Source organism: Herbaspirillum sp. WKF16 (assembly GCF_028993615.1).
Lineage (GTDB): Bacteria > Pseudomonadota > Gammaproteobacteria > Burkholderiales > Burkholderiaceae_D > Herbaspirillum.
Genome location: NZ_CP118632.1, coordinates 1082020 through 1133908, shown reverse-complemented (window position 1 = coordinate 1133908; position 51889 = coordinate 1082020). Strand labels below are relative to the sequence as shown.

The following is a 51889-nucleotide window of genomic DNA, read 5'->3' as shown; positions in this document are numbered from 1 at the left end:
CATCGGACCGACAGCGGCCTGACCATTATAAAACCATGGGCCGGCATCGTTCCGGCCCGCATTGCATCGGATGGCCGACATGACGCCTGAACACCTCGCCTTGCTGCTGACCCGCTCCATGCCCTACGGGAAATACCAGGGACGCCTGATCGCCGACCTGCCCGGCCACTACCTGGCGTGGTTCGCGCGCGAGGGGTTTCCGCGCGGAGAGTTGGGCGGCCTGCTGGCGCTGATGTACGAGCTGGATCACAACGCCCTGCGGCACCTGCTGGATCCCTTGCGGGAGCAAGCACGAGGCTCGAACAATTTCGAGTGACACCAGAAAAACAACTAGAAAATGTTCGTCGAACGCCGATTGACTCAGGAGATCGGGCAAGCCACGCTACCCATCCGGCGAAGTTTACGAATTTTTCGCCGTCGGCGATGCAAGGATGAAACTTATTCCGGCTGGCCCTGCCGCGCTGCCTCGCAGCGGCAAGCAGGCGAGCCGCCCCAACTCCAGGACACCGATGCCAATATCAATGCCAGCCCAAGATTCTCTTCAACAGCGTCGCCCGCTCTGCCCGCACTGCCAGCGCGCCCAAAGCGCCTGCATCTGCAATTGGGTTTCCCCCATCACTCCGGCTGTCGACATTTTGATCCTGCAGCACCCGATGGAAGCATCCAATGCCAAGAACACCGCGCGCCTGCTGCACATGAGCCTGCCCTACAGCAAGCTGGAGATCGGCGAGAGCTTCGCGCCCGAGCACCTGCAGGCGCTGCTGCACGCGCCCTCCTCGCTACCCCAGGCCGACGGCGACGCCGCGCAACCGGTACAACCGGTCCTGCTCTACACCGACGACGCCAGCCTGCCCGCCACCTCGCGCTTCGACGCGCGCGCCATGCTGGTGGACGGCAAGCACAAGCTGGAACGCCTGCGCCTGGTGATCGTGGACGGCACCTGGCGCAAGAGCCGCAAGATGCTGTTCCAGAATCCCTTGCTGCAGTCCCTGCCGCGCCTGGCGCTGCGCGATACCCCGACCTCGCAATACATGATCCGCAAGGCCCATCGGTCGGACCAGCTGTCCACGCTGGAGGCTTCCTGCTATGCGCTCATGCAGCTGGAAAAGAACAGCGAAAAATACCATCCGCTGCTGACCGCCCTCGACAACTTCGTAGTGCAGCAGGGCCTGCTGCGTTTTCGCGGGCAGTCCGGTCGCCGCGGGGAATGAAGGCATGGAAGGCGGGTCGCCGCGACATGCGCGCCGCGGCGGCCCGGCCGGCAATTGAAACAAACCCGGCCGCGCTGCAACTCGGCGGCCGATATGGTGTCCGACCCCGCCAATGCAGCATATAATTGCGCGATCCTCGACAATTGGCGATTGCGTTTCAATCCCTCTCCAGCGACCACCCAAGATGAGTTCAGAATTCCAGCAACTGGCCGACAAGGTCGCGCAGCTAGCGCGCCTGGCGCAATCCCTGCGCGACGAAAACGCCGAGTTGCGCCGTAACGTCAAAACGCTGACGGAAGACAATGCGCAGTTGAACCAGCGCATCGACGAAGCCTTCCAGCGCGTCGCCGTGGCGCTGGCCGAGCTGCCGGAACCGGCGCCGGCAGAGCCGGCTGAGACTACCGAGGAGGCCGCATGAGCAGCGTGATCCAGATCCAGGCCACCATCATGGGCCAACCCTATACCCTGGCCTGCCGCGAAGGCGAACAGGCGGCGCTGCATCACGCGGTCGCCTACCTCGACCAGAAGATGCGCACCATCCGCGACGCCGGCAAGATCAAGGGCACCGACCGCATCGCCGTCATGGCGGCCCTGGGCATCGCCGCCGAACTGCTCGGCGCGCAGCAGGCCGACGGCCCCTTCGCCGGCCTCACCATCGCCGAATGGAAACAGCAGGTCGCCGCCATCAACGATGTGCTGGACCAGGCGCTGGCGCCCCAGGAAAAACTGTTCTGATCGTCTTGCGCGATACGCCGCGTGCGCCCTTGCCAGGAATGAAAAACGGCCGTCATGCGACGGCCGTTTTTCATTGCGGCGCCGGCCCTGATGCGGCGTTCCTCACGGAAAACCTTGCCAGATGCGCAACCCGTTTGCCGATGATGGCATGCTGCGGAGTCCCGTCGCGCAGGGATGATGAAGGGGATGAAAAAATGAAAAGAAAAAACGCGCCGCGCGCAAGGCCGTTTCGTTACAAATTCACTTTATATTTTTACACGCAGGCCTTGGACTGGATCGCCGATTGCGTTAGACTTTCATCTCCTGCCGTGTTCGCGATTGCCATATATTCCTTGAACCATTTACGAGCATAGGTTGTGGGATCGTTCGATAGGTGAGCGCGTCGCTAGTCCGATGAACCCGAAATTGAACTACTGCAGCCAACTTGAACCGTCAGGTTCAGGATGCCGGCACAGCGGCACAGGCGGGACTTGATTCATGAAAAACGGCTGCATGCGCAGCCGTTTTTTTTATTTCCGCGCCATCCCTTCACGGCGCACTCCGTCCCCGCGCCCGCTCAGCTTTCGCGCTTCTTGGCGCCCTTGCGCTCCTGCCCCACTTCGGCGATCGCGTCCTGGAATTCGGTGACGTCCTCGAAGCTCTTGTACACCGAGGCGAAGCGAATATAGGCGATCTTGTCCAGGCGCTTGAGCTCCCGCATCACGTACTCGCCGATCTGGCCCGACATCACTTCTCGCGCGCCGCTTTGCAGCAGCTTTTCCTGGATGCTCTGGATGGCCACGTCGATCGCCTCGGCCGACACCGGGCGCTTGCGCAGCGCCAGCATCAGGCTGCCGCGCAGCTTGGCCGGATCGAACTCGGTGCGGCTGCCGTTCTTCTTGACGATCACCGGCATGGTCAGCTCGATGCGCTCGTAGGTGGTGAAGCGCTTGTCGCAACTGTCGCAGCGGCGGCGGCGGCGGATCGAGCTGCCGTCCTCGGACACGCGCGTATCCAGCACCGGGGTTTCTTCGTGGTTGCAGAATGGGCACTTCATGGCGGCAATAAGCGTTGGTCGTTACAAGAGGGTGGAACCGCATGGATGCTGCCGCGGACACAACGGGTATGACAAAAGTGCAAGTGCTGCGGATGCGCGACGGCGCCCGTCACAGGGCGCCGTCGTTTTGCCGCGATGCCGGCCGCACGCGGCCGGCAGGTCACGCCATCAGCCGTAGACCGGGAAAGCGTCGGTCAGCTTCTTGACCTCGGCCTTCACGCGCTCGATGGTGGCCGCGTCATGCGGGTTGTCCAGCACGTCGGCGATCAGGTTGCCGACCTTCTCCGCTTCGGCTTCCTTGAAGCCGCGGGTGGTCATGGCCGGGCTGCCCAGGCGGATGCCGGAAGTCACGAATGGCTTTTCCGGATCGTTGGGGATGCCGTTCTTGTTGCAGGTGATGTGGGCCGAACCCAGGATCGCCTCGGCTTCCTTGCCGGTCAGCTTCTTCGGACGCAGGTCCACCAGCATCACGTGCGACTCGGTGCCGCCGGAGACGATGCGCAGGCCGCGCTGGATCAGGGTCTTGGCCAGCACGTCGGCGTTCTTCACCACTTGCTGCTGGTAGGCCTTGAATTCCGGCGATGCGGCTTCCTTGAACGCCACCGCCTTGGCGGCGACGACGTGCATCAGCGGGCCGCCCTGGATGCCGGGGAAGATCGCGGAGTTGATCGCCTTCTCGTGCTCGGCCTTCATCAGGATCACGCCGCCGCGCGGGCCGCGCAGGGACTTGTGGGTGGTCGAGGTGACGAAATCGGCGAACGGCACCGGGTTGGGATACACGCCGGCGGCGATCAGGCCTGCGTAGTGGGCCATGTCGACCATGAAGTAGGCGCCCACTTCCTTGGCGATCTTGGCGAAGCGCTCGAAGTCGATGCGCAGCGAATAGGCCGAAGCGCCGGCGATGATCAGCTTGGGCTTCTTCTCGCGCGCCAGGCGCTCCATGGCTTCGTAGTCGATCTCTTCCTTCTCGTTCAGGCCGTAGGACACGACGTTGAACCACTTGCCCGACATGTTCAGCGCCATGCCGTGGGTCAGATGGCCGCCTTCGGCCAGCGACATGCCCATGATGGTGTCGCCCGGCTTCAACATGGCGAAGAACACGCCCTGGTTGGCCTGGGAGCCGGAGTTCGGCTGCACGTTGGCGGCCTCGGCGCCGAACAGCGCCTTGAGGCGGTCGATCGCCAGCTGCTCGGCGACGTCCACGTATTCGCAGCCGCCGTAGTAGCGCTTGCCCGGATAGCCTTCGGCGTACTTGTTGGTCAGTTGCGAACCCTGGGCTTCCATCACCGCCGGCGAGGTGTAGTTTTCGGAAGCGATCAGCTCGATATGCTCTTGCTGGCGGGTGTTTTCCTTCTGGATGGCGGACCACAGATCCGGGTCGACCTTGGCGAGGGTCTGGTTCTTGTCAAACATGGTTTTCTCCAAATTGATGAGCTGGGCCGAAGAACGGGCGACGGCAAAGCAATGCCGACCGCGTCGACTTCAAAAAATCGAATGAGGGCCAAAAAAGTATGGGGGAATTGCGGCAGCCTCAGTCGTACTTTCCATTCGGCTGCCCAGGCGCACGGCTGATGAAATCTCACGCTTCCCGATGGATCCCCATCTTGGCCGGATGGAACATCCGGCGTTTCGCCAGTCACGTGAGACGAAATGGTGAGCGCATTGTAGTGAAACGGGGAGATTTCGGCAAGACGCTTGGCCTTCGCGCAACAGCCCCGGACAGAAGGGGGAAAGCGAGCCAGCCTTCGTAAAAAGCGGGTTTCGGCTACAATTTCGTTTTCTTTCCGGATCGGCAAGCACACCCGGGCCACACAACAGGAGATACAGCAAATGGTCGTTTTGATTACAGGAGCAACCGCGGGCTTCGGCGCCGCCATGGCGCGCAAATTCGCCACGAACGGCCACAAGGTCATCGCCGCCGGCCGCCGCAAGGAGCGCCTGGACGACCTGGTCAAGGAACTGGGCGCCGAGCGCGTGCTGCCGCTGGTGCTGGACGTGACCAGCAAGCCGTCGATCGAAGCCGGCCTGGCCAGCCTCGCGGGCGACTGGAAGGAAGTCGACGTCTTGATCAACAATGCCGGGCTGGCGCTGGGCCTGGGCCCGGCCCATGAAGTCGCGCTGTCGGACTGGGAAACCATGATCGACACCAACGTCAAGGGCCTGGTCACCATCACCCACGCGCTGCTGCCCGACATGGTCAAGCGCGGCCGCGGCACCATCATCAGCCTGGGCTCGGTGGCCGGCGCCTATCCCTACCCGGGCGGCAACGTCTACGGCGCCACCAAGGCCTTCGTCGACCAGTTCACGCTGAACCTGCGCGCCGACCTGGTGGGCACCGGCGTGCGCGCCACCAACCTGGCGCCGGGCCTGTGCGGCGGCACCGAGTTCTCCAACGTGCGCTTCAAGGGCGACAACGGCGCCGCCGCCAAGGTCTACGAGGGCACCACCCCGCTGACCGCCGAGGACATCGCCGAAGCCGCCTTCTGGGTCGCCACCATGCCGGCCCACGTCAACATCAACTACATGGAGCTGATGCCGACCTGCCAGGGCTTCTCGCCGTTCAACATCAAGCGCAAACAGTGAACGGATGAGGTAGAATGGCGTTTTTGCAGATGGTGCCGAGCCGCCGCAGGAACGCCATCCCATCGGGCCTCACCGGCCCTTTCCCATAGAGCAACATTGTCATCCTTGCCGCCACAAGCGTCGATTTCCCATAACAAGAAGCATATGAGTGCCGCCAGTAGTCCGTTCGACTGGAAGATCCGGGTCTATTACGAAGATACAGACACCGGTGGCGTGGTCTTCTACGCCAATTACCTGAAGTTCTTCGAGCGCGCCCGCACCGAATGGCTGCGCTCCTTCGGCTTCCAGCAACAGCGCCTGACCGAGATCACCGGCACCCTCTTCGTGGTCAGGAACACCAGCGTCGACTACCTCTCGCCTGCCCGCCTGGACGATGAACTCACCTTGACCGTCGTGGTCGAAAAGCTGCGAAACGCCTCCATCGAGTTCATCCAGGAGGCCTGGCGCCTGCCGTCGGGGAACGGCGCCGCCGGAGACGGCCAGGCAGCAACGCTGCTGGCCCGCGGCAGCATCACCGTGGTTTGCGTCGACGCCACCAGCTTCCGGCCGCAACCGATTCCCGCCGAATTGCTTTCGCGCATCAAGGCCGCCGCATGATGTCAACCGCGACAGGGCCTGCGCCCTTAAGGACTATGCATGATGCCGGCAGGCTGGCGCCTGCATGGCCGCTTTCCGGATCGCTTGCCACCGATCCGAACCATTGAACCGCTGAACCTCAACCCATTCGCCGCACTCTAGCCGCCACATTCCCCATGAACGTCACACAAGACCTGTCCTTCATTTCGCTGATCGCCAACGCGTCCGTCCTGGTGCAACTGGTGATGCTGCTGCTGCTGTCTGCATCGATCATCAGCTGGACCTACATTTTCCGCAAGATGTTCACCATCCGCTCGGCGCGCGTGCAGACCGAAGAGTTCGAACGCGTGTTCTGGTCCGGCGGCAACCTCTCGGCCCTGTACCAGGACGCCCTGTCCAACCGCCGCAAGGCCGGCAGCGGCGGCGGCGCGCTGGAGCGCATCTTCCAGGCCGGCATGGGCGAATTCAACAAGGCCAAGGCCTCGGTCGCCGCCCGCGGCGGCGCGGTCGACTCGGCGCCCCTGCTCGACGGCGCGCGCCGCGCCATGCGCGCGGCCTACCAGCGCGAGATGGATGCGCTGGAATCGCACCTGGCCTTCCTGGCCTCGGTCGGCTCGGTCTCGCCTTACGTCGGCCTGTTCGGCACCGTGTGGGGCATCATGAACGCCTTCCGCGGCCTGGCCAACGTGCAGCAGGCCACGCTGGCCGCGGTCGCCCCCGGCATCGCCGAAGCGCTGATCGCCACCGCCATCGGCCTGTTCGCGGCGATCCCCGCGGTCGTCGCCTACAACCGCTATTCGCACGACATCGACCGCCTGGCGATCCGCTTCGAAAGCTTCATCGAAGAATTCTCCAACATCCTGCAACGTCAGGCGCGCTGAAATGGCCGGCTCATCGATGCGCGGGGGCCGTCCCCGCAAGTTCAAATCCGAGATCAACGTCGTGCCGTACATCGACGTGATGCTGGTGTTGCTGATCATCTTCATGGTCGCCACGCCGATCACCAACCCGAGCGTGATCAACCTGCCCACCGCAGGCAAGTCCACGGCGCCGCCGTCGGACTACATCGAGATCGCGCTCAAGCCCAACACCCAGGCCACGATCCGCATCAACGGCCCCAAGAGCGGCGGCAAGAAGGCCGAGACCGTGAGCGGCAAGGTCGACCTGGCCGAGCGCCTGCAACAGCTGCATGCCGACAACCCGGACCTGGCCGTGATGATCTCGGCCGACAAGGAAATCAAGTACGACGAAGTGGTGCAGGTGATTTCGGAAGCCAAGAAACAGGGGATCGTGCGCGTCGGCCTTGCTACCAAGTGATATGAGCGAGAATTCCCCCTACAACATCCCCAAGCCTCCCGGCCGCTGGCGCGCGATCGCGCTGGCGCTGGTGATGCACGTGGCGCTGTTCATGTTCTTCTGGGTCGGCATCCGCTGGCAGAACGAGACGCCGCTGACGGTCGAGGCCGAGATCTGGGATCCGCAATACAAGGAAGCCGCCCCGCTGCCCACGCCGCCGGAGCCGCAGCCGCAGCCCGAGCCGCCCAAACCCGAACCGATTCCCCAGCCCGAACCCAAGCCTGAGCCGCCCAAGGTGATCGAGCAACCCAAGGTCGAGAAGCCCGACATCAACCTGGAAAAGGAAAAGAAGCGCAAGGAAGAACAGGCCAAGGCAGAGCAACTGAAGGCCGAGAAGGAAAAGGCCGAGCGCGAGAAGAAGGAACAGGCCGAGAAGGACAAGCAGGAACGCGAGAAGAAAGAAAAGATCGAAGCCGACAAGCAGAAGAAGCTGAAGGAAGAAAAGCAGAAGGAAGAAGACGCGAAGAAGAAGGCTGATGCCGAGAAGCAAGCCGCCGACAAGAAGAAGCAGCAGCAAGCCGCGGCCGACGCCAAGGCGTCGGAAGCGCGTCGCCAGGAAGACCTGAAGCGCATGATGGGCCAGGCCACCAGCACCACCGGCGGCAACGGCACGGCCGAGAAGTCGCAAGGCCCCAAGGGCAGCCCTGATTACGCCAACAAGCTGCGCGCCAAGATCCGCTCCAACACGATCTTCGACGTGCCGGCCGACCTGAGCGGAAACCCCGCCGTGGAGTACACTGTCCAACTGCTTCCGGACGGCACGGTGCGCAGCGTGATCAACAACAAACCGTCCGGCGTGCCGGGCTTCGACGACGCCGTGCGCCAGGCGATCATGAAGTCGCAGCCGTATCCGGCCGACAAGGATGGCAAGGTGCCGTCCAGCTTCACCTTCACCCATAAACCGAAAGATCAGTAAACGATGATAAAAGCCCGTTACCTGACCAGCATCGCAAGCGCGGCCGTCGCCGTGGCAGGCCTGTCCTTCGCCCCGGCCTCGCAGGCCCAGATCCGCTTCGAGATCTCCGGCGTGGGCGCGACCCAGATCCCGATCGCCATCGCCGCCTTCCCGGGCGAAGAAAGCGCGCCGCAGCAGATCACCTCCGTGGTCAAGGCCGACCTGGCCCGCAGCGGCGTGTTCAAGCTGATCGACAACAGCGACGCGCTGTCGGACTCCTCCGCCGTCAACTATGCCGACTGGCAGAAGCGCGGCGCCAACGCGCTGGCGGTGGGCAGCGTGCAGCGCCTGGCCGACGGCCGCTTCGACGTGCGCTATCGCCTGTTCGACACGGTGCAGTCGAGCCAGCTCTCGGCGCTGTCCTTCGGCAGCCAGCAACAGCTGCTGCGCCTGACCGCGCACAAGATCGCCGACGACATCTACCAGAAGCTGACCGGCATCCCCGGCATCTTCTCGACCCGCATTTCCTACGTGACCAAGTCCGGCAGCGAGTACCGCCTGGAAGTGGCCGACGCCGACGGCGAAGGCACCCAGGTCGCGTTGCGCTCCAACGAGCCCATCATCTCGCCGTCCTGGTCGCCCGACGGCACCAAGGTCGCCTACGTCTCCTTCGAGTTGAAGAAGCCGGTGGTCTACATCCAGAACCTGGTGACCCGCCAGCGCTCGGTGGTGGCCAACTTCAAGGGCAGCAACTCGGCGCCCGCCTGGTCCCCCGACGGCTCGCGCCTGGCCGTGGCCCTGACCCGCGACGGCCTGACGCAGGTCTACGTGATCAACGCCGACGGTTCCGGCCTGCGCCGCCTGACCAACACCTCCGGCATCGACACCGAACCGCAGTTCTCGCCCGACGGCGGCAGCATCTACTTCACCAGCGACCGCAGCGGCGGCCCGCAGGTGTACAAGGTCGGCGTGGACGGCGGCAGCGCCCAGCGCGTCACCTTCAACGGCAGCTACAACATCAGCCCGCGCGTCTCGCCCGACGGCAAGACGCTGGCATTCATCTCGCGTCGCGACGGCCAGTTCCAACTGTACGCGCTGGACCTGACCAACGGCCAGGAACAGCGCCTCTCGGACGGCAGCCGCGACCAATCGCCCAGTTTTGCCCCCAACGGCAAATACATCATGTACGCGACGGAATCTGGTCGTCGCGGATCCCTGGCCGTCGTTTCCGTCGACGGCCGAGTCAAACAGCGTCTCACGACGCAGGCCGGTGATATCAGGGAACCGACCTGGGGTCCGTTCATGAAATAAACAAATCCAATATTCACATTCATCACGACAAGGAGTAATCCAACATGCGCACCATCAGCACCTTCGCCCTCATCGTCTCCAGCGCTGTCCTGCTGGCCGCTTGCTCGTCCACCAAACTGGACGACAAGAACGCCCCCGTTGAAAACCGTGCAGGCTCCGGCGCCGGCGCCGACACCCGCGCCGTGGGCACCGTCAACGCCGGCTCCGCCGACCCGCTGAACGACCCGCAAGGCGTTCTGGCCAAGCGCAGCGTGTACTTCGACTACGACAGCTTCGCCGTCAAGGGCGAATACCGCGCCGTGGTTGAAAACCACGCCAAGTACCTGGTCGCGCACAAGGACCGCAAGGTGATCATCCAGGGCAACACCGATGATCGCGGCGGCGCCGAATACAACCTGGCCCTGGGCCAGAAGCGCGCAGAAGCCGTCCGCAAGGCGCTGGTGCTGCTGGGCGTGTCGGAGTCGCAAGTCGAAGCCGTGTCCTTCGGCAAGGAAAAGCCCAAGGCCCTGGGCCAGGACGAGTCTTCCTACGCTGAAAACCGTCGCGCCGACATCGCTTATCAGTGATGGCCATGCGTACCGCTTTCACACTGAAATCGGTAACCGTGGCGGCCTTGCTGGCCGCCACGGCTTATTTACCGCTCGTAGCCCACGCCGGCCTGTTTGACGACGACGAAGCGCGCAAGGCGATCATGGACATCCGCTCCAAGATCGAAGCGCTGCAACGCGATGTCGCCAACAAAGCCGACAAGAACAGCGTGCTCACACTTTCCGACCGCAGCGACAACCTGCAATCGCAGATCGCGGCCCTGCGCGGCCAGATCGAAGTGCTGACCAACGAAATCACCAACGCCCAGCAGCGGCAAAAAGATTTTTACGTCGACCTCGACGCGCGCCTGCGCAAGCTGGAGCCGCAACAGGTCAACGTCGACGGCCAGACGGTGGCCGTCGGCATCCCCGAGCAGCAGGCCTATGACGCCGCGCTGTCGCAGTTCAAGGGCGGCGACTACAAGGGCGCCGGCAATGCCTTCGGCGATTTCATCAAGCGTTATCCGCAATCGGGTTACGCCGCCTCGGCGCAATACTGGCAAGGCAACTCCCTGTACGCCCAGCGCGACTACAAGGGCGCCATCGCGGCCCAGCAGAACGTCGTGAAGAACTACCCGGACAATCCCAAGGTGGCCGACGCGATGTTGAACATCGCCAGCTCGCAGGCGGAACTGAAGGACAAAGCCGCCGCCAAGAAGACGCTGGAACAGCTGATCGCCAAGTTCCCCAACAGCCCGGCGGCGCAAACCGGCAAGGAACGCCTGTCCTCGCTGAAGTGACCGGGCAGGCGGGAGACGGCGCCGTTGTTGTATAGTGTTTTACGGCAGCGTTTGACAGTGCCGATGAAGTTTGCCTATAATGGCGGTCTTTCGGGTCGTTAGCTCAGTTGGTAGAGCAGCGGACTTTTAATCCGTTGGTCGCAGGTTCGAGTCCCGCACGGCCTACCAGAAATTCAGCAGTAAAAAGAAGGGCCCCAGTTCGCTGGGGCCCTTTTTGTTTTCCGCGCGAAACACAGGCCGCTGCAAGAAGAGCACCTGCGGCACCTGCGGCCGGCCCTGCGCCGCCCTCCTCCCCCGATGCCCCAAACACGCCGCGCACCCTCCGGTTGGGCCGGGCTATCCGATATACTTCCGCTTTTGGTTCGCAGTTTTTCTATCCCGGCATCGGCTATCCGACGCCGGTTCTTCCACGCAAACTCATCTCCATGTCCGACCAGCCACCCGAGCACCTCTTCCCCGATGACGCCGTCGCCGGCCCGGACACCATCCCCGCGCCGCGTCCATGGATCGTGCTGCAGAACGTGCATGAGGTCGAGACCTGGATCGAGACCTACAACCGCGAGCTGCAGGCCGTGGTCTGGCGCCACAAGCTCAACGCGGTGAACGCCGGCCAGGGCATCTGCTTCGCGCTGGAGCTGGGCGGGGAAATCTACCTGCATACCACCGCCGAAGGACAGATCCTGCTGGACGTGACCGAGGAGGCTTCCTGGGTCAATCCGGTGGTGAACGCGGCCACCGGCGTGCCGCCGCCTGCCGGCAGCTATTGGGTGCTGCCCTTCGACACGCTCACGCAGCTGATCCTGGGCCTGTCGGGCCTGATCGCGACCTCGCAATTCGTGCTCAGCCACGAATACCGGCTGGGCGGGGGCCAGCGCATTGGCTACTGATCCTCCGATACCGCGCACCGATCCCGTCATGAAAACCGCCCTGCCCCGCGCCGCCTTGCTTGCCCTCGTCGCCTTGCTCCAGGCCCATGCCGCCCATGCCGCGCCGCCCGTGCCGACCATGTGCCTGCCCGGCGAGAAGGAAATATTCTCCTGCGCGACCAGGGCCAAAAAGACCGCCTCGCTGTGCGCCTCGGCCGATTTCTCGGCCAAGGGCGGCACGCTGCAATACCGTTTCGGCGCGCCCGGCAAGACCGAGCTGCAATATCCCGACACGCCGCAGCCGGCGGCCGGGAAATTCCTGTTCAGCTCCACCATGTACTCCGGCGGCGGCGAGGCCCACATCCGCTTCTCCAACGGCGGCTACGACTACATCCTGTTCGACCGCACCGTGCGCACCAACTTCAAGGGGCCGACCAACGATCCGCAGTTCTCCGCCGGCATCGTGGTGCGAGGCCCCAAGGGCGCCAAGCCGAGCACGCGCGGCTGCAGCAACGATGCGTCGATCAAGGCCGACGCCTACGAAGCGCTGCCGACCGAACAATTCGATCCCCTGGACTAAGCCGCCGCCAGCGTCCCCGACCAACCGCCCTGCCGGAGCAGGGCAACGACACAGAAGGATAGTTTCATGAACGCACGCAGCCTGGTCATCGCCGGCGCCCTCAACATGTTCATCGCCGTGTGCTGCGGCGCTTTCGGCGCGCATGGCTTGAAGAAGATCATCTCCGACGAGATGCTGGCCATCTGGCATACCGCCGTCACCTACCAGGTCATGCACGCGCTGGGCATGATCGCCGTGGCCCTGCTCGCTCCCAAGTTCGGCGGCGCCGCCCTCAACTGGGCCGGTAACCTGATGCTGGCCGGCATCGTCGTCTTCAGCGGCAGCCTGTACCTGCTGGCGCTGACCGGCACCCGCATCCTGGGCGCGATCACGCCGATCGGCGGCGTGGCCTTCCTGGCGGCCTGGCTGCTGGTGGCGTGGGCGGCGTACAAGGGTGCGAACTGAGCGCGCGCGAGCTGTAAAAAAAACGCCGCCCGGCCTGCGCCCGGCGGCGTTTTTTCTGGGCGGCAGGCTCAGGCTGCCGCGCCGCTCAGGGCCGCTTTTACCAGCTCGTCGATCTCGCCGGTGATGCTGGAGAGCACCCCGGCCACTACCGAGAACTCCTTGCCGGCCTGGCCCGAACGGGCCGCCACGATGCGGGCGTTGAAGGCCACCATCTTGGCCTCGCGGGCGATGGTCTCGATGTCGGTCATGATGCCGCGCAGCTGGTTGCGCATCAGGCGCGCATGCTTCTTCGACTGCTCCTCGTAGACGCCGGTGATCTGGTTGAGCACCGCCAACAGCGGCGTGGTCTCCTTCACCAGCTGCGCCAGCAGCTCCGGCGCCGACTTGAGCTTGTCGTCGATGGCATTGAGCGCGCGCCCGGCCAGCTCGGCGAAGCCGGTGATGCGCGCGTCGCCGCCGGGGGCGCCGAAGTAGATCTCTTCCAGCTCGGGGCAGAACACCCCGGGCAGCTCACCGGAACGCTTGAGCAAGGACGTGTGGGCGCCGCGAAACAGCGCCAGCGCCTCGCGCGCGACGGCAGTCGCGCCCGGGTGCCCCTGCGACCCCAGCACCGCATACAGCACCAGGCGCTGCGAGGTGAAGCGGCGCCGGCCCGAGAGGTTGATCAGCGCGCCGAACACCTCGCCCGAGAGCGGTACGATGTCCTGCTCGCCGGTCTGGTCGACGGTCGTATCGGCGGTGGCCGACGAGGCGGCGCGGGCATCGTTGACGGCGGCCGGATGGGGATGCAGCTGCCGCGTTTCCTGCACGGCGACGGCGTTGCTCATGGATTGTCCTCCTGGCGATGCTGGCTGATGGTTCTGCGCGGCGCGATGGCTCAAGCAGCCTCGCGCGCCGGATGCGCCTGCTTGCGGTACAGGAACTCCAGCACCTCGGTGCGATAGGCCGAGTACTGCGCGTCCTGCGCCAACGCGACGCGGTCGCGCGGGCGCGCCAGCTTCACCTCGAGGATCTCGCCGATGGTCGCGGCCGGGCCGTTGGTCATCATCACGATGCGGTCCGACAGCAGCACCGCCTCGTCGACGTCGTGGGTCACCATCACCACCGTCGATTCGGTCTTGGCCACGATCTTGAGCAGCTCGTCCTGCAGGTGGGCGCGGGTCAGCGCATCGAGCGCGCCGAAGGGCTCATCCATCAGCAAGACCTTGGGTTCCATCGCCAGCGCGCGGGCGATACCCACGCGCTGCTTCATGCCGCCGGAGATCTCGTTGGGGCGCTTGTTCTCCGCCGCCGACAAGCCCACCAGCGCCAGCGCGGCGCGCGTGCGGTCGCGCAGCCGGGTGCGGTCCTCGCTGGCGCCGAACACGCGTTCCACGCCCAGGTAGATGTTCTCGTAGCAGGTCAGCCAGGGCAGCAGCGAATGGTTCTGGAACACCACCGCGCGTTCCGGCGAGGGCCCGCCGATCTCGCGATTGGCGCACAGGAGCACGCCGGCGCTGGGCCGCGTCAGCCCCGCGATCAGGTTCAGCAGGGTCGACTTGCCGCAGCCGGAGTGGCCGATCAGCGAGACGAACTCGCCCTTGGCCACCGTCAGGTCGATCTCGCGCAGCGCGTGGAAGCTGCCCTTCCTGGTGTTGAACACCATCTCCACACCGTGGATGTCGATGAACTTGCCGTTGATGTTTTCCATGATGTCCCCGCGCTCAGTTGTTCACTTGCTCGTACGTGAAGGCCTTGGCCAGGGCCACCAGCGCCTGTTCCAGGATCAGCCCCACCACCCCGATGACGACGATGGCGATGATGATGTGCGGCACGTTCAGGTTGTTCCACTCGTCCCATACCCAGAAGCCGATGCCCACGCCGCCGGTCAGCATTTCGGCCGCCACGATCACCAGCCAGGCGGTACCGATGGACAGCCGCACGCCGGTCAGCATGTAGGGCAGCACCGAGGGAAACAGGATCTTGGTCAGGATCTTCCATTCCGACAGGTTCAGCACGCGCGCCACGTTCATGTAGTCCTGCGGCACGCGCTGCACGCCCACGGCGGTGTTGATGATCATCGGCCAGATCGAGCAGATGAAGATCGACCAGATCGCCGCCGGGTTGGCCGACTTGAACACCAGGAGGCCGATCGGCAACCAGGCCAGCGGCGAGACCGGGCGCAACAGGCTGATGATGGGGCTGAACATGCGCGAGAGGAATTCCACCCGGCCGATGGCAAATCCCAGCGGGATGCCCACCAGCGCCGCCAGGCCGAAGCCCACGCCCACGCGCTGCAGCGAGGCCAGGATGTTCCAGCCTATACCCTGGTCGTTGGGGCTGTTGCGGTAGAAGGGATCGGCGAACATGCTCATCGCCTCCTTCAGCGTCACCAGCGGCGTAGGGAAGCTGCTGTTCTTGATGGCGATGATCTGCCATACCAGCACCAGCACCGCCATGCCCAACAGCGGCGGCACGATGCGCATGAAGGCGTTGCCGCCCAGCGGCTTGCTCCTCGCCTTGCGCATCGTCGCGGCTGCCGGCGCGGCCTGCGCCTCGTTGGCCGCCGGCGCGCGCGCGGCGGCGCCGGCCGGCTTGGCGTTATCGCTCATGATGCTCTCCACGGCTGCGCTCATCGGTTTCCCCTTCCTCAGACTTTGATCTTGAAGGACTGCGCGTAGGCGGCGGGATTCTTGCCGTCCCACACGACGCCGTCCATGAACTTGGAGCTGCGCATGACGTCCTTGGGCAGCGGCGTCTTGGTCATCGCCGCAGCGTCCTTGTACAGGTCGATCTGGTTGACCGACCTGGCCACGGCCAGGTAGTCCGGGTCGCTCTTCAACAGGCCCCAGCGGCGGTGCTGCGTCATGAACCACATGCCGTCGGAGAGGAACGGGAAGTTGACCTGGCCGTCCTCGTAGAACTTCATGTAGTTGGGGTCGTCCCAGGTCTTGCCCAAGCCGTTCTGGTAGCGGCCCATGATGCGCTGGTCGATCACGTCCTTGCTGGTGTTGACGTAGGACTTGTCGGCGATCACCTCGGCCATCTTGTTCTTGTTGGCCAGCGAGGCGTCGATCCACTTGCTGGCGTCGAGGATGGCGGCCATCATCGCGCGGCAGGTGTTGGGGTATTTCTTGACGAACTCCAGCGAGGAGCCCAGCACCTTCTCCGGGTGATCCTTCCAGATGTCCTGGGTGGTGGTGGCGGTGATGCCCACGCCGTCGACGATGGCGCGGTGGCCCCAGGGCTCGCCCACGCAGAAGCCGTCCATGTTGCCGACCCGCATGTTGGCCACCATCTGCGGCGGCGGCACGGTGATCACCTTGGCGTCCTTCATCGGGTTGATGCCGTTGGCGGCCAGCCAGTAGTACAGCCACATGGCGTGGGTGCCGGTGGGGAAGGTCTGGGCAAAGGTGTATTCGCGCTTGTCGGTCTGCATCAGCCTGGCCAGCGAGGCGCCGTCCACGGCGCCCTTGTCGGCCAGCTTCTTGGACAGGGTGATGGCCTGGCCGTTGTGGTTCAGGCCCATCAGCACCGCCATGTCCTTCTTCTGCCCGCCGATGCCCAGCTGCACGCCGTAGATCAGGCCGTACAGCACGTGGGCGGCGTCCAGTTCGCCGTTGGTCAGCTTGTCGCGCACGCCGGCCCAGGAGGCCTCCTTGCTGGGCACGATCTTGATGCCGTATTTCTTGTCGAAACCCAGCACCGAGGCCATCACCACCGATGCGCAGTCGGTCAGCGGGATGAAGCCGATCTTGACCTCTTCCTTCTCCGGTTTGTCGGAACCGGCCGCCCATGCGCCACCGGTGGCTAATCCCATCATGCTCGCTCCCGCCGCGATGCCCGCGGTCTGAATGATCTTGCGGCGCGTGCCGTTCACCGGCTCGGCCCCACTTGCCACGTCTGCCGCCTTGTCCGCCTGCCCTTTGAAGTCCATAGCATTTTCCCCGTTGCGAATTGATCTGAACCGACCCATAGCTGCAAAACAAAAAAGGCGTATCCGGCATGGATCGCTCCATGCCGGAAGACGCCTTTGTCTTGGTCGACGCGACCGCCGTTGGCCGCGTCTGGTGCGCACTCGTTGCGCTATGCAGGGGGAATCAGCAAAGACTGTGCCAAGCGTCGCAAAAAGATACGCGCGGGCCTCGCTTTGCCTATGAAGAAGGCACGTCGGCGAGCGCCTGGCAGGGCCGCAGCGGGCCTGCCAGGCGCGGCTGCAGCGCGATCAAAACGGGCGCGGGGCCGCACCCGTTTTGTGCTTTGCACCAAGTTGGCGGAACGAAAAGAATGGAAGGGAGCGGCCGGCAAGGCCGGGCCGGGCTGTTCAACCCAGCAGATCCTCGGCGTCCAGCAGGCGCTGGGCCACTTCCGAGAGCTTGAGGTTGCGGTTCATGGCCATGCTGCGCAGCTTCTGGTAGGCCTGCTCCTCGGACAAGCCCTTGCGCGCCATCAGCACGCCCTTGGCGCGCTCGACCAGCTTGCGCTCGGCCAGCTTGTTGCGGGTATCGGAGAGCTCGGCCAGCAGTTTCTGTTCCTGGCGGAAACGCGCCAGCGCCACGTCCAGCACCGGCTTGATGCGCTCCGAATGCAGGCCGGCCACGATGTAGGCGGTCACACCCGCGGCCATGGCGGCGTCCATGCTGCCGGTGTCGTCGTCCTCGGTAAACATGACGATGGGGCGGCGTTCATCGCGGGTAGCGATGACGATGTGCTCCAGCACGTCGCGGGCGTCGGACTCGGCTTCGATGATGATCATGTCCGGCTGCAGGCTGGCGATGCGGTCCGGCAGCGAGAGATCGGCCGGCAGCGCGGCGACGATGTTGTAGCCGGCGTCCATCAGCCCGGTGCGCAGCGCCTCGGCGCGCTGTTCGGCCTGCGCATGCGCGGCCTCGTCATGGTCTTCTTCCAGGTGCGGCACGGAATTGACGATGACGATGCGCAAGGGGCGGCCGCTGGGCGGCGTCGATGAGCTATCTGGCTTCATTGAAGGACGAACTGGCTATCGGCTTTGGTGACAACTCAACAAATCAAGTCCGCTGATCCGTTCCAACGGTTGCGCTGCAAGGCAGCATGCGAATGACGGCCGGAATAGTAACCCATTGCCGCTCAAAAAACATGCATGACCGCAAAAACACGGCAGCCCGCCATCAGGAGTTTCAAGCAAATTCCGCACCATTGCGCCATGGCTCATCTTCCTCTTCGCCCACGCCGCAGCTCGCCTTTTCCTACAGGAAATCGGGATCCACGCTGATCGCGCCGGCAAGAATGCACGTCCTATGATGCATCAGCTTGCACGGCCGACCGGAGTTCCACGCTCCGGCATTACAACACCCTCGCACTACGGAGACCGCTCGACATGAATACCGACCTGCTGCCCCCCGCCCCTGCTCCCGCACCCCGCTCGCACACCCGTAAGCGCCTGCGCGCCGTGAGCCTGCTTTCCGGCGCCGCCGCGCTCGGCCTGTTCGTCCAGGGAGCACACGCCGATCCCTCACCGGCGCTTGACCGCTTCAGCCTCTCGGTGGGCGGCTACTACGTCGACCCGACCTTCAACATCAAAGGCAATACGCGCTACGGCTCGGCCGAAAGCGGCGACATCGACCGCAACCGCACCACCCTGCCGCGCGTGCGCGCCGAGTTGCTGCTAGGCGACAGCCAGGGCCTCTCGTTCGATTACTTCCGCTACCGCAACGACTACAACTACTCCACCACGCGCTCGTTCAACGTCGGCGGCACGCCGGCGATCCTGTCCGGCGCCGCCAACGCCAACATCGAGGTCGACTTTGCCTCGCTGGCCTACAAATGGTGGCTGGGGCACGGCAACGATGTCTTCGGCATCGGCGTGGGCGCCGGCTACTATCGCGCGCACTACGACCTGCAGGCCAGCGGCGTGTTCAACGGCACCACCGGCTCGCTGAGCGAAAACCAGACCGAGAAGACCTTTGCGCCCCTGCTGGAACTGGGCTGGAAGCACGCCTTCAGCCGCGACCTGCGCATCTACGCCGAAGCCTCGGGCGTGAAGAAGAACTGGGGCACGGTCACCGGCCATATCTACGGCGCGGCGCTGGGCGTGGAGTGGTATCCGCTGAAGAACCTCGGCGTCGGCGCCGACTACGGCATCACCCGCATCCACATTGATCGCGACGGCGGCAACTCGCAGGCCGCCGTCGACGTCAAGCTGACCGGGCCGTCGGCGTACGTGAAAATGCGTTTCTGATAACACCACGATTTCCCGTCACCAATAACAAAGGAGAACGACCATGACACTCGGCACCATTCTGCTCATCATCCTGATTTTGATCCTGCTGGGCGTGATCCCGGCCTGGCCGCACAGCCGCGGTTGGGGCTATGGCCCAAGCGGGATCGCCGGCACTGTAGTGATCATCCTGCTGATCCTGCTGTTGCTGGGCAAGATATAACGCCCGGCAATTTCATTTCCACAGCCCAAGCCTGATACCATCCCTCCTGCGGATGGGAGCGCGGCGCGGTCGGTGCCCTGTCACCGGCCGCGCCGCGTTCTTTTGCGCCCGGCCGCCGGACTACGGCCGCCGCCGGCGCGTTTGCCAATTTCCAAGAAGAGGTCCAACCATGAAGAACAACATCCTCGCAGTTTCCCTCCTCGCCCTGGCCGCGTTGTGCGGCGCCGCCCATGCGGCCGAGGAAGATGTTTCCGCCGCCGATCCGGCGCGCTGGTACACCCCCGACGATACACCCAAGGCGCGCTACCAGAACCTCACCAAGGAGGCCAATGCGGCCTACGGCGAGGCGGTGCTCGACTGCAAGGGCAAGCGCGGCAAGGAGCTCAAGGCCTGCCGCGGCACGGCGGCCGCCGCGAAGAAGGACGACATGGAGCGCGCCAAGCGCATCTACAACGACTACAAGGCCAACGCCCCGGCCTCGTGACCAGGGCAGGCCCGATGCACGCAAAAAAGCCGGCATGCGCCGGCTTTTTCATTGTCGGCGCCGCAGCGCCGAAGCGTGATGACGGTCGGGCGGCTCAGCGTCCAACCTGGTTGCCGATCACGCCGCCCACGGCAGCGCCGCCGACGGTGCCCAGTCCGCTGCCGCCGGTCAGCACCGCGCCGCCGACCGCGCCGACGCCTGCGCCCACCGCAGTATTTTTGTCACGTTGGGACATGTTGCTGCAGCCGCTCATCGCCGAGAAGGCAAACACGGCAACCGATGCGACAGCGAGTTTTTGAATTGTTTTCATGACTGCACCTCATTGAGAAATGTGGGAGTAAGTTGATCGGGCCTCAGGTCATCGGCCGCATGATCACGATGGGATGGCCCGGCTCGGCATGATCGCGATAGTTCTGGGGTTGCAGCGATTCATCCTTGCGGCCCGGCTTGGCGGCGCCCTCTCCGGCGGCGCCGCGCACGATCACCGCGTTGCGGATCGACTTGGAACGCTTGGCCTGGCCCATATCCATGTATCGGAATTTCTTTTGCCCCAGCTTTTGCAGCTGGACCGGATCCACCGGCATATGGCGCTCCATCACCGAGGAGGACCAGCGCGAAGCGGAGACTTCGGCCGGAACATCCAGATCTTGAGCGCCGGCCTGCGAAGCCGCAGCCGACATGCCAGCCAGAAGGCAGAATCCAATTAGTGTTCTTTTCATGATCCCTCCAAAAGGCCAGTGAGGCGGCCGTAGGCAAATTGCGTGCTTAAGGCAGAACTCTTTGGCGTTTCGCCGCTCTATCGCACAATGGGCACATGGTGATGGAAAATGCTGCACCACAAAATCAGCTCATTCCGATTTTGGCGTAGGATTTCTCCTACGCGCGCGGCGTCACGCGCTTAAACGAGGGCCGCGACGGCAATTTGCCGCCGCAGCCCGCTCGTTCAGTGCTTCATCGATTCCTTGGCATCGCCGTAGCTCTTCTGGACGTTGCCTTCAACCTGCTTGGCTGCGCCCTTGACCTGCTGGCTCTGGTTGCCTGTCATCTCACCGGTCTTTTGTTGCACCTTGCCGGCTGCTTGCTTCACGCTACCCTTGACTTGGTCCTTGTTCATGATGGCTCCTTGAAGGTTGAAACGAGAACCGGCACTGGCATCAGCCTTGCGCCGGCATCGCCGCGCCTTGGTTCAGGCAGGTGGCGACGATGAATTCATGGTAGCGATGAGCCGCTGCGGGCGGCATAAGAAAGCCCCGCTTTCGGACGTAGGAGAAAACGAAAACAGGTGCAGGAATAAGGCACCGGCCCGGCTCGCCGAGATGCGCCCAGACGCGCCGCCGGCAAGAAAAAAGCCGCCCGGGGGCGGCTTTTCTTCATCGCGGGCAGGCCTTGCTCAGCTCTCTTCGGTGGCCGCCATGTCGGGCTGGATCGGCAGGCTGATGGTGATCAGCGCCCCCTTGCCCGGCGTCGAACGGATGTCGACCTTGCCGCCGAAATAGGTGGCGCGTTCGCGCAGCCCGCGCAGGCCATAGGTCTTGTGATTGTCTCGCCGCTCCTCGGGAATGCCGACGCCGTCGTCGCGCACCGTCAGCGCCACGTGGTCCTCGTCGACGTCCAGGATCACATCCACTTTCGACGCCTTGGCATGCTTGGTGACGTTGTTGAGCATCTCCTGCAGCATGCGGTAGATGGCGATCTCCATCTGGTGGCCGACCGTCACGTCCTCGTCCGGCAAGCTGGCGTGACAGGCGACGCCGGTGCGCTCATGCAGCTCGTCCAGTTGCTCGGAGATGGCCGCCTTCAGGCCGAACAGGTCCAGGGTATTGGGCCGCAGTTCGGTCTGGATGCGCCGCGTGGTGGCCACCAGCGACTTCATCAGGCCTTGCATGCGCCCCTTGCGATCGGTCCACTTCTCGTCCGGCGGCAGCACCTGGTAGACGCCCTCCAGGTGCATCGACAGCGCGGTCAGCGAAGCGCCCATGTTGTCGTGCAACTCGCGGGCGATGGCGCGCTTCTCTTCCTCGCGCACGGTCTCCAGGTGGTTGGTCAGCTCGCGCAGCAGCGCGGTACGCTGCACCACGGTCTTTTCCAGCTGGCTCTCGCGCTGGCGCAGCACGTCCTCGGCCTGCTTGCGCTCGGTGATGTCGGTGCTGATGCCGATCACCCCCTGCACGCTGCCGTCCTTGCCGAACCAGGGCACCTTGGCGGTCTGGAAGGTGACCACGCCTTCAGGCAGGTGCATGGTCTGCTCCAGCTTCTCGGGCTTGCCCGACGCCATCACGCGGCGGTCGTCGCGATCGACCCGGTCGGCCTCCTCTTCCACCATGAACAGCTCGCGGCTGGAGCGGTACATGGTTTCTTCCCAGGTCTTGCCCAGCTTGTGCAGCGTGGCCGGGTTGGCGAAGATCATCAGGCCCTGGCGGTTCTTGACGAAGATGGGATCGCTGGTGCTTTCGCTGACGGCGTTGAGCAACGCGCTGGTCTCGGCCAGCTTCTGCGCATTGCGGGTGCGCTCGCCGTACTCACTGTCGAGCCGGCTGGCCGAACCCCAGAAAATGAAGAGGATGATGACGCCGTTGATCAGCGTCAGCGTCGGCAGCAGCAGCTCCGGCACGATCCAGCCATTGGTCATGCCCCAGTTCAGCAGCAGGCTGAAGGCCAGCAGCAGGAACAGGGTCTGCGGCAGCAGGCGGCGCAGCATCTGCCCGCCCGGTGCCATGCGCATGATCACCGCCATGACCGGATGGCCCGGCCGCGCCATCAGCAGGGCCGCGCCCATCAGGGCGAACACCATCGCAGAGAGCAGGGGTACCGGCAGGTAGAAGTCGAGATAGGTGAACTGCGCCACGCCGTAGATATAACCCACCAGCGGGATCGCCGCCAACCCGATCAGGGCGAAGGACAGGTACTCGGAAGGATAGTAGCCGCCCAGGAGGCGCCAGTCGTGCAGCAACAGGATCGCCGCCATCAGCACGAAGCCGATCGACAGCAGTGGCGGGATCACCAGCGGCGAGATCGGATGCGCCTGGTCCACCGGCAGCCAGCCCAGGCCATACAGGCCCCCATGCACCAGCGTGGCCAGGCCCAGCGCCAGCAGCAGCGCCGACAGCAGCTTCACCAGTCCATCGATGCGGGCGCTGCGCACCGAGACGTTGACGCAACGCAGGTAGAGCGCGCAGGCGCCCAGGATGAAGCCGGCCGCGGTCACCTCGCCGACGGCCAGCAGGTCGGCCAACAGGTGGCGATATTCTTCTTGCAGGAAGCCGGCCACCACGACCACCACGCCAAACAGGATGACCGCCATGGCCAGGCCCATGGCCAGCGTGATCATGCTGCTGTAGTGGGAATGGGAAGCCGCGAAATACTCGGCCGATGCGTTGCCCTGCATGTCGGCCGAGGGCGGACGGGCGCCGCCGTTTTTGTTTTGCATCGTCGGGGATCCCCTGCTTTTAGAACTGTTCTTTGTTTGCCGCTATCGCCGCTGCGCCGACCTGCCCCGGCAACGCGATAGCCCGCTGCGCAAAATTATGCAGCAAAACCCGGCTCAGGCTCCACCGGCCGGCGCCGGATCGGACGACGAGGGAATGTAGCCCGCCAAGCCCATCTTCTGGCGCGCCAGCTTCTCCAGCAGGTCGCACAGCAGCGGCAGCTCGGAAGACTTGTCGAAGAAGTGCTGCACGCCGCATTGCTGGCCTACCCGGCGATAAGTGGGACTGGCGTGGTTGCTGAACACGATCTTGACCTCGCTCTGGCGGCGCGTGTTGGAGCGCGCCAACGACTGCAGCAGACTCATGCCGTTACCTTGCCTCAGCTGGATGTCCAGGATCAGCACATCGTAGCTGTGCTGCTGGAGGTGCTTCAGCGCCTCGACCTCGGTCTCGCAATAGCCCGCCAGCTTCACGCCCGCGATCTCCGACAGGCTCTCCACGATGAGCTCACGCACGTCCTCCGAGTCTTCCACCAGGAAGATACGCAGAGGCGCGTTGCCGCTCTCGCGGGCCGCCCATGTGTTGAGTTTGTCGTCCATGATCCGTCGTGCTTTCCTTGCCTGTCGCCGATTGCCGACGGCGGCACCTTGAGTGCGCCCCTTCCTTGGAAGGCGTCAGTCGATCAGGTTGTTCTTGATTGCGTAATAAATGATGTCCGCGTTGTTGGTCATACTCATCTTCTGCAGCACGCGCGAGCGATAGGTGCTGACGGTCTTCACCGACAGGCACAGTTCGTCGGCGATCTGCGTCACGCCCTGCCCCTGCCCCAGCTTGTAGAAGATCTCGTACTCGCGCTGCGACAGCGTCTCGTGCAGCGGCTTTTCCGAGTCGACCGGTTCGCTGGTCAGCAGCTCGGCCACGCCGTAGCTGATGTACTTGTGCCCGCGCAGGATGGTGTTGATCGCGTTCACCAGTTCGGTGGCCAGCGCCTCCTTCTGCACGTAACCGCTGGCGCCGCTGCGCAGCACCTGCACCGCATAGCGGCTCTCCGGATGCATCGACAGCATGAGCACCGGCAGGTCGGGCTTCTCGCGCTTGATCTGCTTCAATACCTCCACGCCGCTCTTGTCGGGCATGGCGATGTCGAGCAGCACGATGTCCCAGTCTTGGGTCCGCACCAGGCGGATCGCCTCTTCGGCGGTGCTTGCTTCGCCGCCGATTTCCATCGACGGGATTTCTGAAATGAAGTGGTGCACGCCTGCCCGCACGACCGCATGGTCATCGACTACAAGTATTTTTGTCATAGTATTTTGAGCGGTGAAAATGATGCCGCGGCATTCGTCGCGCTGCATGCGGCGGGATTCCGGCAATGCTGTCCGTACCGCCTGTGTGCCTCGCCCTTCTTGCCTCCGTTCCGCCCTGGATATCCGGCGGAACTCCTTGAAATGCCTTGGCGCAATGGCCTCCAACTATACCTTACTGCCTTCTCGCTGTCTTCTTCCGGAGCGCTCCGGATCGGGCCGGAGCCGCTCTGGAAGCGGACAAGCGCAAGCCGGTCAAAAGACCGGCCGCGCTCCCGCAAGTTCCCGGGGCTTACTGCTTGAGCCGCAGGTCGTTACGCACCGAGGCCACACCCTTCACGCCGCGGGCCAGTTCGGTAGCGCGCGCCGCCGAGGTGGCGCTGGAGACGAAACCGGAGAGCTGGACCACGCCCTTGTAGGTTTCGACATTGATCTCGGAAGACTTCAGGTCCTTTTCGTTGAAGATGGCGGCCTTCACCTTGGTGGTGATGACGGCGTCATCCACATACTCGCCGGTGCCTTCCTTGCCCGGGCTGGATGCGCAGCCCACCAGCGACACCATGAAGAGGGCCAGGAAGAAACCGAGGAAACGTTTTGTCAGCGACATTTTGCTCAAAGTCATGATGCTCTCCTAATGTGAAAAACAGGTACCGGAAATCGGCTTCGGGACAGCCTCACCATCCCTCGGCCGTGTTGTTGAAATTTTTACTTGCCGTACTTGGACTTCGCATCCGCGACGCACTTGTCCTTGGCGTCACCGCTCAGCGCGTCGCACTTTTCCTTGGCGACATCGTAGTTGGCGTCATTCTTGTCCTTGCGTGCATCCTTGGTGGCGTCGGCGCCCTTTTGCTTGGCCTTGGCGTCGGCCACCGCAGACTCATGCGCGGCCTTGGCTTCCTTCTGGCAGACGTCCTTGTCGTTGCCCTTGAGCGGGCCGCATTTCTTCTTGGCGACCTTGTAGTCTTCCTCGGCCTTGGCCTTGTCGGCCTTGTACTGGGCGCCGTTGGCGTCAGCCGCGAAGCTGGCGCCGTGCATGCCCACGGCGGCGGCGCCGAAGATCAGGGTTGCGATGATTTTTTTCATGGTGTCTTCCTCGTGATGTGGCGCTAAGGCCTTGTTGTTGGATTTGTCGCGGCGGGACCGCAGCCCTGTCGCTAGCCCGGCGCTACTCAGTGGCGCCAGTCCTCGTTGCGCTTCTCGAAATCGCGGATCTGCTTTTCAGCTTCGTCCTTGTTCACGCCATAGGCTTCCTGGATGCGACCGGCCAGCTGGTCGCGCTTGCCGGCGATGACGTCGAGGTCGTCGTCGGTCAATTTGCCCCACTGCTCCTTGGCCTTGCCCTTGAACTGTTTCCAGTTGCCTTCAACGATGTCCCAATTCATGGTTTTCTCCTTTGTCGATTGAAAAATCGGTAGCCGGCCCGATTCCCGGGCCGGTGTCTTGCTACAGGCCCAGCAAGTCAGTCATGTCGTCGGCGTGCTCTTCTTCCTGCGCCATGATCTGCACCAGCATGTGCCTGGTGGTCGGGTCGTCGTCGCCGATGCGCTCGATCATCTGGCGGTAGGCTTCGATCGCCACCCGCTCTTCGATCAGGTTGGAGCGGATCATGTCCTTGATGTCGCTCGATTCGTCGTATTGGGCGTGGCTGCGCTGGCTCAAGGTGCTGGGATTGAAATCCGGCTCGCCATTGAGCTGCACGATGCGCTCGGCGATCTTGTCCGCGTGGCTTTGCTCCTCCTGCGCGTGCTGCAGGAATTCCGCCTTGATCGGCTCGTTCTCCAGGCCCTTGGCGGTGTAGTAGTGGCGCTTGTAGCGCATCACGCACAGCAGCTCGGTGGCCAGGGCATCGTTGAGCATCGCGATCACTTCCTGGCGGTTACCGCGATAGCCTTCGGTCACCGCGCCGTTGTCGACCTTCTTGGCCGCGGCGCGGATTGCTTCCTTGTCGAGATGAAACGGCTGCTTCTGCTTGACATCAGCCTGGGGGGGATTCTTGGTCATGATCATTCCTTTTTTCCGATTTCCTTACTAATGCGCATGGCCCTGGGGCCGCGCCTGGCTAGATTTCAGATGCCGTGCGCCGGCGATCAGTAGCGGTCGGCGCAACGTCCCACCGCCAAGCCGACCAGCAGGCCGATACCGGTGGAAATCGCGATTGCGCGCCATGGGTTCGACTGCACATAGTCGTCGGTGCTGGCGGCGATCTCGCGGCCGGTCTGCAGCACTGCGGACTGCGCGTCCTGGGCGGTGTTGAGGGCCTGGTCCAGCACTTCCTGTCCCTTGGCGCGCAGGTCGTCGGCCTTTTTGCCGGTCGCAGCGGCCGCCTCGGCGAAGAGATCCTGCGCCTGCTGCAGCAGAGCCTGCACGTCGTTGCGAACCGTCTTGAAATTGTTAGCTTGCATGCTTGCTCTCCATCTGTGTTCGGGGTTCATCAATTCGATCGCGGATCGCTCACATCAGGTACTGCAGAACGATCAGCATCAGCACCGGCACACCCACGAGCCATCCGATCACGAGCTTGTCCATGACTGCCTCCTTCTGGTTTTATTCTGTCGAGCCGGATGCGCTGCCTGCTGGTGCTGCCGTGTGTCCGGCCTCCCATTACTGATGTGACGCGCGGGGAAGCGCCTGAGCCTCTCCGTACGGAACCGCAATCGCCATGTCACCAAGATACCTGCCGTCTCCGTTGCCCTCTATAGGCGGCAAACCGATTGGCCTGTAGGACAAAGCGCGCTCATCGGGGGCTGCGGCGGCGCGCAGGCGAAACGCCCGCTACCGGGTAGAGATTGCCGCCCTCGTCTTCCCAGCGTTGCAAGGCCACGCGCTGCAGATGACGGTCGCGGCGGCGCGCATCGCGCGCCATCACATTGAGCGTTGCGGCCACGGCGGCGCCTGCGACGCCGAAAGCCAGCAACAGGTTTTTTGCGGAAATCATCATGTCCTCCTTCTCGCCGGTCGCGCTTACATCGACGCGCGATGACGCAGCGACCGCTTGATCAGGTCTTGCGCCTGGCCCACCGCATGCATGATCCGGCCATCGGTCTGGCGCTTGAGCGCCGCATGCTGCAGCTGGGTGTCGCCGGTCATCGTGGCGAACTGCTCCTGGACCTTGCCCAGGGCATAGTGGAACTGGCCGGTGATCGTCTTCTTGTTCATGGAACGCGCCTCCAAAAGGTGGGTGTCGATACAAGCGTTGCAGCGTGGGAAAAATCTTAGCAACGGGCCACTGCCGCGCTCTATAGGACGCCCCCCGATTGTCTTGTAGGACAAGGTGAAGAGGCCCGCCGGCTCTGGCTTTGCGGGGATCGGCCCGGCGCCGGCGCGGCATTGCGCCGGCAAATGACGCGCAAAGCCGCGCCAGGACGCTATTCCTACACGCGCTTAGGCTGCCGTCCGATGGTCGTGAGCGGCGCCGGTACCTAGGATGACAATCATCCGGGCGCGCAGCAGAATCCGCCCCGGCATCGTTTCAATGCGACTTATCCGACAAGAAAGGAGAACATCATGGGCAAGTATTTCCTGGCGTGGCTGTGCGGTATCCCGGCTTTCGTACTGGTGCTGGTTTATCTGTTCGTCCACTGATCCGTAACCGCCTGCCGCCATGGACGTTCCGGCGGCGGCGCCGCAAGGGAGACCATCATGACCAACGACCATCTGATTTCCACGCTCAACGACCTGATCCAGATTTCCAAGGACGGCGAGAAGGGCTTCCGCACCTGCGCGGAAGATGCCGAAGAGCGTTACGCCAACTACAAGGAAATGTTCTCGGCGCGCGCCGTCGAATGCGCGCAGACCGTGCTGGACCTGCAGGACCTGGTGCATCGCCTGGGCGGGGAGCCGGCCAACCACAGCACCTTCGGCGGCACCCTGCATCGCCAGTGGATCCACCTCAAGTCCGCCATCACGGGACGCGACGACGAAGCGATCCTCAACGAATGCGAGCGCGGCGAGGATGCCGCGGTGCATGCCTATCGCAAGGCCCTGAGCCAGGACCTGCCCAATGACGTGCGCCTGATCGTCGAGCGCCAGTACCAGGGTGTGCTGGCCAACCACGACAAGGTGCGCGGCCTGTGCAACCAGGTGCGGGCGCGCAAGGCCGCCTGACGCCGCCTTCGCAGCAAGGCGTCCAATAAAAAAGCGCAGCCGGCGGCTGCGCTTTTTCTTTGCCGATGCGGGAATCTACTTGCGGTCGCGCAGGTAGCGCACGCGATCCGCCAGCGCCGTCACCATGGTCTTCAGGAATTCGCGGGTGGGCTCATGCGTGAGCTTGCCGTTGGCGTCGAAGCGCTCGGCGCAGTTGCCGATCATCACTTCCGGCTTGTTGATGAACTGCAAGTCGAGGAACACGCCGATCTGGCGCAGGTGATACTGGGCGCGCGCGGTGCCGATGGCGCCCGGGCTGGCGCCCATGATGGCGGCAGGTTTGGCCGCGAACGGCGGCGACGGCGGGCGGGAAGCCCAGTCGATGGCGTTCTTCAACACACCCGGCACCGAATAGTTGTACTCGGGCGTGGAAAAGATGATGGCGTCGGCCTCGGCGATCTGCTTGCGCAGGCGCTCCACCGGCGCCGGCCAGCCTTGTTCGCGCAGGTCGTCGTTGTACAGCGGCAAGTCGGAAATATCGGCCTCGGCCAGCGAGACTCCCGGCGGCAACAGCTCCTGCAAGGCCCGCAGGGCGGCGGTGTTATAAGACTTGGCGCGCAGGCTGCCGGAAATGCCGAGGATCTTGACGTCGGTCTGGCTCATGCTGTTCTCCTTGTGGGGTGGGGATAAACGGTAATGCCGGAGGTTGTAGTGCGGCGAGTTCCAGATGCTAACAGCAATGGAACGCGATAGGCGATTGCCGGTTCCGGCATCGATGATGGTATTGCAATCGGATAACGTCACTGGGTCACGACATTCGCCGGGACGACAAGCAAGAGATAAGCTCGAACAGCCGGGAGTTCAAGTTACCCCTTCCTGTCGTCCCGGCGCAGGCCGGGACCCAGCGTCGTTCATCATGCCGCTGCGGCAATAAAAAAGCCGCATGCGAGCATGCGGCCTTCGGGTATTGCGATGCGCAGGAGAAGCTCAACCTTCCCCGAGATAAGCCGCCTTCACCCGCGGATCATCCAGCATCTGCCTGGCCTCGCCGTTCATGGTGATCAGCCCCGACTCCATCACATAGCCCCGGTGCGCCGCCTCCAGCGCCAGCTTGGCGTTCTGCTCCACCAGGAGGATCGTGATCCCCTGCGCCGACACATTGCGGATCACCTCGAAGATCTTCTCCACCATGATCGGCGACAGGCCCATCGACGGTTCGTCCAGCAGCAGCAGCGTCGGATGGCTCATCAGCGCGCGCGCCATGGCCAGCATCTGCTGCTCCCCGCCCGACAGGGTGCCCGCCATCTGCGCCGCGCGTTCCTTCAAGCGCGGGAAAACCTCGAACCACTTGTCGATGTCGGCTTGTATTTGCCCCTTGTCATCGCTGGTGTAGGCGCCCATCAACAGGTTTTCCTGGATGCTCATGCGCGTGAAGACCCCGCGACCTTCCGGCACCATCGCCAGCTTGTCCTTGACCAGCTCGAAGGACTTCTTGCCCTTCAGGCCCTGCCCCAGGTATTCGATATGGCCGTCCACCTTGCTGCTGGGCAGCGTGCCGGTGATGGCTTTGAGGGTCGTGGTCTTGCCCGCGCCGTTGGCGCCGATCAGCGTCACCAGTTCGCCTTCGTTCACTTCCAGGCTGATGCCCTTCACGGCCTGGATGCCGCCGTAGGCCACCGACAGGTTTTCAACTTTAAGAATATTCGTCATCGCTTTTCAATCTCGAATAATGTTCTGACTAATCTGTGGCATGCAACGTCAATGGCCGGCGCCCAGGTAGGCCTCGATCACGGCCGGGTTCTTCTGCACATCCGCCGGCACGCCCTCGGCAATCGGCTTGCCGTAGTCCAGCACCGTGATGCGGTTGCACAGGCCCATCATCAGTTTCACATCGTGTTCGATCAATAGGATCGTCTTGCCTTCGGCCTGGATCTTCACCAGCAGCTCGCGCAGGCCCAGCTTCTCGGTGGCGTTCATGCCCGCCGCCGGTTCGTCCAGCGCCAGCAGTTGCGGGTCGGTCGCCAGCGCCCGGGCGATCTCCAGGCGCCGCTGGTCGCCGTACGACAGGTGGCGCGCGGTGCGCTTGGCGAACTGGCCGATGCCCACGAAGTCCAGCAGCTGCTGCGACTTGGCGCGGATCGCCGCTTCCTCTTCGCGCGCCGCCTTGTGGCGGAACACCGCCCCGAAGACGTTCTGTTTGGTGCGCACGTGGCAGCCCACCATCACGTTCTCCAGCACCGTCATCTCGCCGAACAGGCGGATGTTCTGGAAGGTGCGCGCAATGCCGGCCTTGGCCACTTCGTGCGGCGCGCTCGGGCTATACGGCTTGCCGTCCAGCTCGAAGCTGCCGGTGTCGGGCTGGTACAGCCCGGTGATGACGTTGAAGAAGGTGGTCTTGCCGGCGCCGTTGGGGCCGATCAGGCCGTAGATCTGGCCGCGTTCGATCGTGATGCCCACGCCGTTCAAGGCCTGCAGGCCGCCGAAGCGCTTGCTCACGTCGCGGATCTTGAGCAGTGTCTGTGTCATGTGATGTGCTCCTTATGCCTTGACTTCGCCGGTGCTGCCCACCGACGCGTGATCCGCTTCCGGACGGTCTTCATGCCGCGGCGAGGGCCACAGGCCTGCCGGGCGCGTCAGCATGATCACCACCATGGCCAGGCCGTAGAGCAGCTGGCGCAGCACTTCGGCGTCGATCCAGACCTTGCCGAAGATGGCCATCTGCAGCGGCTCCACCACGTGGCGCAGCACTTCCGGCAGCGCCGCCAGGATCACCCCGCCCAGCACCACGCCGGGGATGTGGCCGATGCCGCCCAGCACCACCATGGCCAGCACCGCGATGGACTCGGTCAGCGAGAACGATTCCGGCGACACGAAGCCCTGGAAGGCGCCGAACATGGCGCCCGAGACGCCGCCGAAGGACGCGCCCATGGCGAACGCCAGCAGCTTGACGTTGCGGGTGTTGATGCCCATCGCCTTGGCGGCGATCTCATCCTCGCGGATCGCCACCCAGGCGCGGCCCAGGCGCGAGTCCTGCAGCCGCACCGAGAAGAAGATCACGCCGATGCACAACAGCAGGAACAGGAAGTAGTAGGCGTTCACCGAGGGCGTGCTCATGCCGAAGATCTTGACCATCGAGCCCGAACCCGGCTCGCCGGCCAGCGACACCCCGAACACCCGGATCGGGTCGATCAGGTTGATCCCCTGCGGGCCGTTGGTGATGTTCACCGGCGCGTTCAGGTTGTTCATGAAGATGCGGATGATCTCGCCGAAGCCCAGCGTCACGATGGCCAGGTAGTCGCCGCGCAGCTTCAGGGTCGGCGCGCCCAGCAACGCCCCGAACAGCGCCGCGAACAGGCCCGACACCGGCACGATCAGCCACAGCGACAGGTGGATGCCGTTCTGCACGATCTCCGGCCCGCACACCCACACCAGGAAGTTGCCCACCGCCGGGTAGGTGTTGACGAAGGATTCGATCACCGCCGCAAACTGCGGCGAGGCCAGCAGGCCCGCCGTGTACGCGCCGATGGCGTAGAAGGCGATGTAGCCCAGGTCCAGCAGGCCGGCAAAGCCCACCACCACGTTCAGGCCCAGCGCCAGCATGATGTACAGCAGGGCGATGTCCATGATGCGCACCCAGGAGTTGCCGAACTGCTGCGCGATGAAGGGGAACACGATCATCAGCGCCAGCAGCACCAGCAGGCTGGTCCTGGCTTGCGCCGGGTTGCGTTTCATGTCGAAGGATAGGAGAGCCATATTGGTTTCCGATTCAATAAATAAGTAAGCTACCTGTCGTCCCTGCGAAAGCAGGGACCCAGTGTCGTTTCAATGTCTTGACGGCGCTCGCCTTTCGCCACTGACGTCACTGGGTTCCTGCTTGCGCAGGAACGACGGCTTGTTCTTGATCAGGCGCGGTCTGCGACTCGCTCACCCATGATGCCGGACGGACGCAGCGTGAGCACGATGATCAGCACGATGAAGGCGAAGATGTCCTGGTAGTTGCTGCCCAGGAAGTCGCCCGTCAGGTCGCCGATGTAACCCGCGCCCAGGCTCTCGATCAGCCCCAGCAAGATGCCGCCCAGCATGGCGCCGTAGATGTTGCCGATGCCGCCCAGCACCGCCGCCGAGAACGCCTTCAAGCCCGGCACGAAGCCCATGGCGAACTGCGCCGTCGAGTAGTTGGCCGCCCACATCACCCCGGCAATGGCCGCCAGGCCCGCGCCGATGGCGAACGTCACCACGATCACCTTGTTCGAATCCACCCCCATCAAGCCCGCAATGCGCGGGTTCTCCGCCGTGGCCCGCATGGCGCGCCCCATCTTGGTCTTCTCCACCACCAGCACCAACCCCACCATGGCCAGCACCGCCAGCGCCAGCAGCATGATCTGCGTGGGCGAAATCAGCGCCCCGGCGATATGCACCGGATCCGACGGCATCACCTGCGGGAACGGCAAGGGGCTGCGGCCCCAGATCATCATGGCGATGGTCTGCAACAGGATCGACACGCCGATGGCCGTGATCAAGGGCGCCAGCCGCGGCGCGTTGCGCAGCGGACGATACGCCACCCGCTCGATGACCAGGCTGACCACGATGCACACCGGAATGGCGCCCACGATGGCGATGATCAATTGCACGATCCCCGGCAACTGCGGCGCCACGTTCTGCACCAGCTTGAGCAGCGAGAGGCCCACCATCGCCCCCACCATCAGGATGTCCCCGTGCGCAAAGTTGATCAGGTTCAGCACGCCGTACACCATCGTGTAACCCAATGCGATCAGCGCGTACATGCTGCCCAGCACCAGGCCGTTGATGATCTGCTGGATGAAAATGTCCATGGATAACTCTTCACTCTGAAATGACGAAAAACGCACCGGCCGTTATGCCGGCCGGCCGCGAAAGCATGGGGATGAGCAAAATCCGTTCCCGCCTGCCAGGATGGCCCCCGGGGGCCTTCATAAAAAGACGATGCGCATCCCTGGCCCCGTGGGCTCTGACGGCGGTTCGGATGTCGATGGAAAAGGCGGCTCAGCCGCTGTCGCCGCGAATGCGGAAGATGCGTTCCAGGCTGGAATGCCGGATGCGCCGGCATCTGCCGGCAGGCATGTGGACTTGCATGATGGGTGTCTCCCTGTCTCCTGTTACGCCGCGCTGGCGGCGCCCTGCCCTGCTGCACGCGGGCCTCGCATGCCTTTCTTTTGGGTGGCACGTCAATATTGGTGCGGAATTATACGCAGAACCTACGCACAATCCAGACAAAAGACGAGGCTGTTACATAAGAATTCGAGGTAAGACCATGAATCCCGGAGATTTTATGCGTAAACGATTACGCAAATGAAAAAGGCTTGCAGAAGCAAGCCTTTCCAACGCAGCGGTCTTTACGGGCCGATCAGGCGCTTTCAGCCGCAGCGCGCGCGCCCAGGCCCTTGGGCAGCGGGAAGGTGACGTGTTCCTCGATGCCGTCGAGCACGCGCACGCTGCGCGAGCCGATTTCCTTGAGGCGGTCGATCACCGCCTGCACCAGCACCTCGGGCGCGGAAGCGCCGGCGGTGACGCCCACGCGCGGCTTGCCGGCCACCCATTCGGGCTGGATCAGCGCGGCGTTGTCAACCATGAAGGCGGGCACGCCCTTCTTCTCGGCCAGCTCGCGCAGGCGGTTGGAGTTGGAGCTGTTGGGGCTGCCGACCACGATCACCACGTCCACCTGCGGCGCCATGAACTTCACGGCCTCCTGGCGGTTGGTGGTGGCGTAGCAAATGTCGCCCTTCTTGGGTTCGGAGATTGCCGGGAAACGCGCGCGCAGGGCGGCGATGATCTCGGCGGTGTCGTCCACCGACAGCGTGGTCTGAGAGACGTAGGCCAGCAGCTCGGGGTCGGCCACCTGCAGGCTGTGCACGTCTTCTACCGTTTCCACCAGGTGCATGCCCGCTTCGGTCTGGCCCATGGTGCCTTCCACCTCCGGGTGGCCGGCGTGGCCGATCATGATGATCTCGCGGCCTTCGCGCCGCATCTTGGCCACTTCCATGTGGACCTTGGTGACCAGCGGGCAGGTGGCGTCGAACACCGTCAGGCCGCGCTCGGCGGCTTCGGCCTGGATCGCCTTGGAGACGCCGTGGGCGGAGAAGATCACGGTATTGCCGGCCGGGACGTCGGCCAGTTCCTCGATGAACACCGCGCCCTTGGCGCGCAGGTCGCTGACCACGTAGGCGTTATGCACGATCTCATGACGCACGTAGATGGGCGCGCCGAACTGCTGCAGCGCGCGCTCGACGATTTCGATGGCGCGGTCGACGCCGGCGCAAAAGCCGCGTGGCTGGGCGAGCAGGATTTCAGATTCCGCTTTATCCATGGTGGCTTCCTTGATTCAAGACTTCTCTGGCATTGTGCTGCCGATGTTGGATCGGATTACAGAATTCCAATGATTTTCACTTCAAATTTCAGCGTTTGGCCCGCCAAAGGATGATTGAAATCGAAGATCGCTCCTTCATCGTCGATGGCGCGCAGGATGCCGGCGAAACGGCCGCCGCCGGGAGCCGCGAAATCGACCAGGTCGCCCACGCGGTAATCCTCGTCCATCGAGGAATTCTCTTCCAGCGTGGCGCGCGAGATGCGCTGGATCAGCTCGTCGCTGCGTTCGCCGAAGGCCTTTTCCGGCGCCAGCTCGAAGGTCTGGTGCGTGCCTTCCGGCAAGCCCAGCAGGCAAGCTTCCAGGAACGGTGCCAGCTGCCCCTGGCCGAACTGCAGCGTCGCCGGATTCTCGTTGAAGGTGCTGACGATGTCTTCACCCTCCTGCGAGGCCAGGCGGTAATGCAGGGTGAGGTAGGCGTTGTCGGTGACGACCGGGACGGATGGGCTGGACATGAGGGAGTGAAAGGAAATCAGAGATGCACAAGAACCCGCTATTGTAAGCCACGTTTGCCCGCGGCGTCGCCTCGGTGGGGCCGCCTGCCCGGTGTCGCAGGAAATGATTGATCCTGCTCAAGCGCATCCCCCTCCCTTTTTTTCACCTTTTTACTTCATGACGATATGGCAATCACTGATTGGCCGGAAGACCAGCGCCCGCGCGAGCGGCTCATCCGCCAGGGTGCGGCGGCGCTGTCGGACGCCGAGTTGCTGGCGGTGTTCCTGCGCGTGGGCGTGACCGGCAAAAGCGCGGTCGACCTGGCGCGCGAGATGCTGCAGCGCTTCGGCTCGCTGGATGCGCTGTTCGGCGCGAGCCTGCAAGCCTTCTCGTCGATCAACGGCCTCGGCCCGGCCAAGTATGCGCAGCTGCAAGCCGTGCTGGAACTCGCCCGGCGTGCCCTGGGCGAGGTGCTGGAGGATGGCTGCCTGCTCAACTCCACCCAGGCGGTGGCGCAATACCTGAAGCTGCTCTTCAAGAGCAAGGCGCATGAATGTTTCGTGGTGCTGTTCCTGGATGTGCGCAACCACCTGGTCGGAACGGAGGAGCTGTTTCGCGGCACGCTCACCCAGGCCAACGTCTATCCGCGGGAAGTAGTGAAGGCGGCGCTGGCGCGCAATGCGGCCGCCGTGATCCTGGCGCACAACCATCCGTCCGGCGATCCCCAGCCCAGCGCGGCCGACCTGGCGCTGACGGCGGCGCTGAAGCAGGCGCTGGGGCTGGTCGATGTGAGGGTGCTGGACCATTTCGTGGTCGCCGGAACGCGTACGCACTCCTTCGCGGAGCATGGCCAGATGTGAGCGCCGGCGCAGGAAATCGCGGGCAAACCCTGATGGAACAAGGGTTCCGGCCTGGGCGACAGGCGCCGGACCAGGCCGCGAAATTAGATTGTTAAATACAACAAAAAGACAAAGACACCATTGTTTTTCGCAAGTCATTGAAAAATCGATGTTTTTTCCATATACTCTCGTTTTTCCCAAATTTCGGAAATTTTTAAGGAGCACTAACATGGCACGTGTCTGCCAAGTCACCGGGAAGGGGCCGATGGTCGGCAACAACGTTTCCCATGCAAACAACAAGACCAAGCGTCGCTTCCTGCCCAACCTGCAGAACCGCCGCATTTTCGTCGAGTCCGAGAACCGCTGGGTTTCGCTGCGTTTGTCCAACGCCGGCCTGCGTGTGATCGACAAGATCGGCATCGATGCCGTTCTGGCCGATCTGCGTGCTCGTGGCGAAAAAGTCTAATTAGCAGAGTAAAGGAAATCTATCATGGCGAAATCCGGCCGCGACAAAATCAAACTGGAGTCGACTGCAGGTACCGGTCACTTCTACACCACCACCAAGAACAAGCGTACTACGCCCGAAAAGATCAGCATCATGAAGTTCGATCCCAAGGCGCGCAAGCACGTCGAGTACAAAGAGACCAAGATCAAGTAATTGATCCGCTCTCGATAAAGAACCCCGCTTCGGCGGGGTTTTTTATTGGCTGCGAGATGTGATGAACGACACTGGGTCCCGGCCTGTGCCGGGACGACGTGGAGGAAGAGGCTTGAGCCCTCTGCGGGTTGAGCCCATCTACTACCTGTCGTCCCGGCGCAGGCCGGGACCCAGCGTCGTTGCTGTTGACGTCGAGCCGCACGTACATGTCCGGAACACAAGCGCTCAAGGCAAACAAAAACCCCGCAGATTCGCACCTGCGGGGTTTTGTCGTTCGGCCATGAACAGCCGATACCGGATCAGGCGTAGCTGCGCAGGCGCTGGGCGAACTCACGCAGGGCGGTGATGCCGGAAGCCTCGGCGCGTGCGCACCAGTCTTGCAGCTGGTGCAGCAGCTGTTCGCGGGTCGAGTGCGAACGCTCCCAGATGGCGCCCAGTTCGACGCGCATCTCGTGCATGGTCTGCAACGCCTTGCTGTGGGCGAACAGCTCGGAGAGCTGCTGCTTCTGACCGTCTTCCAGCTTGGCCGGCTCGCGCTGCAGCAGCTTCTTGGAGGACTTCAGGAAACGCGATTCCAGCTTGGCCTTCTCGATCAGGTGGTCCAGTTCGTCCTTCCAGGCGGCCTTGACCGAACGCGCATACTTGGCGGTCACGTCGTAGCGGTTGGAGATCACCGACTGCAGGGTTTCCAGGTCGACCACGGCCTTCTTGCTGTCGAACTTGGGCACCGGCGCAACCTTCTTGACCTTGGCCAGGCCGACGGTTTCGAGGATGCGGATGTACATCCAGCCGATGTCGAACTCATACCACTTGGCCGAGAACTTGGCCGAGGTGCCGAAGGTGTGGTGGTTGTTGTGCATCTCTTCGCCGCCGATGATGATGCCGATCGGGAACAGGTTGGTGGCGGCGTCGTTGCAATCGTAGTTGCGATAGCCCCAGAAGTGGCCCAGGCCATTGACCACGCCGGCCGCCCAGAACGGGATCCAGGCCATCTGCACCGCCCACACGGCCAGGCCGATGGCGCCGAACAGCAGCACGTTGATGATCAGCATGATGCCCACGCCCTGCCAGCCGTACTTGCTGTAGATGTTGTGTTCAAGCCAGTCGTCCGGGGTGCCATGGCCGAATTTCTCCATGGTCTCGGCGTTCTTGGACTCCTGGCGGTAGAGCTCGGCGCCCTGCCACATCACCTTGTTGATGCCGCGCGTCTGCGGGCTGTGGGGATCTTCCTCGGTCTCGCACTTGGCGTGGTGCTTGCGGTGGATGGCAGCCCATTCCTTGGTCACCATGCCGGTGGTCATCCACAGCCAGAGGCGGAAGAAGTGGCTTGGGATCGCGTGCAGTTCGAGCGCGCGATGCGCCTGGCAACGATGCAGGTAGAGTGTCACGCCCACGATGGTGATGTGGGTCATCACCAGGGTGTAAATGACAATCTGCCAACCGCTCGCGTGCAGCAAGCCGTTGGCAACAAAGTCGAGGATCGCATCAAAGGTCATCACTACTCCAAATAGAAAACAGCTATCGGAAAAACTATCTTGTTCCGTGAAAATGTTTTTATTTTCTTTTAAGTACCGCGCATTGTACGCGAATTATTCTCGCTTGGGACATCGGGATTTTCCGGAGCCATGCTTTGGCGGAAACTGCGCTCATCCATGATGCGGATGTCGCGCTTGGCGTGCGCCAGTTGTATCCCATGCTGCTTGAACGCTTTCCAGATTGCCCTGTTGACATCGGAAATCACGTTGAGCCGCCCGTTTTCGGGGTCGGTGATCCAGAACCCCAGCTCCAGATCCAGGCCGTCGGCCCCGATCTTGTTGAGCAAGGCCTGCGGCGCCGTCTGCTGCGACACCCGCTGCACCCCAAGTGCGGCCTGCTCCATGATAGACAAGACGGTTTCCACATCGTCCTGGTACAGAATTGTAAGTTGTGTGGACAAACGTACAACGCGATGCGTCAAGGAATAATTCTGCACCGGGTTGGAGACGAACAGTTCGTTGGGCAGGACCGACTCGATGCCGTCCAGCCCTTCCAGGATCGTATAGCGCGTGTTGATCTGGGTGACCCGGCCGAAATATTTCTCGACCGCAACCATGTCGCCGATCACCATGCTGCGCTCGAGCAGGATCACGAAGCCCGACACATAGCTGCTGGCGATCTTCTGCAAACCCAGGCCGATACCCACGCCCAGGGCGCCGCCGAACACCGACAGCACCGTCAGGTCGATGCCCACCAGCGACAGGCTGACCAGGAAGGCGATCAGGATCAGCACCGCCTTGGTCATGCGCCCCACCACCGTGCGCAGCGAGGAGTGCATGCCGCTGAACTTCATCAGGCGGCTTTCCAGCACCGCCCCTATCCACAGCGCGATGATCAGCGTCACCAGCACCGAGGTCACGGCCTGCAGCACCGTCAGCAGCGACGCCTTGTGGCGGCCCAGCGGCAGCGTGGTGGTGTCGAGGTAGTCGACGAAATCCGGCCACAGGCCGGTGATCCAGAGCAGCACGCAGATCCACACCAGCACCGCGATCGCCTTTTCGGACAGGTGCAGCAGCGCGCCCACGGTGGCGTCCTTCACGAAGATGCCGCGCAGCACGTAGAACACGAAGCGCATCGCCACCTGGGCCACGGCCAGCGGGAACATGATCTCCCACAGCGACACCGGGTGGCCCATGCGCTTGAGGCCGTAGTAGGCACCCGTCAAAAGCAGCAGCGCCAGCAGCGGCGAGAGCACGCGGGCGAAGCTCTTGACGCCGATCTGCATGACCAGCGACTGCTGCGCCTCGTCGCCGGTGATGCGGAACATGCCGCGCAGCCAGCGCGACAGGCCGACGCCGCCCAGCACGCAGGCGATGATGGCCAGCAGCTGGCGCAGTACGGCCAGCGGCTCGTAGTCGGTAAACAGCGAGAAGAAGTGGTCGGTCATGGCGCCGCCTCCGCGTCCTCCCGGTGGCGCTGCCAGTTGGCCGCGTAGCGCGCGGCCAGCGGCGGGTTCCGGCCCAGCACCAGGAGGTTCTCGGCGTTCTTGTGCTGCGCCGACCAGGTGAAGTTGAAGCTGCCGGTGATCACGGTGGCCGAAGGCAGCGCGGCATCGATCACGATGACCTTGTTGTGGGCGCTGCGGTAGCGCGTTTCCAGCCACACCGGCACGCCGGCCTCGCGCAGCTGCCGCAGGCGCTCGGCGGCGTTCTTGTCCAGCTGGCCGCCGTCCATCAGCACGCGCACGTCGATGCCGCGCTTGCGGGCCTGCACCAGCGCATCGGTGATGGGGCGGCTGGTGAGCAGGTAGGCCTGCACCAGCACTTGCCTGCTGGCGCCGTCGAGCTGGCCGACGATCAGTCCCTCGATATCGTCCCAGGGGGCGAACGCGGCTTGCAGCGTGCCTTGCGCAGGCAGCGCCGGCGGCGCGGCCTCCTTGCCCGCAGCCGCGCCGGCCGCCAGCAGGCCGGCCAGCAGCGCCGGGATGGAGCGACGCAGGAGGCTGCGCATCAAGCCTGAGCGCGGCGTTCCAGCACGGCTGCGAAGAAGCCGTCGGTCTGATGCAGGTTGGGCAGCAACTTCAGGTAGTCGCCCATCTCCAGCACGATCTTCTGCTCGGCCAGGATCTCGCCCATCGGCTTGAGCGTGAAGTCCGGATGCGCCTGCAGGAACTCGGCGATCACCTCGTCGTTCTCCTCCTCCAGGATGCTGCAGGTGCCGTACACCAGGCGGCCGCCCGGACGCACCAGGCGCGCGGCGCTGGCCAGGATGCTGGACTGCTTGGCGCGCATCTCGGCCAGGGTCTCGACGGTCTGGCGCCACTTCATGTCGGGATTGCGACGCAGCGTGCCCAGGCCGCTGCACGGCGCGTCGACCAGCACGCGGTCGATCTTGCCGGCCAGGCGCTTGACCTTGGCGTCGTTCTCGTGGGCGATGACCACCGGATGCACGTTGGACAGCCCGCTGCGCGCCAGGCGCGGCTTGAGCTTGGCCAGGCGCTTCTCGGAGACGTCGAAGGCGTACAGGCGGCCGGTGTTGCGCATCAGCGCGCCCAGCGCCAGCGTCTTGCCGCCGGCGCCGGCGCAGAAGTCCACCACCATCTCGCCGCGCTTGGCGCCGACGATCTGGGCCAGCAGCTGGCTGCCTTCGTCCTGCACCTCGATGGCGCCTTCCTTGAAGATCGGGATATTCTGCAGCGCCGGCTTCTTCATCACGCGCAGGCCCAGCGGCGAATAGGGCGTGGGCTCGCACAGCACCGGCGCCTTGGCCAGCTCGGCGATCACGGTCTCGCGATCGGCCTTGATGGCGTTCACGCGCAGGTCCAGCGGCGCCTGGCGGTTCATGGCGTCGGCCAGCTCCAGCGTGGCGGCCTCGCCCATGCGCGCCACCAGCTTGTCGTACAGCCACGGCGGCAAGTTGCTGCGCAGTTGCGCCGGCAGCTGGGTGCGGTCGATCTGCGCCACGCGCTCCAGCCATTCGGCCTCGCCTTCCTGCAGGCCGCTGATCGATTCCGCGCCGACGGCGTCGGCCAGGCCGAGCAGCGCCAGGCGGCGCATCATCGGGCCGCTGCCGGACTCGGCGAAATTGGTCAGCACCGACTTGTTGCGCAAGAGGCCGTAGATGCCTTCGGCGATCACGCCGCGTTCGCGGCTGCCCAGCCTGGGGTTGTCGCGGAAATAGCGCGACAGCGTGACGTCGGCCGGGCCGGTGAAGCGCAGCACTTCGCGCAGCAGTTCTTCGGTATGGGGAATGATCGCGGGAGGCAATCTCATGCTTGGTCCTTCAGATTCAAAAATGGGTGTGCCCGCAAGGGCTCAGATTGCAACGACGGCGGCTTCGCCGGCTAGCGCCGGCGCCAGGCGCGCGCGTGCGCCTTCCAGCGCCAGGCGGCCTTCGACGAACCAGCGCACGGCGCGCGGGTAGATCACATGTTCCTGTTCCAGCACGCGTTCGGCCAGGGCCTCTTCGCTGTCGTCCTCGCGCACCGGCACGCAGGCCTGGGCGACGATGGGACCGTGGTCCAGGTCGGGCGTGACGAAATGCACGGTGGCGCCATGCAGCTTCACGCCCACCGCCAGCGCCTGGCGATGCGTCGCCAGGCCCGGGAAACTGGGCAAGAGCGACGGATGGATGTTCAGCATGCGCCCCCTGTAGTGATCCACGAAGGGCGTGGTCAGGATGCGCATGAAGCCGGCCAGCACCACCAGGTCGGGAGCGTGGGCGTCGATCCTGGCGCGCAGCGCGGCGTCGAACTGGTCGCGCGTGGGGTAATCCTTGCTGGGAATGACCTCGGTCGGGATGCCGTGCCGGGCGGCGAACTCGAGCCCGCTGGCATCGGCGCGGTTACTGATGACGGCGGATATTCTGGCTGGCCACTGCTCGGCCTGAGCGGCGCGGACGATGGCTTCCATATTGCTGCCGCGTCCGGAAATCAGGATGACAATGCTTCTCATGGTGTGCGCATTGTACCTGCTGGCAGCCCGGCCGCAGCCGATTTTCGCCATGCGCAAACGTAACGCAACCCCGGGTTGCCCGCAGGAACCTACTGGAAGGAATAGAAAACCCGGAACGGAATCTTCTTGTCGGCCCAGTAATCGGCCGCATCGCGGAACACGTCGAGCAGGGTCTCGCGGGCTTCCTTGTCGAATTTCTGCGTGTTGGGAAGTTGCTCCAGCACCACGACGAAACCAGGCTGCTTGCCGGACTTGTAGGTCAAATCGGTCAGGCAGTCGGCCAGGGCATCGAAATTCTTGCCGAAATGCTTGGGAAAATGAAAAGCGGTGGCAATCGTCGCCAGCACCTGCTGTTTGGTCACGGCCTCGGCGCAATAGGCATAGAGAAAGTGCTGCTCCAGACGAGCAGCCTCATCCTGCAGCTCGGTCACGCGGAAAGCGCGGATCGATTGCACTATATTTGGCGGCACCGTTTTAAACAAACTCATTCTCCCTTCAGTATCCATTGACGAGGCGGTAGTGGTGGTTGCATCCCTGGCTGGAAGCGGGGCCTGGGCGCCCTGCGTGCGTTGCATGAAATCGGCCCGTGCAGTCAATCGCGGATCCGGCGGAACGTCTTGTAATGGTCGCTCGTGTAATAGTATTCGCCGGATGCTTTCGGATCGCCCCCGCTGATGATCCTGCGGGCCCCGCGGTTGCGCGCACGGGGGGTTTTTACCGTGAATTCGTGATAATACCCGCGCTTTTGCTTGGGCAAAACCCCTTCATAGTTGCCGAAAACCGCCCCGTCCTTGTCGTACGGGAACGGCCCGCCCTGGCGGATCAGCCCCATGGTCTGCTGGGCTTCGCGCGGCAGCTGGTCGAGCGTCACGTCGGCAATGGCGCCCGGCTCGGCGCCGCGCGCATGGGCCGGGCCGGCCAGCATCAGGCCGGTCAGCAGGACCAGCCAGAATTTCATGAAAAAAGAGGAAATGAATCGGGCTCGCATCTATGGACTTGCAAAGTTGTTAATTTTCAGCAATACGACATCGTAGATTAACGTTTTGCTTTCGACGAAGCAACCATTGCGCCCGTATCCGCGTTGACCCCGGACAAGGCAGTCACCCATTGGCATGGCGCTTTTCTCGCCGGGCGAGCGGCTCAGGCTTGGAGCAGCTGGGCGGTTTCCGGTTCAAAAAAGGCCACCACCTCGTCGCGCTTGGCGTAGGTATCGGCTTCGCCCAGGGCGATCAGCTCGCGTGTGAAGCTTTGCTCGAACAGCAGGTAGGAGGCCAGCGCGGAGCCGCGCGCCTCGGTGGCGCCGATGCCGCCCAGCATGGTGCGGATCGGCCGCGGCAGGCTGTCGACATGCCGGCTGGCGATGCTGTCGATGCGCTCGGTGGGCGCAATCACCAGCGTGCGCACCGGCTTCAGGGGGGTGCGCATGCGTTGCTCGGGCGTGAGCACCGAGAGCGTCTGGTTGACGCGGTTGGTGCGCTCGATATCGGCCGCCAGGCCATCGAGGAAGATGCTGGACATGGCATGCCCCGCCACCTGCGCCAGGCTGGGATATTGCGGGGTGTTGGTGGGCGCGTCCTCGCCCCGCTCGCCCATGCGCCCGGCGCCGATCACCAGCACCTTGGTGGCGCCCAGGTGGATGGCCGGCGAAATCGGCGCGATCTGCCGCATCGAGCCGTCGCCGCAGTACTCGCAGCGGCCGTCGATGTAGACCGGGATGGCCGGGAAGATGAACGGAATGGCCGACGAGGCCAGCAGGTGATCGATGCCGATCTGGTCGCGTATCGCCAGCCGCTGCGTGCGCCGCCACGGCTCGATCTCGTCCATGCACTGGTAGAAGGTGATGTGCTGGCCGCTGGAGTAGGACGAGGCCGTGACCGCCAGCGCGTGCAGGTTGCCGTCGGCCAGCGCGGCGTCCAGCCGCGGCAGGTCCAGCAGGCGATGCAGCATCGACACCAGCGGCGTGTTGTCCAGCAGGGAGTTGGGCGGGTTGGCGCGCCACTTGCGCAGCAGCCACCCGAACGAAAACAGCGAGAGCCAGCGCGCGCCCGAGCGCAGCACGCCGAGCGAATCGGAGCGGTAGACCTGCTCGACCTCGAAATTGGCCCATACGCCCATCAGCTCGCGCACCGCCTCGCCGAAATCGTCGGCGCGGCAAGCCAGCGCGGTGCCGTTGATGGCGCCGGCGGAAGTGCCGCAGATGATGGGGAAGGGATTGCGGTGAACCGGCCAGCCGGATTCGAGCAAAATGAACGACAGGGCGTTGAGCACGCCCACCTGATAGGCCGCCCGCGCGCCCCCGCCCGTCAGGATCAATCCTGTTTTTTGTTCTGTTGACTCCATGTCAAGAGCTTATCAGCAGCGCCCGGCGAACGGCGAAAAAAGTTGAGATGCGGCGCACAACCGCGCCCGCGCAGTTGCGCGCATGCCGCGCCGCAAATCGCACCATGCCTTACTTCGGCGCCATGCGAATGGCGCCGTCCAGGCGGATGGTCTCGCCGTTGAGCATGACGTTCTCGATGATGCTCCTGGCCAGCTGCGCATACTCGGTCGCGCGCCCCAGGCGCGGCGGGAACGGCACCGCCTGGCCGAGCGAATCCAGCACTTCCTGCGGCATGGCCAGCATCATCGGCGTCTCGAAGATGCCCGGGGCGATGGTCATGACGCGGATGCCGCTGCGGGAAAGGTCGCGCGCCATCGGCAGGGTCATGGCGACGATGGCGCCCTTGGAGGCGGCGTACGCGGTCTGCCCGATCTGGCCGTCATAGGCGGCTACCGAGGCGGTGTTGATGATCACGCCGCGCTCGCCCTCCTGCGCCGGCTCGGTCGCGGCCATGGCCTCGGCGGCGTAGCGCGCCATGTTGAAGCTGCCGACCAGGTTGATGTTGAGCGTCTTCATGAACAGCGCCATGCTGTGCGGGCCGCTCTTGCCGATCAGTTTCTCGGCCGGCGCGATGCCGGCGCAGTTGACCAGGCCGCGCAGCGTGCCCAACTGCTGCGCCGCGCGCGCCACGGCCTGCGCGTCCGCCTCGGAAGCGACGTCGCAGCGCACGAAGACGGCGCCGAGCTCGCGCGCCAGCGCGGCGCCGGCCTCTTCGTTCAGGTCGGCCAGCACCGGCTTGCCGCCGGCGGCGGCGATCATGCGCGCGGTGGCCGCGCCCAATCCGGACGCCGCGCCGGTGACGATGAAAACATTTCCTTCGATGCGCATCCTGTCTCCTTGCTTGTTATTCCGGCGCGCCGCGCGAACGCGCGGCCTGCCGGTTGGCAGGCGCCTATTATTTTCCGGATCGCCGCATCTGGCAATGCGGAAAATCCGGCGCCGGGGAAGGATTATGCGCGCGCCGCCGCGCGCAGGACTATCCGCGCGGCGACAATCGTCAGGAGGAAAATCCCGGGATCAGGCCGGCAACGCCGGCAACAGCGGCACCAGCAGCAGCGCCACGATGTTGATGATCTTGATCAGCGGATTGATCGCCGGGCCGGCCGTGTCCTTGTACGGGTCGCCCACGGTGTCGCCGGTCACGGCAGCCTTGTGCGCATCCGACCCCTTGCCGCCATGATGGCCGTCCTCGATGTATTTCTTGGCGTTGTCCCAGGCGCCGCCGCCGGTGGTCATCGAGATCGCCACGAACAGCCCGGTCACGATCGTGCCCATCAGCAGCCCGCCCAGCGCGGACGCCCCCAGCAACAGGCCGACCAGGATCGGCACGATCACCGGCAGCAGCGACGGCAGGATCATCTCGCGGATCGCCGACGAAGTCAGCATGTCGACCGCGCGGTCGTATTCGGGGCGGCCGCTGCCGTCCATGATGCCGGGGATTTCCTTGAACTGGCGCCGCACCTCGACCACTACTGCGCCGGCCGCGCGCCCCACCGCCTCCATCGCCATCGCGCCGAACAGGTAGGGAATCAGGCCACCGATGAACAGGCCGATGATCACCGCCGGGCTGGACAAGTCGAAGGTCGCGCTCTTGCCGTAGCTCTCCAGCGCGTGCGTGTAGTCGGCGAACAGCACCAGCGAGGCCAGGCCGGCCGAGCCGATCGCATAGCCCTTGGTCACCGCCTTGGTGGTGTTGCCCACCGCGTCCAGCGGATCGGTGATGGCGCGCACCGAATCGGGCATGCCGGACATCTCGGCGATGCCGCCGGCGTTGTCGGTGATCGGACCGTAGGCGTCCAGCGCCACCACGATGCCGGCCATCGACAGCATCGAGGTGGCGGCGATGGCGATGCCGTACAGGCCGGCCAGCCAGTAAGACGCGGCGATCGCCGCGCACACCGCCAGCACCGGCCAGGCGGTCGATTTCATCGACACGCCCAGGCCGGCGATGATGTTGGTGCCGTGGCCGGTGGTCGACGCCTCGGCGATGTGGCGCACCGGCTTGAAGTCGGTGCCGGTGTAATACTCGGTGACATAGACCATCACGCCGGTCAGCACGATGCCCACCAGCGCCGAACCCAGCAGCGGCGCTCGCAGCTCGGGCGGCAGCATCAGCCAGCTGACGACCGCGAAGCCCGCCAGCGACAGCCCGGCCGACCACCACAAGCCGGTATACAGCGCCGACATGATCTTCTTGCCCGGCTTGGCCTTGACCATCGCGCAGCCGACGATGGAAGCCAGGATCGAGACCCCGCCCAAGGCCAGCGGATAGAGCACCGCCAGCAGCTCCAGGCCCTTGAGCATCAGGCTGCCCAGCAGCATGGTGGCCACCAGCGTCACCACGTAGGTTTCGAACAGGTCGGCCGCCATGCCGGCGCAGTCGCCCACGTTGTCGCCGACGTTGTCGGCGATCACCGCCGGATTGCGCGGATCGTCCTCGGGGATGCCGGCCTCGACCTTGCCCACCAGGTCGGCGCCGACGTCGGCGCCCTTGGTGAAGATGCCGCCGCCCAGGCGCGCGAAGATGGAGATGAGCGACGCGCCGAAGGCCAGCCCGATCAGCGGCTTGATCGCATCATGCAGGCTGGGCGCGCGACCCTGGCCATAGGCGAACAGCGCCCAGAAGAACAGCGTCACGCCCAACAGGCCCAGCCCCACCACCAGCATGCCGGTGATGGCGCCGCCGCGGAAGGCCACGCCCAGCGCCTCGTTCATGCCGCGCGTGGCGGCCTGCGCGGTGCGCACGTTGGCGCGCACCGAGACGTTCATGCCGATGAAGCCGCAGGCGCCCGACAGCACCGCGCCGAGCAGGAAGCCCAGGGCGGTGATCCAGCCCAGTCCGGGGATGAGCGCAATCACGATCAGCAGCACCACCCCGACCATGGCGATGGTGCGGTACTGGCGCGCGAGGTAGGCGGCCGCGCCTTGCTGGATCGCGCCGGCGATCTCCTGCATGCGGGCGTTGCCGGGGTCTTGCCTGAGGATCCAGCTGCGGGATACGAGGCCATAGAGCACTGCGACAATGCCGCAGGCAATGGCGAACCATAGGGCTAGTGCCATCTTTGTCTCCTTTGTTATCACGACTCATCGACAATCACGAACATCCGCCGCGCCGCCCGGTGAACCTGCCGCCGTCGCCGCCGCCGATACTGCGCCTGCAAATTGCGTCGCTCTTTTTCTTGGAGTTTGTCAGAGCGTGTTGAGCTTCACCCTCTTGCCGCCGCTGTCTTGCGTCCCTGCGCGCAAACCGCGCGGGCATGAAAAAAGCGGACCGTAGTCCGCTTTACTTTACTCCGCCAGGGCGGCAAATGCACGATCCCTGATTTCTTCCACCGGTCCGACGCCGGCGATCTTGCGATACTTCGGCGCGCCGGGCTGGCCCGACTTGGCCCAGTCGCCGTAGTAGCTCAGCAGCACTTCGGTCTGGTCGTGGTAGACCGAGAGGCGCTTCTTGACGGTGTCTTCCTTGTCGTCGTCGCGCTGGATCAGCGCTTCGCCGGTGGCGTCGTCTTTACCTTCGACCTTGGGCGGATTGAACTTGACGTGGTAGGTGCGGCCCGACCCCGGGTGCACGCGGCGGCCGCTCATGCGCTCGACGATGGCGCTGTCGGGCACGTCGATCTCCAGCACGAAATCGATGGCCACGCCGGCTTCCTTCATGGCGTCGGCCTGGCGGGTGGTGCGCGGGAAGCCGTCGAACAGGTAGCCGTTGGCGCAGTCGCCCTGCTTCAGGCGCTCCTTGACCAGGCCGATGATGATGTCGTCAGAAACCAGTCCGCCCGCGTCCATCACCTTCTTGGCGGCGATGCCCAGTTCAGTCCCCGCAGCCACGGCGGCGCGCAGCATGTCGCCGGTGGAGATCTGCGGGATGTTGAATTTTTCCTTGATAAAAGTGGCTTGCGTGCCTTTACCGGCACCAGGCGCTCCTAAAAGGATGAGGCGCATATCGTTTCCTAAATTGAGGTTTCTGAAATATGAATGCTTGAATTCTTTTGCGATGGGATGGCGGTCGGGACCGGCCACCCGTGGCGCTTGGTTGGCTTTTTTGTGGCGCCGCTTGCATCAGCTCTGGACGAAACTTACCACAAAATCTTACCGAACCATGACAAACGCCCGATTTTTAAGCAGTCTCCGGCTCCCGATTGTGTCGCGCCAGCTTGACATAAAACTTACAGGAAGCGCCGCCGATGCGCTTTGCGCCGGATCATGCCCGCAACCCTCATGCGGGCGCCACACACTGCTCAGAGCGAGGAGATGGTCTTGACCAGCGGGCTGTCCGGCGGCGCCTCGAAATGCTTGCGCACGCGCAACAGGTCTTCCGGCGTATCGACGCCGGCCTCCGGCACCAGCGAGGTGACGTGCACGGCGATCGAGTGGCCGTGCCACAGCACGCGCAACTGCTCCAGCGCTTCGATGCGCTCCACCGGCGAAGCGGTGAGGGTCGGGTACAGCTGCAGGAACTTGTTGCTGTACGCGTACAGGCCGATGTGGCGCAGCGGCGCGTAGTCGTTGGCATGCTCGGGGCCGTGCGCCTCGGGCAGGACGTCGCGCGTCTTGGCGAAGGCGTCGCGATGCCAGGGAATGGTGGCGCGCGAGAAGTACATGGCGCAGCCTTCCTTGTTCAGCACCACTTTCACCACGTTGGGATTGAAGGCGTCGGCGGCAGTCTCGATGGCGTGCGCGGCGGTGGCCATCGGCACGCCGGCCTTGATATGCGCCGCGGTGGCGGCGATCAGGCCGGGATCGATCAGCGGCTCGTCGCCCTGCACGTTGACCACCACGGCGTCGTCGGCCAGGTCCAGCGAGGCCGCCACCTCGGCGATGCGGTCGGTGCCCGACGGATGGTCGGCGCGCGTCATCGCCACCTCCACGCCGTGCTGCCGGCAGGCGGCGTGGATGTCGTGATGGTCGGTGGCGACGATGATGCGCCCGGCGCCCGAGAGCGCGGCGCGTTCGGCCACGCGCACGATCATCGGCTTGCCGCCGAGGTCGGCCAGGGGCTTGTTGGGCAGGCGCGTCGATGCCAGGCGCGCCGGGATGATGACGGTGAAGGACATGGGGTCGGCTGCAGTAGGAAGGCGGCGCTCAGGCCGCCGGGAAAAGGTTCGGCTCAGGCCGCCGGCGCGGCCGGGGCAGCGCCGATGTCGCGCGCTTCGTCCGCCCACATGATGGGAATGCCATCACGGATGGGGTAGGCCAGCTTGTCGCCTTTGCAGATCAGTTCCTGCGCTTTTTTGTCGTACTCCAACGGGCCCTTGCAGACGGGGCAGACCAGGATATCAAGCAGTCGGGCGTTCACGGAGTTTCTCCACTATGTGTTCAGCCAGCGCGCCTTCAATGCGCGCCGATACGGGCACGACCCAGATGCGCGGGTCGTTTCGGATGGCCTCGATAGCCCTGCATTTTACTGCATCCTTCTCCGTGATCAGGATGACATCGGCGGACAGGCCGGCAAAAGGATTGCCGGCGAAGTCGTGGTGGTCCGGCAAGGGACGCTCGGCGAAGGCCAGTCCGGCGCCGGAGAGCGTCGCGAAGAAGCGCCCCGGGTTGCCGATGCCGGCGACCGCCGCGATGCGCGCGCCGCCCTCGCCCATCGCCGCCAGCGGACGGCGCGCGCAGGGCGGCGCCAGCTGGACGGCGTCGCCGGCCTCGAGCCGCATGGCGTAGGCCTCGGCCGGCGCGGCGCTGGCCGCCGGCAGGTTGACCACGCTGAAATCGCGCCGGCGCGACGCCGGTTCGCGCAGGGGGCCGGCCGGCAGCAACCAGCCATTGCCGGCGCCGCGCGCGTCCGACAGCACGATCTCGATGTCGCGCGCCAGCGCGTAGTGCTGCAGGCCGTCGTCGGAAATCACCACGTCCACCTCGGGATGCGCGGCCAGCAGCGCAAGCCCGGCCTGCGCGCGGCGACGCCCCACCACCAGCGGCACGCCGGTGCGCTGCACGATCAGCAGCGGCTCGTCGCCCACGCGCGCGGCGGCCGAGCCGGCATTCACCTCCGCCACATCCTGCTCGCCGCCATAGCCGCGCGAAATAACGCCCGGCGTATATCCGGCCGCGCGCAACGCCTCGATCAGCCAGATCGAGAACGGAGTCTTGCCGGTGCCGCCGACGAACACGTTGCCGACCACGATCACCGGCGCCGGCAGGCGAGCCGCCTGCCTGATGCCCAGCGCGAACAGCGCGCGCCGCAGCGCCGCCAGCGCGCCGAACAGCAGCGACAGCGGCCACAGCAGGCAGGCCAGCGGGCCGCGGCTTTGCCAGGCGCGGGTCAGGACGGCTTCTGCGTTGTAGTTGGAATCGGCCAAATCTCGGTTCCCCGGGGTCTTCATGCGAACGGCCCGCCGGCATGCGCGGCGGGCCGTCCTGTGGCTACGGTATCGCTTACTTGCCGCCGCTGGACTGCGCCGCGAAGGTCACCTTGGGATAACCCGCGATGCGCGCCGCTTCCAGCACGTTGACCACGGTCTGGTGGGTGGCCAGCGCGTCGGCGTTGATGATGATCACCGGATCGCCCTTGGCGCCGGCGTTCTTCACCGCCGTCTGCATCTCGTCGGACAGGCCTTGCGCGTCGCGCGCGGCGATGCGGGCGTTGTTGATGGCGTAGCGGCCGTTGGCGTCGACCGCGATATTGATCTCGAAAGGCTGCTCCAGCGCCTTCTGCGCGTCGGCCGTGGGCAGCGTGATCTGCAGCGCGGTGAACTTGCTGTAGGTGGTGGTCACCATCAGGAAGATCACGATCACCAGCAGCACGTCGATGAAGGGGATCAGGTTGATCTCCAGGTCCTCGCGCGGGCGTCCCTTGCGGAAATTCATCACTGGCTCCTGCGATCAGCGGCGCACGTCGTGCACGATGTCGACGAACTTGACCGCCTGCTGCTCCATGTCGACCACGAAGCTGTCGACCAGGGCGCGGAAGTGGCGGTAGAACACCAGCGCCGGCATGGCGATGGCCAGGCCGAAGCCGGTGTTGTAGAGCGCCACCGAGATGCCGTGCGCCAACTGCGCCGGATTGGTGCCGGCGGCGTTCTGCGAGGCGAAGATCTCGATCATGCCGACCACGGTGCCGAACAGGCCCATCAGCGGCGCCAGCGAGGCGATCGTGCCCAGCGTGGTGAGGAAGCGCTCGAGGCGGTGGGC

The 51889-nt window shown here is 64.3% G+C and carries 65 protein-coding genes, 1 tRNA gene, 1 other RNA gene and 1 riboswitch (1 of these 68 cut by a window edge); of the genes, 24 read left to right on the top strand and 43 right to left on the bottom strand.

Annotation, left to right across the window (positions count from 1 at the left end):
* Nucleotides 1–79: 79 nt before the first annotated feature.
* From Herbaro_RS05130 to ssrS, 5 genes are all read left to right on the top strand, one after another.
* Nucleotides 80–316: a DUF3820 family protein gene (locus tag Herbaro_RS05130; protein ID WP_275012757.1), complete on the top strand. Its 237-nt coding sequence runs from the start codon at nucleotides 80–82 to the stop codon at nucleotides 314–316.
* Between the two features lie 205 nt (nucleotides 317–521).
* A complete protein-coding gene (locus Herbaro_RS05125) occupies nucleotides 522–1211 on the top strand; it encodes a tRNA-uridine aminocarboxypropyltransferase (protein WP_275012756.1) in 690 nt (229 codons plus the stop codon).
* Between the two features lie 184 nt (nucleotides 1212–1395).
* Nucleotides 1396–1629, top strand: a complete 234-nt coding sequence (locus Herbaro_RS05120) for a DUF904 domain-containing protein (protein WP_275012755.1) — start codon at nucleotides 1396–1398, stop codon at nucleotides 1627–1629.
* Nucleotides 1626–1946: a cell division protein ZapA gene (locus Herbaro_RS05115; RefSeq protein ID WP_275012754.1), complete on the top strand. Its 321-nt coding sequence runs from the start codon at nucleotides 1626–1628 to the stop codon at nucleotides 1944–1946. Before Herbaro_RS05120 ends, Herbaro_RS05115 begins: the two co-directional genes overlap by 4 nt.
* 297 nt (nucleotides 1947–2243) lie before the next feature.
* Nucleotides 2244–2420: non-coding RNA, 6S RNA (ssrS, locus tag Herbaro_RS05110), on the top strand.
* 82 nt (nucleotides 2421–2502) lie between these two features.
* Here the strand turns inward: ssrS and nrdR are convergent.
* Complete coding sequence (nrdR, locus tag Herbaro_RS05105; protein WP_275012753.1) at nucleotides 2503–2982, bottom strand: transcriptional regulator NrdR; 480 nt, start codon at nucleotides 2980–2982, stop codon at nucleotides 2503–2505.
* Nucleotides 2983–3150: 168 nt separating this feature from the next.
* The gene (gene glyA / locus Herbaro_RS05100) at nucleotides 3151–4395 is read right to left on the bottom strand and encodes a serine hydroxymethyltransferase (RefSeq protein WP_275012752.1); all 1245 of its coding nucleotides are present in this window, start codon (nucleotides 4393–4395) and stop codon (nucleotides 3151–3153) included.
* Between the two features lie 134 nt (nucleotides 4396–4529).
* Nucleotides 4530–4632, bottom strand: a riboswitch (ZMP/ZTP riboswitch).
* Nucleotides 4633–4812: 180 nt separating this feature from the next.
* Here glyA and Herbaro_RS05095 point away from each other — a divergent pair.
* From Herbaro_RS05095 to Herbaro_RS05040, 12 genes are all read left to right on the top strand, one after another.
* Nucleotides 4813–5565, top strand: coding sequence for an SDR family oxidoreductase (locus tag Herbaro_RS05095; protein ID WP_275012751.1), 753 nt, complete (start codon nucleotides 4813–4815; stop codon nucleotides 5563–5565).
* A 144-nt stretch (nucleotides 5566–5709) separates the two neighbouring features.
* Nucleotides 5710–6162 carry a tol-pal system-associated acyl-CoA thioesterase gene (gene ybgC / locus Herbaro_RS05090; protein WP_275012750.1) on the top strand — a complete coding sequence of 151 codons (453 nt, stop codon included), beginning with the start codon at nucleotides 5710–5712 and terminating at the stop codon, nucleotides 6160–6162.
* Between the two features lie 155 nt (nucleotides 6163–6317).
* Nucleotides 6318–7022: a protein TolQ gene (tolQ, locus tag Herbaro_RS05085; protein WP_275012749.1), complete on the top strand. Its 705-nt coding sequence runs from the start codon at nucleotides 6318–6320 to the stop codon at nucleotides 7020–7022.
* Nucleotide 7023: 1 nt separating this feature from the next.
* Nucleotides 7024–7458, top strand: a complete 435-nt coding sequence (locus Herbaro_RS05080; protein ID WP_275012748.1) for a biopolymer transporter ExbD — start codon at nucleotides 7024–7026, stop codon at nucleotides 7456–7458.
* A gap of 1 nt (nucleotide 7459) precedes the next feature.
* Entirely contained in the window at nucleotides 7460–8413 is a 954-nt protein-coding gene (gene tolA / locus Herbaro_RS05075) for a cell envelope integrity protein TolA (RefSeq protein ID WP_275012747.1), read from the top strand.
* Nucleotides 8414–8416: 3 nt separating this feature from the next.
* Nucleotides 8417–9703: a Tol-Pal system beta propeller repeat protein TolB gene (tolB, locus tag Herbaro_RS05070; RefSeq protein WP_275012746.1), complete on the top strand. Its 1287-nt coding sequence runs from the start codon at nucleotides 8417–8419 to the stop codon at nucleotides 9701–9703.
* 44 nt (nucleotides 9704–9747) lie between these two features.
* Complete coding sequence (pal, locus tag Herbaro_RS05065; RefSeq protein ID WP_275012745.1) at nucleotides 9748–10269, top strand: peptidoglycan-associated lipoprotein Pal; 522 nt, start codon at nucleotides 9748–9750, stop codon at nucleotides 10267–10269.
* Nucleotides 10270–10274: 5 nt separating this feature from the next.
* Complete coding sequence (ybgF, locus tag Herbaro_RS05060; RefSeq protein ID WP_275012744.1) at nucleotides 10275–11030, top strand: tol-pal system protein YbgF; 756 nt, start codon at nucleotides 10275–10277, stop codon at nucleotides 11028–11030.
* A gap of 92 nt (nucleotides 11031–11122) precedes the next feature.
* A tRNA-Lys gene (locus Herbaro_RS05055) sits at nucleotides 11123–11198 on the top strand.
* A 257-nt stretch (nucleotides 11199–11455) separates the two neighbouring features.
* On the top strand, nucleotides 11456–11917 hold the full coding sequence (locus Herbaro_RS05050; RefSeq protein ID WP_275012743.1) for a hypothetical protein: 462 nt from the start codon (nucleotides 11456–11458) through the stop codon (nucleotides 11915–11917).
* A gap of 28 nt (nucleotides 11918–11945) precedes the next feature.
* On the top strand, nucleotides 11946–12476 hold the full coding sequence (locus Herbaro_RS05045; protein ID WP_275012742.1) for a hypothetical protein: 531 nt from the start codon (nucleotides 11946–11948) through the stop codon (nucleotides 12474–12476).
* 66 nt (nucleotides 12477–12542) lie between these two features.
* Nucleotides 12543–12920: a DUF423 domain-containing protein gene (locus Herbaro_RS05040; protein WP_275012741.1), complete on the top strand. Its 378-nt coding sequence runs from the start codon at nucleotides 12543–12545 to the stop codon at nucleotides 12918–12920.
* Nucleotides 12921–12988: 68 nt separating this feature from the next.
* Here the strand turns inward: Herbaro_RS05040 and Herbaro_RS05035 are convergent, their stop codons facing one another.
* The 5 genes from Herbaro_RS05035 to Herbaro_RS05015 form a co-directional block, all read right to left on the bottom strand.
* Nucleotides 12989–13747, bottom strand: coding sequence for a methyl-accepting chemotaxis protein (locus Herbaro_RS05035; protein WP_275012740.1), 759 nt, complete (start codon nucleotides 13745–13747; stop codon nucleotides 12989–12991).
* 50 nt (nucleotides 13748–13797) lie between these two features.
* Nucleotides 13798–14610: an ABC transporter ATP-binding protein gene (locus tag Herbaro_RS05030; protein WP_275012739.1), complete on the bottom strand. Its 813-nt coding sequence runs from the start codon at nucleotides 14608–14610 to the stop codon at nucleotides 13798–13800.
* A gap of 13 nt (nucleotides 14611–14623) precedes the next feature.
* Complete coding sequence (gene ntrB, locus Herbaro_RS05025) at nucleotides 14624–15535, bottom strand: nitrate ABC transporter permease (protein ID WP_275012738.1); 912 nt, start codon at nucleotides 15533–15535, stop codon at nucleotides 14624–14626.
* Nucleotides 15536–15549: 14 nt separating this feature from the next.
* Nucleotides 15550–16836, bottom strand: a complete 1287-nt coding sequence (locus Herbaro_RS05020) for a CmpA/NrtA family ABC transporter substrate-binding protein (RefSeq protein WP_275012737.1) — start codon at nucleotides 16834–16836, stop codon at nucleotides 15550–15552.
* A gap of 387 nt (nucleotides 16837–17223) precedes the next feature.
* A complete protein-coding gene (locus tag Herbaro_RS05015; protein ID WP_275012736.1) occupies nucleotides 17224–17883 on the bottom strand; it encodes an ANTAR domain-containing response regulator in 660 nt (219 codons plus the stop codon).
* A gap of 372 nt (nucleotides 17884–18255) precedes the next feature.
* Here Herbaro_RS05015 and Herbaro_RS05010 point away from each other — a divergent pair, with 372 nt between their 5' ends.
* From Herbaro_RS05010 to Herbaro_RS05000, 3 genes are all read left to right on the top strand, one after another.
* Nucleotides 18256–19116, top strand: coding sequence for a hypothetical protein (locus tag Herbaro_RS05010; protein WP_275012735.1), 861 nt, complete (start codon nucleotides 18256–18258; stop codon nucleotides 19114–19116).
* A gap of 43 nt (nucleotides 19117–19159) precedes the next feature.
* A complete protein-coding gene (locus tag Herbaro_RS05005; protein WP_275012734.1) occupies nucleotides 19160–19318 on the top strand; it encodes a DUF3309 family protein in 159 nt (52 codons plus the stop codon).
* A 169-nt stretch (nucleotides 19319–19487) separates the two neighbouring features.
* Nucleotides 19488–19802, top strand: coding sequence for a hypothetical protein (locus Herbaro_RS05000; protein ID WP_275012733.1), 315 nt, complete (start codon nucleotides 19488–19490; stop codon nucleotides 19800–19802).
* Between the two features lie 94 nt (nucleotides 19803–19896).
* Here Herbaro_RS05000 and Herbaro_RS04995 read toward each other — a convergent pair whose 3' ends face one another.
* From Herbaro_RS04995 to Herbaro_RS04935, 13 genes are all read right to left on the bottom strand, one after another.
* Nucleotides 19897–20112: a YMGG-like glycine zipper-containing protein gene (locus Herbaro_RS04995; RefSeq protein WP_275012732.1), complete on the bottom strand. Its 216-nt coding sequence runs from the start codon at nucleotides 20110–20112 to the stop codon at nucleotides 19897–19899.
* Between the two features lie 43 nt (nucleotides 20113–20155).
* Nucleotides 20156–20521, bottom strand: coding sequence for a hypothetical protein (locus Herbaro_RS04990; RefSeq protein WP_275012731.1), 366 nt, complete (start codon nucleotides 20519–20521; stop codon nucleotides 20156–20158).
* 224 nt (nucleotides 20522–20745) lie between these two features.
* On the bottom strand, nucleotides 20746–20916 hold the full coding sequence (locus Herbaro_RS04985) for a CsbD family protein (protein WP_275012730.1): 171 nt from the start codon (nucleotides 20914–20916) through the stop codon (nucleotides 20746–20748).
* Between the two features lie 276 nt (nucleotides 20917–21192).
* Entirely contained in the window at nucleotides 21193–23229 is a 2037-nt protein-coding gene (locus Herbaro_RS04980; RefSeq protein ID WP_275012729.1) for a PAS domain-containing sensor histidine kinase, read from the bottom strand.
* A 114-nt stretch (nucleotides 23230–23343) separates the two neighbouring features.
* A complete protein-coding gene (locus Herbaro_RS04975) occupies nucleotides 23344–23826 on the bottom strand; it encodes a response regulator (RefSeq protein WP_275012728.1) in 483 nt (160 codons plus the stop codon).
* A gap of 75 nt (nucleotides 23827–23901) precedes the next feature.
* Nucleotides 23902–24531, bottom strand: a complete 630-nt coding sequence (locus Herbaro_RS04970) for a response regulator (RefSeq protein WP_079216150.1) — start codon at nucleotides 24529–24531, stop codon at nucleotides 23902–23904.
* A 289-nt stretch (nucleotides 24532–24820) separates the two neighbouring features.
* Nucleotides 24821–25150 (bottom strand): BON domain-containing protein, encoded by a 330-nt coding sequence (locus Herbaro_RS04965; RefSeq protein WP_275012727.1) that lies wholly within the window; start codon nucleotides 25148–25150, stop codon nucleotides 24821–24823.
* Between the two features lie 83 nt (nucleotides 25151–25233).
* Nucleotides 25234–25611 carry a cell envelope biogenesis protein TolA gene (locus Herbaro_RS04960; RefSeq protein WP_275012726.1) on the bottom strand — a complete coding sequence of 126 codons (378 nt, stop codon included), beginning with the start codon at nucleotides 25609–25611 and terminating at the stop codon, nucleotides 25234–25236.
* Nucleotides 25612–25697: 86 nt separating this feature from the next.
* Nucleotides 25698–25910 carry a CsbD family protein gene (locus tag Herbaro_RS04955; protein ID WP_275012725.1) on the bottom strand — a complete coding sequence of 71 codons (213 nt, stop codon included), beginning with the start codon at nucleotides 25908–25910 and terminating at the stop codon, nucleotides 25698–25700.
* A gap of 61 nt (nucleotides 25911–25971) precedes the next feature.
* The gene (locus tag Herbaro_RS04950) at nucleotides 25972–26535 is read right to left on the bottom strand and encodes a ferritin-like domain-containing protein (protein ID WP_275012724.1); all 564 of its coding nucleotides are present in this window, start codon (nucleotides 26533–26535) and stop codon (nucleotides 25972–25974) included.
* A gap of 80 nt (nucleotides 26536–26615) precedes the next feature.
* Nucleotides 26616–26930 (bottom strand): ElaB/YgaM/YqjD family protein, encoded by a 315-nt coding sequence (locus Herbaro_RS04945; protein ID WP_275012723.1) that lies wholly within the window; start codon nucleotides 26928–26930, stop codon nucleotides 26616–26618.
* 332 nt (nucleotides 26931–27262) lie between these two features.
* Nucleotides 27263–27463, bottom strand: a complete 201-nt coding sequence (locus tag Herbaro_RS04940) for a hypothetical protein (RefSeq protein WP_275012722.1) — start codon at nucleotides 27461–27463, stop codon at nucleotides 27263–27265.
* 26 nt (nucleotides 27464–27489) lie between these two features.
* A complete protein-coding gene (locus Herbaro_RS04935; RefSeq protein WP_275012721.1) occupies nucleotides 27490–27684 on the bottom strand; it encodes a CsbD family protein in 195 nt (64 codons plus the stop codon).
* A 483-nt stretch (nucleotides 27685–28167) separates the two neighbouring features.
* Between Herbaro_RS04935 and Herbaro_RS04930 the strand changes: the two genes are divergently transcribed.
* A complete protein-coding gene (locus Herbaro_RS04930; RefSeq protein WP_275012720.1) occupies nucleotides 28168–28632 on the top strand; it encodes a PA2169 family four-helix-bundle protein in 465 nt (154 codons plus the stop codon).
* Nucleotides 28633–28707: 75 nt separating this feature from the next.
* On the opposite strand, the gene Herbaro_RS04925 is transcribed toward Herbaro_RS04930, so the two are convergent.
* The 7 genes from Herbaro_RS04925 to Herbaro_RS04895 form a co-directional block, all read right to left on the bottom strand.
* The gene (locus Herbaro_RS04925; RefSeq protein WP_275012719.1) at nucleotides 28708–29274 is read right to left on the bottom strand and encodes an NADPH-dependent FMN reductase; all 567 of its coding nucleotides are present in this window, start codon (nucleotides 29272–29274) and stop codon (nucleotides 28708–28710) included.
* A 324-nt stretch (nucleotides 29275–29598) separates the two neighbouring features.
* Nucleotides 29599–30321, bottom strand: a complete 723-nt coding sequence (locus Herbaro_RS04920; protein ID WP_275011988.1) for an ABC transporter ATP-binding protein — start codon at nucleotides 30319–30321, stop codon at nucleotides 29599–29601.
* A gap of 48 nt (nucleotides 30322–30369) precedes the next feature.
* Nucleotides 30370–31137 (bottom strand): ABC transporter ATP-binding protein, encoded by a 768-nt coding sequence (locus Herbaro_RS04915; RefSeq protein ID WP_275011987.1) that lies wholly within the window; start codon nucleotides 31135–31137, stop codon nucleotides 30370–30372.
* Between the two features lie 12 nt (nucleotides 31138–31149).
* Complete coding sequence (locus Herbaro_RS04910) at nucleotides 31150–32364, bottom strand: ABC transporter permease subunit (RefSeq protein WP_275011986.1); 1215 nt, start codon at nucleotides 32362–32364, stop codon at nucleotides 31150–31152.
* 149 nt (nucleotides 32365–32513) lie between these two features.
* Nucleotides 32514–33443, bottom strand: coding sequence for a branched-chain amino acid ABC transporter permease (locus tag Herbaro_RS04905; RefSeq protein ID WP_275011985.1), 930 nt, complete (start codon nucleotides 33441–33443; stop codon nucleotides 32514–32516).
* Nucleotides 33444–33994: 551 nt separating this feature from the next.
* Complete coding sequence (gene ispH / locus Herbaro_RS04900) at nucleotides 33995–34954, bottom strand: 4-hydroxy-3-methylbut-2-enyl diphosphate reductase (RefSeq protein ID WP_275012718.1); 960 nt, start codon at nucleotides 34952–34954, stop codon at nucleotides 33995–33997.
* A 56-nt stretch (nucleotides 34955–35010) separates the two neighbouring features.
* Complete coding sequence (locus Herbaro_RS04895; protein WP_275012717.1) at nucleotides 35011–35466, bottom strand: FKBP-type peptidyl-prolyl cis-trans isomerase; 456 nt, start codon at nucleotides 35464–35466, stop codon at nucleotides 35011–35013.
* A gap of 165 nt (nucleotides 35467–35631) precedes the next feature.
* Here Herbaro_RS04895 and radC point away from each other — a divergent pair, with 165 nt between their 5' ends.
* The 3 genes from radC to rpmG all read left to right on the top strand — a co-directional run bounded on the left by radC (nucleotide 35632) and on the right by rpmG (nucleotide 36943).
* Nucleotides 35632–36306: a RadC family protein gene (gene radC, locus Herbaro_RS04890; RefSeq protein WP_275012716.1), complete on the top strand. Its 675-nt coding sequence runs from the start codon at nucleotides 35632–35634 to the stop codon at nucleotides 36304–36306.
* A 208-nt stretch (nucleotides 36307–36514) separates the two neighbouring features.
* Nucleotides 36515–36751, top strand: a complete 237-nt coding sequence (rpmB, locus tag Herbaro_RS04885; RefSeq protein ID WP_006463730.1) for a 50S ribosomal protein L28 — start codon at nucleotides 36515–36517, stop codon at nucleotides 36749–36751.
* A 24-nt stretch (nucleotides 36752–36775) separates the two neighbouring features.
* Nucleotides 36776–36943 carry a 50S ribosomal protein L33 gene (gene rpmG / locus Herbaro_RS04880; RefSeq protein WP_006463731.1) on the top strand — a complete coding sequence of 56 codons (168 nt, stop codon included), beginning with the start codon at nucleotides 36776–36778 and terminating at the stop codon, nucleotides 36941–36943.
* A 299-nt stretch (nucleotides 36944–37242) separates the two neighbouring features.
* Here the strand turns inward: rpmG and Herbaro_RS04875 are convergent, their stop codons facing one another.
* From Herbaro_RS04875 to Herbaro_RS04800, 16 genes are all read right to left on the bottom strand, one after another.
* Nucleotides 37243–38439, bottom strand: coding sequence for a DesA family fatty acid desaturase (locus Herbaro_RS04875; RefSeq protein WP_275012715.1), 1197 nt, complete (start codon nucleotides 38437–38439; stop codon nucleotides 37243–37245).
* 68 nt (nucleotides 38440–38507) lie between these two features.
* Nucleotides 38508–39866, bottom strand: coding sequence for a mechanosensitive ion channel family protein (locus Herbaro_RS04870; protein ID WP_275012714.1), 1359 nt, complete (start codon nucleotides 39864–39866; stop codon nucleotides 38508–38510).
* On the bottom strand, nucleotides 39863–40429 hold the full coding sequence (locus Herbaro_RS04865; RefSeq protein ID WP_275012713.1) for a phospholipase D family nuclease: 567 nt from the start codon (nucleotides 40427–40429) through the stop codon (nucleotides 39863–39865). The genes Herbaro_RS04870 and Herbaro_RS04865 overlap by 4 nt, the downstream gene beginning before the upstream one ends.
* On the bottom strand, nucleotides 40429–41691 hold the full coding sequence (locus Herbaro_RS04860) for an RsmB/NOP family class I SAM-dependent RNA methyltransferase (protein ID WP_275012712.1): 1263 nt from the start codon (nucleotides 41689–41691) through the stop codon (nucleotides 40429–40431). The genes Herbaro_RS04865 and Herbaro_RS04860 overlap by 1 nt, the downstream gene beginning before the upstream one ends.
* A 42-nt stretch (nucleotides 41692–41733) precedes the next feature.
* Nucleotides 41734–42372, bottom strand: coding sequence for a phosphoribosylglycinamide formyltransferase (purN, locus tag Herbaro_RS04855; protein ID WP_275012711.1), 639 nt, complete (start codon nucleotides 42370–42372; stop codon nucleotides 41734–41736).
* A gap of 89 nt (nucleotides 42373–42461) precedes the next feature.
* Nucleotides 42462–42947, bottom strand: coding sequence for a barstar family protein (locus tag Herbaro_RS04850; RefSeq protein ID WP_275012710.1), 486 nt, complete (start codon nucleotides 42945–42947; stop codon nucleotides 42462–42464).
* Nucleotides 42948–42964: 17 nt separating this feature from the next.
* Nucleotides 42965–43360: a guanyl-specific ribonuclease gene (locus Herbaro_RS04845; protein WP_275012709.1), complete on the bottom strand. Its 396-nt coding sequence runs from the start codon at nucleotides 43358–43360 to the stop codon at nucleotides 42965–42967.
* 152 nt (nucleotides 43361–43512) lie between these two features.
* Nucleotides 43513–44712 (bottom strand): patatin-like phospholipase family protein, encoded by a 1200-nt coding sequence (locus tag Herbaro_RS04840; RefSeq protein WP_275012708.1) that lies wholly within the window; start codon nucleotides 44710–44712, stop codon nucleotides 43513–43515.
* Nucleotides 44713–44821: 109 nt separating this feature from the next.
* Nucleotides 44822–45580: an SDR family NAD(P)-dependent oxidoreductase gene (locus tag Herbaro_RS04835; RefSeq protein WP_275012707.1), complete on the bottom strand. Its 759-nt coding sequence runs from the start codon at nucleotides 45578–45580 to the stop codon at nucleotides 44822–44824.
* Between the two features lie 189 nt (nucleotides 45581–45769).
* Nucleotides 45770–47812 carry a sodium-translocating pyrophosphatase gene (locus Herbaro_RS04830; protein WP_275012706.1) on the bottom strand — a complete coding sequence of 681 codons (2043 nt, stop codon included), beginning with the start codon at nucleotides 47810–47812 and terminating at the stop codon, nucleotides 45770–45772.
* A 228-nt stretch (nucleotides 47813–48040) separates the two neighbouring features.
* Complete coding sequence (adk, locus tag Herbaro_RS04825) at nucleotides 48041–48697, bottom strand: adenylate kinase (protein WP_275012705.1); 657 nt, start codon at nucleotides 48695–48697, stop codon at nucleotides 48041–48043.
* A gap of 296 nt (nucleotides 48698–48993) precedes the next feature.
* Complete coding sequence (kdsB, locus tag Herbaro_RS04820; protein WP_275012704.1) at nucleotides 48994–49809, bottom strand: 3-deoxy-manno-octulosonate cytidylyltransferase; 816 nt, start codon at nucleotides 49807–49809, stop codon at nucleotides 48994–48996.
* 53 nt (nucleotides 49810–49862) lie between these two features.
* A complete protein-coding gene (locus tag Herbaro_RS04815; RefSeq protein WP_275012703.1) occupies nucleotides 49863–50051 on the bottom strand; it encodes a Trm112 family protein in 189 nt (62 codons plus the stop codon).
* A complete protein-coding gene (gene lpxK, locus Herbaro_RS04810) occupies nucleotides 50032–51081 on the bottom strand; it encodes a tetraacyldisaccharide 4'-kinase (RefSeq protein WP_446719307.1) in 1050 nt (349 codons plus the stop codon). Before lpxK ends, Herbaro_RS04815 begins: the two co-directional genes overlap by 20 nt.
* Before the next feature lie 52 nt (nucleotides 51082–51133).
* Nucleotides 51134–51565 carry an ExbD/TolR family protein gene (locus Herbaro_RS04805; protein ID WP_275012701.1) on the bottom strand — a complete coding sequence of 144 codons (432 nt, stop codon included), beginning with the start codon at nucleotides 51563–51565 and terminating at the stop codon, nucleotides 51134–51136.
* A gap of 15 nt (nucleotides 51566–51580) precedes the next feature.
* Nucleotides 51581–51889, bottom strand: partial view of a MotA/TolQ/ExbB proton channel family protein gene (locus tag Herbaro_RS04800; protein ID WP_275012700.1) — the 3' portion only. It continues 297 nt past the right edge of the window; 309 of the gene's 606 nt are visible here — the last part of the coding sequence; its start codon lies off the right edge, out of view; its stop codon occupies nucleotides 51581–51583.

Excerpts from the sequence above, each read along its gene's own strand:
- Herbaro_RS05130 (WP_275012757.1), top strand. The coding sequence starts at position 80 with ATGACGCCTGAACACCTCGCCTTGCTGCTGACCCGCTCCATGCCCTAC.
- Herbaro_RS05125 (WP_275012756.1), top strand. The coding sequence starts at position 522 with ATGCCAGCCCAAGATTCTCTTCAACAGCGTCGCCCGCTCTGCCCGCAC.
- Herbaro_RS05120 (WP_275012755.1), top strand. The coding sequence starts at position 1,396 with ATGAGTTCAGAATTCCAGCAACTGGCCGACAAGGTCGCGCAGCTAGCG.
- Herbaro_RS05115 (WP_275012754.1), top strand. The coding sequence starts at position 1,626 with ATGAGCAGCGTGATCCAGATCCAGGCCACCATCATGGGCCAACCCTAT.
- nrdR (WP_275012753.1), bottom strand. The coding sequence starts at position 2,982 with ATGAAGTGCCCATTCTGCAACCACGAAGAAACCCCGGTGCTGGATACG.
- glyA (WP_275012752.1), bottom strand. The coding sequence starts at position 4,395 with ATGTTTGACAAGAACCAGACCCTCGCCAAGGTCGACCCGGATCTGTGG.
- Herbaro_RS05095 (WP_275012751.1), top strand. The coding sequence starts at position 4,813 with ATGGTCGTTTTGATTACAGGAGCAACCGCGGGCTTCGGCGCCGCCATG.
- ybgC (WP_275012750.1), top strand. The coding sequence starts at position 5,710 with ATGAGTGCCGCCAGTAGTCCGTTCGACTGGAAGATCCGGGTCTATTAC.
- tolQ (WP_275012749.1), top strand. The coding sequence starts at position 6,318 with ATGAACGTCACACAAGACCTGTCCTTCATTTCGCTGATCGCCAACGCG.
- Herbaro_RS05080 (WP_275012748.1), top strand. The coding sequence starts at position 7,024 with ATGGCCGGCTCATCGATGCGCGGGGGCCGTCCCCGCAAGTTCAAATCC.
- tolA (WP_275012747.1), top strand. The coding sequence starts at position 7,460 with ATGAGCGAGAATTCCCCCTACAACATCCCCAAGCCTCCCGGCCGCTGG.
- tolB (WP_275012746.1), top strand. The coding sequence starts at position 8,417 with ATGATAAAAGCCCGTTACCTGACCAGCATCGCAAGCGCGGCCGTCGCC.
- pal (WP_275012745.1), top strand. The coding sequence starts at position 9,748 with ATGCGCACCATCAGCACCTTCGCCCTCATCGTCTCCAGCGCTGTCCTG.
- ybgF (WP_275012744.1), top strand. The coding sequence starts at position 10,275 with ATGCGTACCGCTTTCACACTGAAATCGGTAACCGTGGCGGCCTTGCTG.
- Herbaro_RS05050 (WP_275012743.1), top strand. The coding sequence starts at position 11,456 with ATGTCCGACCAGCCACCCGAGCACCTCTTCCCCGATGACGCCGTCGCC.
- Herbaro_RS05045 (WP_275012742.1), top strand. The coding sequence starts at position 11,946 with ATGAAAACCGCCCTGCCCCGCGCCGCCTTGCTTGCCCTCGTCGCCTTG.
- Herbaro_RS05040 (WP_275012741.1), top strand. The coding sequence starts at position 12,543 with ATGAACGCACGCAGCCTGGTCATCGCCGGCGCCCTCAACATGTTCATC.
- Herbaro_RS05035 (WP_275012740.1), bottom strand. The coding sequence starts at position 13,747 with ATGAGCAACGCCGTCGCCGTGCAGGAAACGCGGCAGCTGCATCCCCAT.
- Herbaro_RS05030 (WP_275012739.1), bottom strand. The coding sequence starts at position 14,610 with ATGGAAAACATCAACGGCAAGTTCATCGACATCCACGGTGTGGAGATG.
- ntrB (WP_275012738.1), bottom strand. The coding sequence starts at position 15,535 with ATGAGCGCAGCCGTGGAGAGCATCATGAGCGATAACGCCAAGCCGGCC.
- Herbaro_RS05020 (WP_275012737.1), bottom strand. The coding sequence starts at position 16,836 with ATGGACTTCAAAGGGCAGGCGGACAAGGCGGCAGACGTGGCAAGTGGG.
- Herbaro_RS05015 (WP_275012736.1), bottom strand. The coding sequence starts at position 17,883 with ATGAAGCCAGATAGCTCATCGACGCCGCCCAGCGGCCGCCCCTTGCGC.
- Herbaro_RS05010 (WP_275012735.1), top strand. The coding sequence starts at position 18,256 with ATGAATACCGACCTGCTGCCCCCCGCCCCTGCTCCCGCACCCCGCTCG.
- Herbaro_RS05005 (WP_275012734.1), top strand. The coding sequence starts at position 19,160 with ATGACACTCGGCACCATTCTGCTCATCATCCTGATTTTGATCCTGCTG.
- Herbaro_RS05000 (WP_275012733.1), top strand. The coding sequence starts at position 19,488 with ATGAAGAACAACATCCTCGCAGTTTCCCTCCTCGCCCTGGCCGCGTTG.
- Herbaro_RS04995 (WP_275012732.1), bottom strand. The coding sequence starts at position 20,112 with ATGAAAACAATTCAAAAACTCGCTGTCGCATCGGTTGCCGTGTTTGCC.
- Herbaro_RS04990 (WP_275012731.1), bottom strand. The coding sequence starts at position 20,521 with ATGAAAAGAACACTAATTGGATTCTGCCTTCTGGCTGGCATGTCGGCT.
- Herbaro_RS04985 (WP_275012730.1), bottom strand. The coding sequence starts at position 20,916 with ATGAACAAGGACCAAGTCAAGGGTAGCGTGAAGCAAGCAGCCGGCAAG.
- Herbaro_RS04980 (WP_275012729.1), bottom strand. The coding sequence starts at position 23,229 with ATGCAAAACAAAAACGGCGGCGCCCGTCCGCCCTCGGCCGACATGCAG.
- Herbaro_RS04975 (WP_275012728.1), bottom strand. The coding sequence starts at position 23,826 with ATGGACGACAAACTCAACACATGGGCGGCCCGCGAGAGCGGCAACGCG.
- Herbaro_RS04970 (WP_079216150.1), bottom strand. The coding sequence starts at position 24,531 with ATGACAAAAATACTTGTAGTCGATGACCATGCGGTCGTGCGGGCAGGC.
- Herbaro_RS04965 (WP_275012727.1), bottom strand. The coding sequence starts at position 25,150 with ATGACTTTGAGCAAAATGTCGCTGACAAAACGTTTCCTCGGTTTCTTC.
- Herbaro_RS04960 (WP_275012726.1), bottom strand. The coding sequence starts at position 25,611 with ATGAAAAAAATCATCGCAACCCTGATCTTCGGCGCCGCCGCCGTGGGC.
- Herbaro_RS04955 (WP_275012725.1), bottom strand. The coding sequence starts at position 25,910 with ATGAATTGGGACATCGTTGAAGGCAACTGGAAACAGTTCAAGGGCAAG.
- Herbaro_RS04950 (WP_275012724.1), bottom strand. The coding sequence starts at position 26,535 with ATGATCATGACCAAGAATCCCCCCCAGGCTGATGTCAAGCAGAAGCAG.
- Herbaro_RS04945 (WP_275012723.1), bottom strand. The coding sequence starts at position 26,930 with ATGCAAGCTAACAATTTCAAGACGGTTCGCAACGACGTGCAGGCTCTG.
- Herbaro_RS04940 (WP_275012722.1), bottom strand. The coding sequence starts at position 27,463 with ATGATTTCCGCAAAAAACCTGTTGCTGGCTTTCGGCGTCGCAGGCGCC.
- Herbaro_RS04935 (WP_275012721.1), bottom strand. The coding sequence starts at position 27,684 with ATGAACAAGAAGACGATCACCGGCCAGTTCCACTATGCCCTGGGCAAG.
- Herbaro_RS04930 (WP_275012720.1), top strand. The coding sequence starts at position 28,168 with ATGACCAACGACCATCTGATTTCCACGCTCAACGACCTGATCCAGATT.
- Herbaro_RS04925 (WP_275012719.1), bottom strand. The coding sequence starts at position 29,274 with ATGAGCCAGACCGACGTCAAGATCCTCGGCATTTCCGGCAGCCTGCGC.
- Herbaro_RS04920 (WP_275011988.1), bottom strand. The coding sequence starts at position 30,321 with ATGACGAATATTCTTAAAGTTGAAAACCTGTCGGTGGCCTACGGCGGC.
- Herbaro_RS04915 (WP_275011987.1), bottom strand. The coding sequence starts at position 31,137 with ATGACACAGACACTGCTCAAGATCCGCGACGTGAGCAAGCGCTTCGGC.
- Herbaro_RS04910 (WP_275011986.1), bottom strand. The coding sequence starts at position 32,364 with ATGGCTCTCCTATCCTTCGACATGAAACGCAACCCGGCGCAAGCCAGG.
- Herbaro_RS04905 (WP_275011985.1), bottom strand. The coding sequence starts at position 33,443 with ATGGACATTTTCATCCAGCAGATCATCAACGGCCTGGTGCTGGGCAGC.
- ispH (WP_275012718.1), bottom strand. The coding sequence starts at position 34,954 with ATGGATAAAGCGGAATCTGAAATCCTGCTCGCCCAGCCACGCGGCTTT.
- Herbaro_RS04895 (WP_275012717.1), bottom strand. The coding sequence starts at position 35,466 with ATGTCCAGCCCATCCGTCCCGGTCGTCACCGACAACGCCTACCTCACC.
- radC (WP_275012716.1), top strand. The coding sequence starts at position 35,632 with ATGGCAATCACTGATTGGCCGGAAGACCAGCGCCCGCGCGAGCGGCTC.
- rpmB (WP_006463730.1), top strand. The coding sequence starts at position 36,515 with ATGGCACGTGTCTGCCAAGTCACCGGGAAGGGGCCGATGGTCGGCAAC.
- rpmG (WP_006463731.1), top strand. The coding sequence starts at position 36,776 with ATGGCGAAATCCGGCCGCGACAAAATCAAACTGGAGTCGACTGCAGGT.
- Herbaro_RS04875 (WP_275012715.1), bottom strand. The coding sequence starts at position 38,439 with ATGACCTTTGATGCGATCCTCGACTTTGTTGCCAACGGCTTGCTGCAC.
- Herbaro_RS04870 (WP_275012714.1), bottom strand. The coding sequence starts at position 39,866 with ATGACCGACCACTTCTTCTCGCTGTTTACCGACTACGAGCCGCTGGCC.
- Herbaro_RS04865 (WP_275012713.1), bottom strand. The coding sequence starts at position 40,429 with ATGCGCAGCCTCCTGCGTCGCTCCATCCCGGCGCTGCTGGCCGGCCTG.
- Herbaro_RS04860 (WP_275012712.1), bottom strand. The coding sequence starts at position 41,691 with ATGAGATTGCCTCCCGCGATCATTCCCCATACCGAAGAACTGCTGCGC.
- purN (WP_275012711.1), bottom strand. The coding sequence starts at position 42,372 with ATGAGAAGCATTGTCATCCTGATTTCCGGACGCGGCAGCAATATGGAA.
- Herbaro_RS04850 (WP_275012710.1), bottom strand. The coding sequence starts at position 42,947 with ATGCAACGCACGCAGGGCGCCCAGGCCCCGCTTCCAGCCAGGGATGCA.
- Herbaro_RS04845 (WP_275012709.1), bottom strand. The coding sequence starts at position 43,360 with ATGCGAGCCCGATTCATTTCCTCTTTTTTCATGAAATTCTGGCTGGTC.
- Herbaro_RS04840 (WP_275012708.1), bottom strand. The coding sequence starts at position 44,712 with ATGGAGTCAACAGAACAAAAAACAGGATTGATCCTGACGGGCGGGGGC.
- Herbaro_RS04835 (WP_275012707.1), bottom strand. The coding sequence starts at position 45,580 with ATGCGCATCGAAGGAAATGTTTTCATCGTCACCGGCGCGGCGTCCGGA.
- Herbaro_RS04830 (WP_275012706.1), bottom strand. The coding sequence starts at position 47,812 with ATGGCACTAGCCCTATGGTTCGCCATTGCCTGCGGCATTGTCGCAGTG.
- adk (WP_275012705.1), bottom strand. The coding sequence starts at position 48,697 with ATGCGCCTCATCCTTTTAGGAGCGCCTGGTGCCGGTAAAGGCACGCAA.
- kdsB (WP_275012704.1), bottom strand. The coding sequence starts at position 49,809 with ATGTCCTTCACCGTCATCATCCCGGCGCGCCTGGCATCGACGCGCCTG.
- lpxK (WP_446719307.1), bottom strand. The coding sequence starts at position 51,081 with ATGAAGACCCCGGGGAACCGAGATTTGGCCGATTCCAACTACAACGCA.
- Herbaro_RS04805 (WP_275012701.1), bottom strand. The coding sequence starts at position 51,565 with ATGAATTTCCGCAAGGGACGCCCGCGCGAGGACCTGGAGATCAACCTG.